This window comes from Streptomyces polyasparticus (assembly GCF_014493765.1).
Classification (GTDB): domain Bacteria; phylum Actinomycetota; class Actinomycetes; order Streptomycetales; family Streptomycetaceae; genus Streptomyces; species Streptomyces polyasparticus.
In genome coordinates, this window is record NZ_JACTVJ010000007.1 from 165,340 (window position 1) to 220,772 (window position 55,433).

Annotated in this window: 53 protein-coding genes (1 of these 53 running past the window's edge); 28 read left to right on the forward strand and 25 right to left on the reverse strand. The window is 69.4% G+C overall.

The genetic code is table 11. The features are described from left to right. From H9Y04_RS16430 to H9Y04_RS16440, 3 genes are all read left to right on the forward strand, one after another. Positions 1-461: the 3' portion of a metal-dependent hydrolase gene (locus H9Y04_RS16430; RefSeq protein WP_187814626.1), read on the forward strand. Its footprint begins 454 nt before the window's first position; 461 of the gene's 915 nt are visible here — the last part of the coding sequence; the start codon falls outside the window, past its left edge; the stop codon is at positions 459-461. Positions 462-477: 16 nt separating this feature from the next. After that, positions 478-1,443: a MerR family transcriptional regulator gene (locus tag H9Y04_RS16435; RefSeq protein ID WP_187814627.1), complete on the forward strand. Its 966-nt coding sequence runs from the start codon at positions 478-480 to the stop codon at positions 1,441-1,443. 166 nt (positions 1,444-1,609) lie between these two features. After that, positions 1,610-2,167 carry an RNA 2'-phosphotransferase gene (locus H9Y04_RS16440; protein WP_187814628.1) on the forward strand — a complete coding sequence of 186 codons (558 nt, stop codon included), beginning with the start codon at positions 1,610-1,612 and terminating at the stop codon, positions 2,165-2,167. Here H9Y04_RS16440 and H9Y04_RS16445 read toward each other — a convergent pair. Continuing rightward, positions 2,124-2,957: an aquaporin gene (locus tag H9Y04_RS16445; protein ID WP_187814629.1), complete on the reverse strand. Its 834-nt coding sequence runs from the start codon at positions 2,955-2,957 to the stop codon at positions 2,124-2,126. The genes H9Y04_RS16440 and H9Y04_RS16445 overlap by 44 nt on opposite strands. A gap of 161 nt (positions 2,958-3,118) precedes the next feature. On the opposite strand from H9Y04_RS16445, the gene H9Y04_RS16450 reads away from it, so the two are divergent. The 3 genes from H9Y04_RS16450 to H9Y04_RS16460 all read left to right on the forward strand — a co-directional run bounded on the left by H9Y04_RS16450 (position 3,119) and on the right by H9Y04_RS16460 (position 5,976). Then, the gene (locus H9Y04_RS16450; RefSeq protein WP_187814630.1) at positions 3,119-3,997 is read left to right on the forward strand and encodes a DUF72 domain-containing protein; all 879 of its coding nucleotides are present in this window, start codon (positions 3,119-3,121) and stop codon (positions 3,995-3,997) included. A gap of 57 nt (positions 3,998-4,054) precedes the next feature. Next, a complete protein-coding gene (locus tag H9Y04_RS16455; protein WP_187814631.1) occupies positions 4,055-4,984 on the forward strand; it encodes an LLM class flavin-dependent oxidoreductase in 930 nt (309 codons plus the stop codon). Positions 4,985-5,085: 101 nt separating this feature from the next. Next, entirely contained in the window at positions 5,086-5,976 is an 891-nt protein-coding gene (locus tag H9Y04_RS16460; protein WP_187814632.1) for a Cof-type HAD-IIB family hydrolase, read from the forward strand. Between the two features lie 46 nt (positions 5,977-6,022). Here the strand turns inward: H9Y04_RS16460 and H9Y04_RS16465 are convergent, their stop codons facing one another. The 5 genes from H9Y04_RS16465 to H9Y04_RS16485 form a co-directional block, all read right to left on the reverse strand. Then, the gene (locus H9Y04_RS16465; RefSeq protein WP_236070912.1) at positions 6,023-7,084 is read right to left on the reverse strand and encodes a M23 family metallopeptidase; all 1,062 of its coding nucleotides are present in this window, start codon (positions 7,082-7,084) and stop codon (positions 6,023-6,025) included. 254 nt (positions 7,085-7,338) lie between these two features. After that, positions 7,339-9,165: a GAF domain-containing sensor histidine kinase gene (locus tag H9Y04_RS16470; RefSeq protein WP_187814633.1), complete on the reverse strand. Its 1,827-nt coding sequence runs from the start codon at positions 9,163-9,165 to the stop codon at positions 7,339-7,341. Positions 9,166-9,284: 119 nt separating this feature from the next. Continuing rightward, on the reverse strand, positions 9,285-12,788 hold the full coding sequence (cydD, locus tag H9Y04_RS16475; RefSeq protein WP_187814634.1) for a thiol reductant ABC exporter subunit CydD: 3,504 nt from the start codon (positions 12,786-12,788) through the stop codon (positions 9,285-9,287). A 96-nt stretch (positions 12,789-12,884) separates the two neighbouring features. Continuing rightward, on the reverse strand, positions 12,885-13,889 hold the full coding sequence (gene cydB / locus H9Y04_RS16480) for a cytochrome d ubiquinol oxidase subunit II (RefSeq protein WP_187814635.1): 1,005 nt from the start codon (positions 13,887-13,889) through the stop codon (positions 12,885-12,887). A gap of 15 nt (positions 13,890-13,904) precedes the next feature. Then, positions 13,905-15,416, reverse strand: coding sequence for a cytochrome ubiquinol oxidase subunit I (locus H9Y04_RS16485; protein WP_187814636.1), 1,512 nt, complete (start codon positions 15,414-15,416; stop codon positions 13,905-13,907). Positions 15,417-15,724: 308 nt separating this feature from the next. Here H9Y04_RS16485 and H9Y04_RS16490 point away from each other — a divergent pair, with 308 nt between their 5' ends. Continuing rightward, positions 15,725-16,099 carry a cyclophilin-like fold protein gene (locus tag H9Y04_RS16490; RefSeq protein WP_187814637.1) on the forward strand — a complete coding sequence of 125 codons (375 nt, stop codon included), beginning with the start codon at positions 15,725-15,727 and terminating at the stop codon, positions 16,097-16,099. A gap of 42 nt (positions 16,100-16,141) precedes the next feature. Here H9Y04_RS16490 and hisC read toward each other — a convergent pair whose 3' ends face one another. After that, positions 16,142-17,245, reverse strand: a complete 1,104-nt coding sequence (hisC, locus tag H9Y04_RS16495; RefSeq protein WP_187814638.1) for a histidinol-phosphate transaminase — start codon at positions 17,243-17,245, stop codon at positions 16,142-16,144. Positions 17,246-17,643: 398 nt separating this feature from the next. Between hisC and H9Y04_RS16500 the strand changes: the two genes are divergently transcribed. The 3 genes from H9Y04_RS16500 (at position 17,644) to H9Y04_RS16510 (ending at position 21,244) form a co-directional block, all read left to right on the forward strand. After that, positions 17,644-18,747, forward strand: a complete 1,104-nt coding sequence (locus H9Y04_RS16500) for a LacI family DNA-binding transcriptional regulator (protein ID WP_187814639.1) — start codon at positions 17,644-17,646, stop codon at positions 18,745-18,747. 281 nt (positions 18,748-19,028) lie between these two features. Then, positions 19,029-20,204: a metallophosphoesterase gene (locus H9Y04_RS16505; RefSeq protein ID WP_438818112.1), complete on the forward strand. Its 1,176-nt coding sequence runs from the start codon at positions 19,029-19,031 to the stop codon at positions 20,202-20,204. Between the two features lie 182 nt (positions 20,205-20,386). Then, positions 20,387-21,244 carry a hypothetical protein gene (locus tag H9Y04_RS16510; protein WP_187814641.1) on the forward strand — a complete coding sequence of 286 codons (858 nt, stop codon included), beginning with the start codon at positions 20,387-20,389 and terminating at the stop codon, positions 21,242-21,244. Between the two features lie 91 nt (positions 21,245-21,335). Here the strand turns inward: H9Y04_RS16510 and H9Y04_RS16515 are convergent, their stop codons facing one another. After that, positions 21,336-21,785, reverse strand: a complete 450-nt coding sequence (locus H9Y04_RS16515) for a winged helix-turn-helix transcriptional regulator (RefSeq protein WP_187814642.1) — start codon at positions 21,783-21,785, stop codon at positions 21,336-21,338. On the opposite strand from H9Y04_RS16515, the gene H9Y04_RS16520 reads away from it, so the two are divergent. Beyond that, positions 21,777-22,232, forward strand: a complete 456-nt coding sequence (locus H9Y04_RS16520; protein WP_187814643.1) for a YybH family protein — start codon at positions 21,777-21,779, stop codon at positions 22,230-22,232. The two genes, H9Y04_RS16515 and H9Y04_RS16520, sit on opposite strands and share 9 nt — an antisense overlap. A gap of 35 nt (positions 22,233-22,267) precedes the next feature. On the opposite strand, the gene thiC is transcribed toward H9Y04_RS16520, so the two are convergent. Continuing rightward, a complete protein-coding gene (thiC, locus tag H9Y04_RS16525) occupies positions 22,268-24,052 on the reverse strand; it encodes a phosphomethylpyrimidine synthase ThiC (RefSeq protein WP_214661290.1) in 1,785 nt (594 codons plus the stop codon). 198 nt (positions 24,053-24,250) lie between these two features. On the opposite strand from thiC, the gene H9Y04_RS16530 reads away from it, so the two are divergent. Beyond that, entirely contained in the window at positions 24,251-25,660 is a 1,410-nt protein-coding gene (locus H9Y04_RS16530; RefSeq protein WP_187814644.1) for a YibE/F family protein, read from the forward strand. A gap of 24 nt (positions 25,661-25,684) precedes the next feature. Here the strand turns inward: H9Y04_RS16530 and H9Y04_RS16535 are convergent, their stop codons facing one another. The 4 genes from H9Y04_RS16535 to H9Y04_RS16550 all read right to left on the reverse strand — a co-directional run bounded on the left by H9Y04_RS16535 (position 25,685) and on the right by H9Y04_RS16550 (position 28,113). Beyond that, positions 25,685-26,116, reverse strand: a complete 432-nt coding sequence (locus tag H9Y04_RS16535) for an SsgA family sporulation/cell division regulator (protein ID WP_187814645.1) — start codon at positions 26,114-26,116, stop codon at positions 25,685-25,687. Positions 26,117-26,378: 262 nt separating this feature from the next. Further along, positions 26,379-27,092: an IclR family transcriptional regulator gene (locus H9Y04_RS16540; protein WP_187815080.1), complete on the reverse strand. Its 714-nt coding sequence runs from the start codon at positions 27,090-27,092 to the stop codon at positions 26,379-26,381. Positions 27,093-27,439: 347 nt separating this feature from the next. After that, positions 27,440-27,655: a DUF5326 family protein gene (locus tag H9Y04_RS16545; protein ID WP_187814646.1), complete on the reverse strand. Its 216-nt coding sequence runs from the start codon at positions 27,653-27,655 to the stop codon at positions 27,440-27,442. Between the two features lie 140 nt (positions 27,656-27,795). Next, positions 27,796-28,113, reverse strand: a complete 318-nt coding sequence (locus tag H9Y04_RS16550) for a cupin domain-containing protein (RefSeq protein WP_187814647.1) — start codon at positions 28,111-28,113, stop codon at positions 27,796-27,798. Between the two features lie 71 nt (positions 28,114-28,184). Between H9Y04_RS16550 and H9Y04_RS16555 the strand changes: the two genes are divergently transcribed. The 5 genes from H9Y04_RS16555 (at position 28,185) to H9Y04_RS16575 (ending at position 32,056) form a co-directional block, all read left to right on the forward strand. Beyond that, on the forward strand, positions 28,185-28,562 hold the full coding sequence (locus tag H9Y04_RS16555) for a phage holin family protein (RefSeq protein WP_187814648.1): 378 nt from the start codon (positions 28,185-28,187) through the stop codon (positions 28,560-28,562). A 3-nt stretch (positions 28,563-28,565) separates the two neighbouring features. Continuing rightward, a complete protein-coding gene (locus tag H9Y04_RS16560) occupies positions 28,566-29,105 on the forward strand; it encodes a low molecular weight protein-tyrosine-phosphatase (RefSeq protein WP_187814649.1) in 540 nt (179 codons plus the stop codon). After that, positions 29,102-30,286 (forward strand): cystathionine gamma-lyase, encoded by a 1,185-nt coding sequence (locus H9Y04_RS16565; protein ID WP_187814650.1) that lies wholly within the window; start codon positions 29,102-29,104, stop codon positions 30,284-30,286. The genes H9Y04_RS16560 and H9Y04_RS16565 overlap by 4 nt, the downstream gene beginning before the upstream one ends. 291 nt (positions 30,287-30,577) lie before the next feature. Next, positions 30,578-31,483 (forward strand): LysR family transcriptional regulator, encoded by a 906-nt coding sequence (locus H9Y04_RS16570; protein WP_187814651.1) that lies wholly within the window; start codon positions 30,578-30,580, stop codon positions 31,481-31,483. 90 nt (positions 31,484-31,573) lie between these two features. Then, positions 31,574-32,056 carry an NUDIX domain-containing protein gene (locus H9Y04_RS16575; protein ID WP_187814652.1) on the forward strand — a complete coding sequence of 161 codons (483 nt, stop codon included), beginning with the start codon at positions 31,574-31,576 and terminating at the stop codon, positions 32,054-32,056. 27 nt (positions 32,057-32,083) lie between these two features. Here the strand turns inward: H9Y04_RS16575 and H9Y04_RS16580 are convergent, their stop codons facing one another. Next, on the reverse strand, positions 32,084-33,436 hold the full coding sequence (locus tag H9Y04_RS16580) for a globin domain-containing protein (protein WP_438818113.1): 1,353 nt from the start codon (positions 33,434-33,436) through the stop codon (positions 32,084-32,086). 382 nt (positions 33,437-33,818) lie between these two features. Continuing rightward, positions 33,819-34,451, reverse strand: coding sequence for an HAD family hydrolase (locus H9Y04_RS16585; protein ID WP_187814654.1), 633 nt, complete (start codon positions 34,449-34,451; stop codon positions 33,819-33,821). A gap of 77 nt (positions 34,452-34,528) precedes the next feature. Between H9Y04_RS16585 and H9Y04_RS46745 the strand changes: the two genes are divergently transcribed. Together H9Y04_RS46745 and H9Y04_RS46750 are read left to right on the forward strand one after the other, a co-directional pair. Further along, positions 34,529-35,131: a DUF2269 domain-containing protein gene (locus tag H9Y04_RS46745; RefSeq protein ID WP_187814655.1), complete on the forward strand. Its 603-nt coding sequence runs from the start codon at positions 34,529-34,531 to the stop codon at positions 35,129-35,131. Between the two features lie 5 nt (positions 35,132-35,136). Next, positions 35,137-36,003 (forward strand): GNAT family N-acetyltransferase, encoded by an 867-nt coding sequence (locus H9Y04_RS46750; protein WP_187814656.1) that lies wholly within the window; start codon positions 35,137-35,139, stop codon positions 36,001-36,003. Between the two features lie 61 nt (positions 36,004-36,064). On the opposite strand, the gene H9Y04_RS16600 is transcribed toward H9Y04_RS46750, so the two are convergent. Together H9Y04_RS16600 and H9Y04_RS16605 are read right to left on the reverse strand one after the other, a co-directional pair. Further along, complete coding sequence (locus tag H9Y04_RS16600; RefSeq protein ID WP_187814657.1) at positions 36,065-36,487, reverse strand: GlcG/HbpS family heme-binding protein; 423 nt, start codon at positions 36,485-36,487, stop codon at positions 36,065-36,067. A 112-nt stretch (positions 36,488-36,599) separates the two neighbouring features. Continuing rightward, positions 36,600-37,817 (reverse strand): MFS transporter, encoded by a 1,218-nt coding sequence (locus H9Y04_RS16605; RefSeq protein ID WP_187814658.1) that lies wholly within the window; start codon positions 37,815-37,817, stop codon positions 36,600-36,602. A gap of 183 nt (positions 37,818-38,000) precedes the next feature. On the opposite strand from H9Y04_RS16605, the gene H9Y04_RS16610 reads away from it, so the two are divergent. Together H9Y04_RS16610 and H9Y04_RS16615 are read left to right on the forward strand one after the other, a co-directional pair. Beyond that, entirely contained in the window at positions 38,001-38,459 is a 459-nt protein-coding gene (locus tag H9Y04_RS16610; protein ID WP_187814659.1) for a MarR family winged helix-turn-helix transcriptional regulator, read from the forward strand. A 33-nt stretch (positions 38,460-38,492) separates the two neighbouring features. After that, positions 38,493-38,948: a GNAT family N-acetyltransferase gene (locus H9Y04_RS16615; RefSeq protein WP_187814660.1), complete on the forward strand. Its 456-nt coding sequence runs from the start codon at positions 38,493-38,495 to the stop codon at positions 38,946-38,948. 55 nt (positions 38,949-39,003) lie between these two features. Here H9Y04_RS16615 and H9Y04_RS16620 read toward each other — a convergent pair whose 3' ends face one another. Beyond that, entirely contained in the window at positions 39,004-40,437 is a 1,434-nt protein-coding gene (locus H9Y04_RS16620; RefSeq protein WP_187814661.1) for a serine hydrolase domain-containing protein, read from the reverse strand. 165 nt (positions 40,438-40,602) lie between these two features. Between H9Y04_RS16620 and H9Y04_RS16625 the strand changes: the two genes are divergently transcribed. From H9Y04_RS16625 to H9Y04_RS16635, 3 genes are all read left to right on the forward strand, one after another. Then, positions 40,603-41,220, forward strand: a complete 618-nt coding sequence (locus H9Y04_RS16625) for a TetR/AcrR family transcriptional regulator (RefSeq protein WP_236070913.1) — start codon at positions 40,603-40,605, stop codon at positions 41,218-41,220. Between the two features lies 1 nt (position 41,221). After that, complete coding sequence (locus H9Y04_RS16630) at positions 41,222-41,587, forward strand: VOC family protein (protein WP_187814662.1); 366 nt, start codon at positions 41,222-41,224, stop codon at positions 41,585-41,587. A 98-nt stretch (positions 41,588-41,685) separates the two neighbouring features. Beyond that, a complete protein-coding gene (locus H9Y04_RS16635) occupies positions 41,686-42,249 on the forward strand; it encodes a dihydrofolate reductase family protein (protein ID WP_187814663.1) in 564 nt (187 codons plus the stop codon). 27 nt (positions 42,250-42,276) lie between these two features. Here the strand turns inward: H9Y04_RS16635 and dnaB are convergent, their stop codons facing one another. Then, the gene (gene dnaB / locus H9Y04_RS16640; protein WP_187814664.1) at positions 42,277-43,752 is read right to left on the reverse strand and encodes a replicative DNA helicase; all 1,476 of its coding nucleotides are present in this window, start codon (positions 43,750-43,752) and stop codon (positions 42,277-42,279) included. A gap of 483 nt (positions 43,753-44,235) precedes the next feature. Here dnaB and H9Y04_RS16645 point away from each other — a divergent pair, with 483 nt between their 5' ends. Continuing rightward, complete coding sequence (locus tag H9Y04_RS16645) at positions 44,236-45,573, forward strand: MATE family efflux transporter (RefSeq protein WP_187814665.1); 1,338 nt, start codon at positions 44,236-44,238, stop codon at positions 45,571-45,573. Positions 45,574-45,795: 222 nt separating this feature from the next. Here H9Y04_RS16645 and rplI read toward each other — a convergent pair whose 3' ends face one another. From rplI to rpsF, 4 genes are all read right to left on the reverse strand, one after another. Continuing rightward, the gene (gene rplI / locus H9Y04_RS16650) at positions 45,796-46,242 is read right to left on the reverse strand and encodes a 50S ribosomal protein L9 (protein ID WP_187814666.1); all 447 of its coding nucleotides are present in this window, start codon (positions 46,240-46,242) and stop codon (positions 45,796-45,798) included. A gap of 18 nt (positions 46,243-46,260) precedes the next feature. Next, positions 46,261-46,497: a 30S ribosomal protein S18 gene (gene rpsR, locus H9Y04_RS16655; protein ID WP_006381652.1), complete on the reverse strand. Its 237-nt coding sequence runs from the start codon at positions 46,495-46,497 to the stop codon at positions 46,261-46,263. A gap of 58 nt (positions 46,498-46,555) precedes the next feature. Then, a complete protein-coding gene (locus H9Y04_RS16660) occupies positions 46,556-47,158 on the reverse strand; it encodes a single-stranded DNA-binding protein (protein ID WP_187814667.1) in 603 nt (200 codons plus the stop codon). A gap of 73 nt (positions 47,159-47,231) precedes the next feature. Continuing rightward, positions 47,232-47,522 carry a 30S ribosomal protein S6 gene (rpsF, locus tag H9Y04_RS16665; RefSeq protein WP_004950685.1) on the reverse strand — a complete coding sequence of 97 codons (291 nt, stop codon included), beginning with the start codon at positions 47,520-47,522 and terminating at the stop codon, positions 47,232-47,234. Positions 47,523-47,801: 279 nt separating this feature from the next. Here rpsF and H9Y04_RS16670 point away from each other — a divergent pair, with 279 nt between their 5' ends. The 3 genes from H9Y04_RS16670 to H9Y04_RS16680 all read left to right on the forward strand — a co-directional run bounded on the left by H9Y04_RS16670 (position 47,802) and on the right by H9Y04_RS16680 (position 50,635). Then, a complete protein-coding gene (locus H9Y04_RS16670; protein WP_187814668.1) occupies positions 47,802-48,119 on the forward strand; it encodes a hypothetical protein in 318 nt (105 codons plus the stop codon). Positions 48,120-48,386: 267 nt separating this feature from the next. Continuing rightward, positions 48,387-49,508 (forward strand): lipid II:glycine glycyltransferase FemX, encoded by a 1,122-nt coding sequence (locus H9Y04_RS16675; protein WP_187814669.1) that lies wholly within the window; start codon positions 48,387-48,389, stop codon positions 49,506-49,508. Positions 49,509-49,603: 95 nt separating this feature from the next. Then, the gene (locus tag H9Y04_RS16680) at positions 49,604-50,635 is read left to right on the forward strand and encodes an alanine racemase (RefSeq protein WP_187814670.1); all 1,032 of its coding nucleotides are present in this window, start codon (positions 49,604-49,606) and stop codon (positions 50,633-50,635) included. Between the two features lie 84 nt (positions 50,636-50,719). On the opposite strand, the gene H9Y04_RS16685 is transcribed toward H9Y04_RS16680, so the two are convergent. Together H9Y04_RS16685 and H9Y04_RS16690 are read right to left on the reverse strand one after the other, a co-directional pair. Next, complete coding sequence (locus tag H9Y04_RS16685) at positions 50,720-52,276, reverse strand: glycosyltransferase family 87 protein (protein ID WP_187814671.1); 1,557 nt, start codon at positions 52,274-52,276, stop codon at positions 50,720-50,722. A gap of 129 nt (positions 52,277-52,405) precedes the next feature. After that, complete coding sequence (locus H9Y04_RS16690) at positions 52,406-55,051, reverse strand: transglycosylase domain-containing protein (protein WP_187814672.1); 2,646 nt, start codon at positions 55,049-55,051, stop codon at positions 52,406-52,408. Positions 55,052-55,433 lie beyond the last annotated feature (382 nt).

Here is a 55,433-nt window from a genome sequence, read left to right on the forward strand (position 1 = left end):
TGCTGCACGCCGAGGGGTTGGACGCGGCGGACGCGGACGAGGTCATGCTCGACCTGCTTCGCTGGCACGGCGCGGAGGAGGTCGAGCACCGCTCGGTCGCCTTCGACATGTACCAGCACTGCGGCGGCGAGGGCGCGGCCCGCTACACCCGGCGCATCGCCGGCATGGCGGTGACCGCTCCGGTGATGCTCTACCTGTGGGTGTGGGGCGCCGCCTATCTCCTGCGGCACGATCCGGAGCTCGCGGGACGGGTCCGGTACTCGCTGCGCGAGCACAACCGGGCCGTACGCAAAGGGCTGCTGCCCACCTGGAAGGAGATCGGCGCGGCCGTACCCCGCTATCTGCGGCGGACGTACCATCCCTCGCAGGAGGGCTCGCTGCGCAAGGCGGTGGAGTATCTGGCCTCGTCCCCGGCGGCGCGGGCCGCGGCGGGGGCGATCGGGCGGTCGGCCCTCGCATGAGGAGAGGGCGGGGAGCGTGACGGAGCAGACCAAGGAGCGGACGGGCCCGGGGCGCCGGGCCGAGTACCGGATCGAGGACCTGGCCCACCACAGCGGCGCCACGGTCCGTACGATCCGCGCCTACCAGGACCGCGGACTGCTCCCCCGCCCGGAGCGCAGGGGCCGCTCCAATGTGTACGGGGACGCCCACCTCTCCCGGCTGCGGCAGATAGCCGACCTCCTGGACCGCGGCTACACACTCGCCTCGATCAAGGAACTCCTCGAGGCCTGGGACTCCGGCCGGGGCCTCGGCGGAGTGCTCGGCCTGGTCGCCGAGGTCGACGGGCCCTGGACGGACGAGAAGGCCGACCGGATCACCCGGCAGGAGCTCGACCTGAAGTTCGGCGGGGAACCGGACGAGGCGGCGGTCGAGGAAGCCGTCGAACTCGGCGTACTGGAAAGGATTCCGGGCCGCGAGGACGAGTTCCTGGTGCCGAGCCCCCAAGAGCTGGCCGTGGCCGCCGAATTGCATGCGGCGGGGGTGCCGCTGCACGCCATCGCCGCGCATCTGAGGGAGTTGCGGGTCCAGGTCGAGCACATAGCTTCCCGTTTCCTGGAGTTCACGACCGAGCATGTCTTCATGCGCTATCTGGAACACCAGCCGCCCACGGACGCGGACGCGGCCGAAGCCGCCGCGCTGGTGCGCAGACTGCGCCCGCTCGCCCAGCAGACCGTGGACGCCGAACTCGCCCGCGCCATGCGCACGTTCGCGACCCGCCATCTGCAGCAGCACTTGGGCGCCTCACCGCCCCCGCCGAGCCAATCCGGAGACGTTCCGGTGGCGCTCCCGGTGCACACAATCGATCTTGTACGGCGGCTCGTTGGCGCGGACGGGATATCGGTCTTCATCGCGACGGCGGCCGAACGAGAGGTGCACGCACGGACCTTGGACGCACTGGCAGCAAAGCGGAATGAAGCGGCATCAGTTGACCAAGTGCCGTGATCCGACCGCCAGTTGTCCACACATTCCTCAACCAGCCTGTGGATAACCCGGGTTACCTGTGGATCATGCCTAACTCTCGTTAAATTTCGGGGAATTACGGACCACGTGGATCTGGACTCCGGGAAATCCTGATGCGCGCCCGGAGACCGCCGGGCATTCTGTGACGATGACTGACAGAACACCCGACGAGAGGCGGACCGTTCGCGTCTCCAAATACCTCTCCAAGCACCTCCGCCATGAGCCGCACCGGATCGGCCTGACGCTGGACGCGAACGGCTGGGTCGAGATCGAGACACTGATCGCCGCGGCCGCCGCGCACGGATTCACCTTCACCCGGGCCGAGCTGGACCATGTGGTCGCGCACAACGACAAGAAGCGCTTCGCGGTCGACGGCACCCGGATCCGCGCCAGCCAGGGCCACTCCGTCGAGGTCGACCTGGACCTGCCGCCCGCGACACCGCCGCCGTACCTCTACCACGGCACCGTCGCCCGCCATCTGGACGCGATCCGCGCCCAGGGCCTGAGCGCCATGGCCCGCCATGACGTCCATCTCTCGGCAGACCGCGAGACCGCCACCCGCGTGGGCGCCCGCCGCGGCCGTCCCGTGATCCTGTCCGTGGACGCGGGCGCGATGCACCGCGACGGCCATGAATTCCGGATCAGCGCGAACGGCGTGTGGCTCACGGCATCCGTACCGCCGCAGTATCTGCGCTTTCCGGGCTGAGCCTGCTTTCGGGGCCGAGGGGGCTGTCCGTAATGAGCCTGCTGTCCGGGCCGAGCGGGCTGTCCGGGCTGAGCCGGCTGTCCGGGCTGAGCCGGCTGTCCGGGCCCGCCGGCTTCCCGTAGAGCACCGCCGCAAGCGCCAGACCCAGCGCGCCACCGGCCAGTTGAGCCGTGATGAAGCCGGGCAGCGAACCGGGGGAGATCCCGGTGAACGAGTCGGTGAACGCACGCCCGACCGTCGCGGCCGGATTGGCGAACGACCCGGACGACGTGAACCAGATCGCGGCGGCGATATACGCGGCCACCGCGACCGGCGCCAGCTGCGGACGCCCGATCCGCGTAAGACCGCAGATGAGCAGCACCAGACCCGCCGTGGCCACCACCTCGCCGAGCAGCAGCCGGTCCCCGATCCGCTCCTGCGTGGACCAGACGACCTCCGCACGCCCGAACATCGCCTCCGCGAGCAGCGCACCGGCGACCGCCCCCACCGTCTGCGCCACGACATACGCGAGCGCTTCGCGCGTGCCCGGACCGCTGCCGTCACGCCGGCCGAGCCACCAGGCCGACAGCGTCACCACGGGGTTGAGCTGCCCGCCCGAGACCGGCCCGAACAGCGCGATGAGCAGCCCGAGGCCGATCGCCGAGGCCAGGGAGTTGGCGAGGAGCTGTACCCCGGTGTCGTCCGTCAGGCGCGCGGCCTGCAGTCCGGAACCGACGACGACGGCCACCAGGGCCGCGGTCCCGATGAGTTCGGCGACGGCCTTGCGGACCGGCGAGGCGCTGCTGTGCATGGGGCTCCCCTCTTCCGTTCTGGGGGTTTGCCCGATTCGTGCCTGATTCATCGCCAGATGAGCACCCCCGTCACCACATCGTGGAAAATGTATTCCGTAACTTGGAATTCCAACAGAGGCAACCGAGGTATCGGCGGCTTCCCTCGGGGAACTCGGCAGCCGTGGGAGAGACAGGACGGATCCGTGTCGGCGCCTGCTCCTGGACGGACCGGGAGCTGCTGTCCAGCGGCTGGTATCCCCCGGGCCACCGCGACGCGGAGCCCCGGCTGCGGTACTACGCGTCCCGGTTCCCGCTGGTCGAAGTGGACTCCACGTATTACGGGCTGCCGAGCACCCGCAACAGCGCGCTGTGGGCGGAGCGTTCACCCACCGGTTTCCGCTTCGATGTGAAGGCGTTCTCGCTGCTCACCGGGCACCCGACCCGGCCCGAAGCACTGCCTGCCGACCTGCGGTCCGCACTCCCCCCGCGCCTCGGCCGGCAGCAGGCGGACCCCGCACTGCTCGACGAGGTGGCGCACAGGTTCCTCGCGGCGCTCGAACCGCTGCGCGCCGCCGGGCGCCTGGGCACCCTGCTCTTCCAGTTCCCGCCGTGGACGGCCCCGGGCCCCTCGGCCGAGGCACTGCTGCGCGGGTGCCGGGAGCGCACCGAGGGCTGGCCAGTGGCCGTGGAGTTCCGGCATCCCCAGTGGTGGCAGAAGGAGGGTTACGACGCCACATTCGCCCTGCTCGCCGAGCTCGGCCTGACCGCCGTGGCCGTGGACATGGACCAGTCGCTCCCGGCCTCCGTCCCGCCGGTCACCCCCGTCACCACCGGCCGGCTCGCGGCCGTGCGCTTCCACGGGCGGAGCAGGGCCTGGGGGACCGGCACGAAAGAGGACCGCTTCCGGCACCACTACACCCGCGAGGAACTCGCCGCCTGGACCCCGGATCTGCGCTCCCTGGCGGACCGGGCCGACGAGGTCCATGTCCTGTTCAACAACTGCTGCGGGGACTCGGCGGTGCGGGCCGCGGAGACGATGCGCGAGCTGCTCGGGGCCTGAGCCCGGCCCGTCATCCGGAGTCCGGGCCCGGCCCGCGCCCCGACGTACGCTGGCGGCATGCGCCTCAGCACCGTCATCCTCCCCACCGTCCCCTGGCACCACGGCGGCCGCGACAAGTGGCAGCGCGCCGAGGAGCTCGGCTTCCACGCCGCGTACACCTACGACCACCTCGCCTGGCGGAGCTTCCGCGACGGCCCGTGGTTCGGCGCGCTCCCCACCCTCACCGCCGCCGCCACGGCCACCACGACGCTGCGCCTGGGCACCCTCGTGACCTCGCCGAACTTCCGGCACCCGGTCACCCTCGCCAAGGAACTGATCTCCCTCGACGACATCTCCGGCGGCCGGATCACCCTCGGCATCGGCGCGGGCGGCGACGGCTTCGACGCCACCACGCTGAAGAAGCCGGACGAGGACCAGTGGACGCCCAAGGAGCGCGCGGACCGGTTCGCCGAATTCGTGGCCCTGCTCGACCGGCTGCTCAGCGAGCCGGCCGAGGTCACCAGCGAGGGCACGTTCTACTCGGCGACCGAGGCACGCAACCTGCCCGGCTGCGTCCAGTCCCCGCGGCTGCCGCTCGCCGTCGCCGCGACCGGCCCCCGCGGTCTGCGCCTCGCGGCACGGCACGGTCAGGCCTGGGTGACCACGGGTGATCCGAAGCTGTACGAGGCGGGCACGCCCGAGCAGTCCGTCGAGGCCGTGGCCGCGCAGGTCGCCAAGCTGGGCAAGGCCTGCGCCGAGCAGGGCCGGGACGTGGCAGAGCTGGACAAGATCCTGCTCACCGGCTTCACCCCGGAGTTCAACCCGGACACCTATGCCGCCGGGGCCCACCCGCTGCGCTCCGTCGACGCCTTCGTCGAGTTCGCGAAGCCGTATGCCGAGCTCGGCTTCACCGAGTTGGTGATCCATATGCCCATCGCTGACTCGGTGTTCGCCGCCGACGAGCAGGGCTACGAGCAGATCGCGAAGCAAGCCGCGGCCCTCCTGTAGCCACTCCGGCGTGGGACTCCTGAGCCCCGGTGGGACAGCAGGGCACTCACCGGGGCTCGCACCCACTCAGATGTGCACCCGACGGCTTGGCGCTCGGGCATATGCGGAACAATGCCGTTGTGACGACCTCCGCAGCAGCCCCGCATCCCGAGCCCGCCCACCCCCGTCCCCGACTGGTCGCCACGGACCTGGACGGCACCTTGCTGCGGGACGACAAGTCCGTGTCCCCGCGTACGGTCGCGGCGCTCGCCGCCGCCGAAGAGGCCGGTATCGAGGTCTTCTTCGTCACCGGCCGCCCCGCCCGCTGGATGGACGTGGTCAGCGCGCACGTGCACGGCCACGGCCTGGCGATCTGCGGGAACGGCGCCGCGGTGGTCGATCTGCACGGCGGCCCCGGCGAGCACCGGTTCGTGAAGCTGCGCGCCATGGAGCGCGAGACCGCCGTCGACGTGGTCGAGCTGCTGCGCGCCGCCGTCCCCGGCACGAAGTTCGCGGTCGAGCGCACCGGCGGGCTCTGCTACGAACCGGCGTATCCGCCGCTGCACATGGACCCGGCTCTCATCACCGCTCCGGCCGAGAAGCTGCTCGCCGAGGACTCCGACCAGGCCGACCAGCCGATCCTCAAGCTCCTGGCCCACCACGGCGAACTCTCCCCCGACGAGTTCCTCGCCCTCGCCCGCGCGGCCGTCGGCCCGCATGCCGAGGTCACCCGCTCGAGCCCCACCGCTCTCCTGGAGATCAGCGCCCCGGGCGTCTCCAAGGCCAGCACGCTCGCGCTGTGCTGCGAGGAGCGCGGGATCCGCGCCGAGGAGGTCGTCGCCTTCGGCGACATGCCCAACGACGTCGAGATGCTCAGCTGGGCCGGCCGCTCCTACGCGATGGGCAACGCCCACCCGGACGTCATCGCCGCCGCGTGGGGCCGTACGGTCGCCAACAACGACGACGGTGTGGCCGTGATCATCGAGCAGCTCATCGCCGAGGCCCGCGCCTGACCGCAGCGGGGCGCTCGGGGCTCAGAGCTTCACGCCCCGGGCCGCGTCAGAGCTTCACACCCCGCTCCGCCAGCCACTTCCTGGGGTCGACCCCCGACCCCAGGTACGGCGTGAGCCGGATCTCGAAGTGCAGATGCGGGCCGGTCGAGTTGCCGGTCGTGCCCGCCTGCCCGAGCCACTGTCCCGGGCGCACCTTGTCGCCCTGGTCGACGGCGGCGGAGGCGAGATGGGCGTACTGCGAGTAGTAGCCGCCGGGGTGCTTGACCAGGACCTCCATCCCGAATCCGCCGCCGCACGACACCTTCACCACCCGCCCGGCGCCGATCGCCCGCACCGGCTCCCCGATGCCCACGGCGAAGTCCTGCCCGGTGTGCCGGTTGGCCCAGCGGTCACCGCCGCTGCCGAAGCCGGCGGAGAGTTCATACGTCTCGACCGGTGTGACCCACGTGCGGCCCTTCGGCAGCGAAGGCTGGTCGAGACGTACGGCACCACGGCAGGCACCCGCCGCGACCTGGGCGTCCGCCTCGCCCTGCAGCGTCCACCGGGCGTCCTCGAGCTTCTTCTCGATCCCGTTCTTCAACGAGGCGAGCCGGACCCGGCGTTCGTCCAGGGAGTGCCAGGCGGCCGCGGCGCGCTGCCGGTCCGCGTCGAGCCGGCGGGCGGTGCGCTGGGTCTTGTCGATCAGATGGTTCATGGCCTGCTGGGCCTGCAGCGCGACCCGCTGACCCCGCATCACCTCGTCCGGATCGTCGGCGAGCAGCAGCTGCGCGGTGTACGGGATCTCGCCGCCGCTGCGGTACTGGCCGCGCGCGATCCGCCCCAACTCGGCGTTCAGGATCTTCAGTTCACGCCGCTGCTTCGCCAGGAGCCCCTCCAGGCGCTGGGCCTTCGCGCGCTCGGCCTCGGCGGCCCGCCGCCCCCGTTCGTACTCCTGTGTCGCCTTCGCCGCGTCCTCGAGCAGCCGCGCCACCTTGCCGCTGGTCCCCGGCCCATGGCCGTGGTCGCCCGGCGCCTCCGGGTCCGAGTCGGCCTCGGAGGTGCTCGCGAGCGCCAGCAGCAGGGCGCCCATGAGGAATACGGACGGAGCACGACGCGGCATCAGGACCATGCACGGATCGTCACCCGCCGGTTGACGCCACGCGCGGACGGACAAGGCCACCGGGGTGACCCTTGCCCCATACGGGGTCGGGGAGTTGAGCCGAACAGTGGTCCCGGGGTTTGGGCCGCGGACGAGCCGACGTGCTTCAGCCGCGGACACGCCCGCGTGCTTCAACTGCGGGCTGGCCCGCGTGCTTCAACTGCGGACAAGCGTGCGTGTTTCACGTGAAACCACGCCCCCATCACGGGAAACCCGGGGCGCTGTCAGTGCGGCGCCTGCCACACCACCGTCGTCCCGGCACCGTCCGACCCGATCCCCGGCCCGTACCAGCTGTCGCCGCCCAGGGACTCGGCCCGCCGCTTGAGGTTCTTCAGGCCGCTGCGCCGGCCGCCCTCCGGGATGCCGACCCCGTCGTCGGCCACGGTCAGCCGTACGCCTTCGCGGCCGTCCGGCAGTTCGGCCTGGGCGTCGACCACGACCTCGATCCGACCGGCCTCCGCATGCCGGAAGGCATTGGAGAGCGCCTCGCGCAGCGCGGCGATCAGGTTCTTGCCGGTCAGCTCGCCGACCAGGGTGTCCACCGGACCGAGGAAACGGTGCGCGGGCTTGAACCCCAGGGGCACCGCCGCCATGTTGATCTCCCTGAGCACCCGGGTGCGCAGCCCGGAGGGCGCCTCCGCGGGACCCTGCTGCAGCGCGAAGATCGCGGTGCGGATCTCCTGGATGGTGACGTCGAGTTCGTCCACGGCCTTGCCGACCCCGGTCTTGACCTCGGGCACGATCGAGCGCCGCTGCGCGCTCTCCAGCATCATGCCGGTGGCGAACAGCCGCTGGATCACCAGATCGTGCAGGTCACGGGCGATACGGTCGCGGTCCTCGAAGACCGCGAGCCGCTCACGGTCGCGCTGCGCCTCGGCCATCATCAGGGCGAGCGCGGCCTGCGCGGCGAACTGCACGGCGAGGGTCTTCTCGGCCTCGGTGTACGGCTGCGCGCCGCACACGCGCGGCGCCGCGAGCACCCCGAGCACCCGGCCGCCGCTCTCCAGCGGAAGGAACATGGTGGGCCCGTACGCGCGGGCCAGCTCGGTGATCAGCCGGTCGTCGGTCGCGGCGTCGTCGATGAACACCGGCTCGCCGCCGAGCACCAGATCGACGACGGGGGACTCGGGCGGCACGAGCAGGCCGAGGGCGGAGGAGGGCCCGCGCTCGGTGGACTCGGCCACGATCTCCAGGCCGCCCTCCTCGGCGGTGAGCAGCACGAAGGCGGCCGAGGCATTGGCGAGCTTGCGTGCCTGTTCGGCCACGACGGTGAGGGATTCATCGGCGTCGGCGCCGGACAGGAGCGCGGTGGTGACCGCCACGGATCCGTCGATCCAGCGCTCGCGCTGCCGGGTCGCCTCGTAGAGCCGGGCGTTGCCGATCTGGATGCCGGCCTCGGTCGCGAGCACCTTGACCATGTGCAGGTCGTAGACGCTGAAGCTGCCGCCGCCCTGCTTCTCGGTCAGATACAGATTGCCGAAGACCTCGCCGCCCACCCGGATCGGTACGCCGAGGAAGGTCCGCATCGGCGGGTGGTTCGGCGGGAAGCCGACCGAGCGCGGGTCCTTGGTCAGATCGTCGAGCCGTACCGTCGCCGGATCCTTGATCAGCGCACCGAGCAGCCCGCTCCTGCCGTCCGGCAGCGCGCCGATCAGCTCCCGGTGCTGCTGCGGAATGCCGTACGTGACGAAGTCCGCGAGCCCGTCGCCCTTGTCGTTGATCACGCCGATCGCCGCGTACTTGGCGCCGGTCAGACTGGCCGCCGTCTCCGCGATGCGGTCGAGCGTGGTGTGCAGATCGAGCCCGCTGCCCACGGACACCATCGCTTCGAGGAGCTGCGGCAAACGGGCCGCGAGCTCCTCGGGAAGCGACTGCAGACTGCGCGCGGCCTGCTCCGCGGCGGCCGTCCCGGTGACGTCCCGCTCCGGGAAGGGAGGGGGGTTCTCGGGCCGGTCCTCGGGCCGACCTTCTGACAGGTCTCCGGGCCGGCCCTCGGAGAGCTCTCCGGGCAGGTCTTCGGGCAGATCTTCAGGGGCGGCGGGGGCTTGCATGCCTTGAGCCTAGTTAGTCCGAATTTCAGAGGAAAGTCGGGTACGGCCCGCTGCCCGCCCTGCCCGCCCCGGCCTGCCCGCCCCGGCCTGCCCGCCCCGGCCTGCCCGCCCCGGCGGTCCTACCCGACCAGGACCTCCGCCTCCCGCTCCCTCTCCGCCATCCTCCGCAGCGGCCCGTCCACCGCGATCAGCTCGGCGTACGCGCCCTGCTGCACCACCCGCCCGTGCTCCAGGACCAGCACCTCGTCCACCGCGTCGAGCCCGGCGAGCCGGTGTGTGATCAGCACAGTCGCCGTGCCCTCGGTCGCCGCCAGCAGATCGGCGGTCAGGGCATCGGCGGTCGGCAGGTCGAGATGCTCGGCAGGCTCGTCCAGGACGAGGACGGGGAAGCGGGCGAGGAGCGCCCGCGCCAGCGCGAGCCGCTGCCGCTGGCCGCCCGAGAGCCGCGCCCCGTGCTCGCCCACGAGCGTGTCCAGACCGTCGGGCAGCGAGTCCACCCAGTCCAGGAGCCGCGCCTGCGCCAGCGCCTCGCGCAGCTCGGCGTCGGTGGCGTCGGTCCGGGCCAGGCGCAGGTTCTCCCGTACGGAGCTGTCGAAGAGGTGCGCGTCCTGGGCGCAGAGCCCGACGCGCCGCCGTACCGCGTCGCTGTGCATCCGGTACGCGTCCACGTCGGCCAGCGTGTACGTACCGCTCCGGGCGTCGAGGAACCGCAGCAGCACCTGCGCGAGCGTGGTCTTGCCGGACCCGGACGGGCCCACGACCGCGATCCGCCGCCCCTGCCGCAGGGTCAGATCGACGCCGGCGAGCGCGTCCCGGTCCTGGCCGGGGTGGCGGGCCGAGATCCCCCGCAGATGCAGCGGGAAGGGCTCGGCGGGCGTCTTGGCGGGCACCGCGGGCTCGTGCACGGGCTCGGGTGCGTCGAGCACCTCGAAGACCCGCTCCGCACTGCGCCGCACCCGCTGCCGGTACTGCACGGCGAGCGGCAGTCCGGTGACGGCCTCGAATGCGGCCAGCGGAGTGAGGACGACGACGGCGAGCGCCACTCCGCTCAGCCTTCCGTCCCCGACCGCGGCCACCCCGACGGCCCCGGCGGCGACCACGGTGAGCCCGCAGATCACGGCGCTGAGCCCGGCCCCGAGCGCGGTCGCCCCCGCACCTCGCGAGGCGATCCGGGTCAGCTCGGCGTCGGCGACGCGCGCCTTCTCCGTACGGTCGGGAAGGGCGCCCGCGACCGTCAACTCGGCCGTCCCGGTGAGCAGATCGGCCACCCGCGTCGAGAGCACCCCGCGCGCGGGGGCGAGGCGCCGCTCGGCCCGGCGGGCCACGAGTCCGCTCAGCCACGGCACCCCGACCCCGGCGAGCAGCAGTCCGGCGGCGAGCAGCGCCCCGGCCTCGGGCAGCAGCCACGCGGTGAACCCGGCCGCGCCCACCCCTACGACCAGTGCGGCCCCCGCCGGCAGCAGCCAGCGCAGCCAGTAGTCCTGCAGTGCGTCCACATCGCCGACGAGGCGGGCGAGGAGGTCCCCGCGCCGGGTCTTGCGCAGCCCGGCGGGCGCGAGCCGTTCGAGCCGCTGGTAGACGGCAACCCGGGTGTCGGCCAGCATCCGCAGCACGGCGTCATGGGTGACCAGGCGCTCGGCGTACCGGAAGACCGCGCGGCCGATGCCGAAGGCGCGGGTAGCGGTGACGGCCACCATGAGGTGAAGGACGGGCGGCTGCAGCGAGGCCTTCGAGATCAGCCAGCCGGAGGTGGCCATCAGACCGACGGCGCTGCCGAGCGCGAGGCTGCCGAGGAAGAGTCCGAGCAACAGCCGCCCGCTGCGCGCGCCGGCCATGTTCCGTACGCGGGCGAGAACGCCGTGTGCGACGACGGGCTCGTCGAAGTCCTCCGCCACGGGGGCCGCGGCCAGCCCTTCGCCTCCGGCGGCGGCCTCGGCGAGACCCTCCCGTACCGCCGCGGCCGAAGCGGGCGTGGTCAACTCCGCTGCCGGGGCGCCGCCTTCGACCCGCACCACCCGGTCCGCGACCGCGAGCAGCGCCGGCCGGTGCACCACGAGCAGCACGGTCCGGCCCACCGCGAGACGCCGTACGGCCTCCACGATCTGTGCCTCGGTGGCCCCGTCGAGCGCGGCCGTCGGCTCGTCGAGCAGCAGGACGGGACGGTCCGCGAGGAACGCCCGTGCCAATGCGAGCCGTTGCTTCTGTCCGGCCGAGAGTCCGGCCCCCTCCTCGCCGAGCCGCGTGGCGAGGCCCTCGGGCAGCGCGTCCACGAACTCCAGCGCGCCGGCATCCTGGAGCGCCTGCCGCACCTGCTCATCGGTGGCGTCCGGCCGCGCGAGCCGTACGTTCTCCGCCAGCGTCCCCGCGAACATGTGCGGGCGCTGCGGCACCCACGCCACCTGCTCGTGCCACGCACCGGGTGCCACGGACGCGAGGTCGGTCCCGCCGACCCGGATACGTCCCTCGTCGGGCCGTACGAAACCGAGCACGGCGGCCAGCAAGGTGGACTTGCCCGCACCGCTCGGCCCGACGAGTGCCACGGTCTCGCCCTCGCCGACCGTGAACGACACGTTCTCCACGGCCGCCGTAGCGCGCCCGGGGTAGCGCACGGTGACGCCCTCGACGCTCAACTCGCCGCGCGGCGCAGGACCTTCACCGGTGGCTGGCAGCGGTGTCTCCAGGACCTCGAAGATTTCCTCGGCGGCCGCGAGTCCCTCCGCCGCCGCGTGGTACTGCGCGCCGACCTGCCGCAGCGGCAGATACGCCTCGGGCGCAAGCACCAGGACGACCAGACCGATGTAGAGGTCCAACTCGCCGTGCACGAGCCGCATCCCGATCGTCACCGCGACCAGCGCGACCGACAGGGTGGCGAGCAGTTCCAGGGCGAAGGAGGAGATGAAGGCGATCCGCAGGGTGCGCATCGTGGCCTGCCGGTACTCACCGGTGATCTTCCGGATCGACTCGGCCTGCGCCTTGGCTCGCCCGAACACCTTCAGCGTCGGCAGGCCCGCGACCACGTCGAGGAAGTGCCCGGAGAGCCGCGAGAGCAGCTTCCACTGACGGTCCATACGGGTCTGCGTGGCCATCCCGATGAGGATCATGAACAGCGGAATCAGCGGCAGCGTGACCACGATGATCGCCGCGGAGACCCAGTCCTCGGTCACGATCCGCGCGAGCACCGCGACCGGCACGACGATGGCGAGCCCCAACTGGGGCAGATAGCGGGCGAAGTAGTCGTCCAGCGCATCCACTCCGCGGGTGGCGAGCGCGACCAGCGAGCCGGTCCGCTGACCGCTCAGCCATCCCGGTCCCAGCGCGGTCGCCCGCCCGAGCAGCCTCCCCCTCAGCTCGGACTTCACCGCCGCACTGGCCTTGTGCGCGGCCAGCTCCGTGAGCCAGCCGACGAGCCCGCGCCCCACGGCCACAGCCGCGAGCAGCAACAAGGGGGTGCGCAACTCCCCAGTGGAAAGCCCCTGTTCGAAGCCGCCCACCACGATCTCGGCGATCAGCATCGCCTGCGCGATGACCAGACCGGCCCCCGCGAGTCCGAGCACCACGATGGCGATGAGGAAGAGGCGGGTGGCCTGCGCGTAGCGCATGAGGCGCGGATCGACCGGTTTCACGTGAAACAGCCTCCATGACGAGAACCCGTACGAGAAAGAGGTGCGCCAACAGCCCTTGTCAGAGCAGGTGTTGGCGCACCCCTGTACTTCACACGCTCAGTGCGAGTCGGCAGCGATGTGCTGCGTACCGATCCGCTTGCGGAACACCCAGTAGGTCCAGGACTGGTAGAGCAGCACGATCGGTGTGGCCACCGCCGCGCACCAGGTCATGATCTTCAGGGTGTACGGGCTGGACGAGGCGTTGGTGACCGTGAGGTTCCACTCCTCGTTCAGCGAGGACGGCATGACGTTCGGGAAGAGCGTCAGGAACAGCATGGCCACCGCGGCCGCGATGGTGACGCCCGACAGCGCGAACGACCAGCCTTCACGCCCCACCTTGATGGCCGCAAGCGCACCGACCAGGGCCAGCACCGCCACGATCATCGCGACGAGCGACTTGCCGTCACCGTGCGAGGCCTGGGTCCAGATCAGGAACGCGAGCGCGAGCACGGCCGTGACCAGGCCCAGCGTGAGCGCCAGCTTGCGCGCCCGCTCCCGGATGTCGCCGACGGTCTTGAGCGCCGTGAACACCGCACCGTGGAAGGTGAAGAGCGTCAGCGTGACCAGGCCGCCGAGGATCGCGTACGGGTTGAGCAGATCCCAGAAGTTGCCGACGTACTCCATGTCCTTGTCGATCTTCACGCCCCGCACGATGTTGGCGAAGGCCACACCCCACAGGAGCGCCGGGATCAGCGAGGTCCAGAAGATCGCGTGCTCCCAGTTGGACTGCCACTTGTCCTCGGGCCGCTTGTGCCGGTACTCGAAGGCCACACCGCGGATGATCAGGCAGATCAGGATGAAGAGCAGCGGCAGATAGAAGCCGGAGAACAGCGTCGCGTACCACTCGGGGAACGCGGCGAAGGTGGCACCGCCGGCCGTGAGCAGCCATACCTCGTTGCCGTCCCAGACCGGCCCGATCGTGTTGATCAGGACGCGGCGTTCGGTGCGGTCACGGGCGAGCAGCTTGGTGAGGATGCCGACCCCGAAGTCGAAGCCCTCGAGGAAGAAGTAGCCGGTCCAGAGAACGGCGATCAGGACGAACCAGACGTCGTGGAGTTCCATATCCCTCTCCCTCCCTCAGTACGAGAAGGCCATCGGCCGGTCGGAGCCATCCTTGGAGTCCCCGCCGATCTTCGTGGGCGGGTTGAGGTCGTCCTCCGTGAGCTCCGGCGGTCCGGCCTTGGCGTACTTCATGAGCAGCTTGACCTCGATCACGGCGAGGGCCGCGTACAGGAGCGTGTAGATGGTCATCGAGGTGATGACCTCGCCCTGGGAGACATTGGGGGAGACGGCGGCCGCGGTCTTCATGACACCGAAGACGACCCACGGCTGGCGGCCCATCTCGGTGAAGATCCAGCCCCACGAGTTGGCGATCAGTGGGAAGAGCATGGTCCACAGGAGAAGCAGCCAGTACCACTTGCCCCACTTGGCGCTCAGCGGCTTGTTCCTGAAGAGCACGAGGTTCGGCACCTCGTCCTCACCGACCCGCAGGTGCTGCGGCAGCAGGAACTTCTTGCGGGTCAGCCAGAGCCCGAGCAGACCGATGCCGAGCGAGGCCATCCCGAACCCGATCATCCAGCGGAAACCCCAGTACGCGACGGGGATGTTCGGCCGGTAGTCGCCGGGTCCGTACTTCTCCTGCATCTCCTTCTGGAGGTCGTTGATGCCGGGGACGAAGTCGTTGAAGTTGTTGTGCGCGAGGAAGGACAGCAGGCCCGGAATCTCTATGGCGACCTTGTTGTGCCCCTCGTCGACATCGCCGTAGGCGAAGACCGAGAAGGGCGCTTCGGTCTGGCCGTCCCACAGCGCCTCGGCCGCGGCCATCTTCATCGGCTGCTGCTCGAACATGATCTTGCCGAGGTGGTCGCCGCTGACCGCCGAGAGCACACCGCTGATGGCGAGCGTGACCAGACCGAGCCGCAGCGAGGTCTTCATGGTCTCGATGTGCTTCTTGCGCATCAGGTGGTACGCGGCGATGCCGGCCATGAACGCGCCGCCGACCATGAAGGCGCCGGTCATGGTGTGGAACATCTGGGCGATCGCGGTGTTCTGCGTCAGGACGTGCCAGAAGTCGGTGAGTTCGGCCCGCCCCTTCTCCTCGTTGATCTTGTAGCCGACCGGGTGCTGCATCCAGGAGTTGGCAGCGAGGATGAAGTACGCGGAGAGGATGGTGCCGATCGAGACCATCCACATGCAGGCCAGGTGGATCTTCTTCGGCAGCTTGTCCCAGCCGAAGATCCACAGACCGATGAAGGTCGACTCGAAGAAGAAGGCGATCAGAGCCTCGAACGCGAGGGGAGCGCCGAAGATGTCACCGACGAAGCGCGAGTAGTCGGACCAGTTCATGCCGAACTGGAACTCCTGCAGGATGCCGGTGACGACACCCATCGCGATGTTGATCAGAAACAGCTTGCCCCAGAACTTCGTCGCCCTGAGGTACTTCTCCTTCTCGGTCCGAACCCACGCGGTCTGCAGGCCGGCCACGAGAGCGGCGAGCGAGATCGTGATGGGGACGAAAAGGAAGTGGTAGACGGTGGTGATGCCGAACTGCCATCGCGCCAGGGTCTCCGGCGCCAGAGCCAAGTCCACGTCGTCAGTCTCCTTACGTCGCCGTGGTCACAGCGGCAGTTTGCCCCTCTGATCCCACCTATTTCGGGACCAACCAGGACACGCTTGTGAACGCGTTCACATTCACAAGCATTATGTCGTACCGCTTGTCGGCAACTCCGGGCGGGGCCCCGTTCCGGACTTGCACCCCATGTGACGGATGAGGGCTCCGAGTTGTGACATGGGCGGGAGCCTAGGAGCGGCGGAGCGAAAGCACCCGGGGCCAAGCGGCCCCTCATTCCGCGAGACGGCCCTTTTCAAGAACTTCAACATCTTGTTGAATTCACGGCATGCAGATACGCATCTCCTGGCCCGCAGACCATCTGACCGCGACCCTCGAGGACACCCCGACCAGCCGCGCGCTGGCCAAGGCGCTCCCCCTCACCGCCTCGGCCAACACCTGGGGCGAGGAGGTGTACTTCGACACCGGGGTGAGCGTCGAGCGGGAGGCCGACGCCGCGCAGGTCGTCGACCCCGGCACGGTGGCGTTCTGGACCGACGGCGACGCGCTGGCGCTGCCGTACCGCCCCACGCCGATCTCCCGCGGCGAGGAGTGCCGTCTCGCGAGCCCCTGCAATCTGCTCGGCTCGCTCGACGGCGACCCCCGACGCCTCGCGACGGTGCGCAGCGGTGACCCGATCCGGGTGGAACTGGTCGCCGAATAGATTCCCTTGGCCGGCTGGGTCCCCTTAGTCGGCCAGGACCCCTTACAGCTCCTTGCGGAAGGCCTCCGCGGCCCCCAGGAAGAGGTCATTGGCCTCGTCCTCGCCGATCGTGACCCGCACACCCTCGCCGGGGAACGGCCGCACCACGACACCGGCCTTCTCGCAGGCGGCCGCGAAGTCGACCGTGCGCTCCCCGAGCCGCAGCCAGACGAAGTTGGCCTGCGTCTCGGGGACGGTCCAGCCCTGGGCCCTGAGCGTCTCCAGGACCCGGCCCCGCTCGGTCACCAACGAGCCGACCCGGCCGAGCAGTTCGTCCTCGGCGCGCAGCGAGGCCACCGCGGCGTCCTGCGCGAGCTGGCTCACCCCGAAGGGCACCGCTGTCTTGCGCAGCGCGGCCGCGACCGGCTCATGGGCCACCGCGAAGCCGACGCGCAGACCCGCGAGGCCGTACGCCTTGGAGAAGGTGCGCAGCACGCAGACATTGGGCCGGTCACGGTAGAGCTCGATGCCGTCCGGCACCTCGGCGTCACGGATGAACTCGCGGTAGGCCTCGTCCAGGACCACGAGCACATCGCTCGGCACCTGGTCGAGGAAGCGCTCGAGCTCGGCCCGGCGCACGACCGTGCCCGTCGGGTTGTTGGGGTTGCAGACGAAGATCAGTCGGGTGCGGTCGGTGATCGCGGCCGCCATCGCGTCGAGGTCGTGCACCTCCCCCGCGGTCAGCGGCACCTTCACCGAGGTCGCGCCGCTGATCTGCGTGATGATCGGGTACGCCTCGAAGGAGCGCCAGGCGTAGATCACCTCGTCGCCCGGGCCGCTGGTCGCCTGGATCAGGGACTGGGCGACGCCGACCGAGCCCGTGCCGGTGGCGAGATGCGTCAGCGGGACGCCGAAGCGTTCCGACAGCTCGTTCATCAGACCCGTGCACGCCATGTCCGGGTACCGGTTGAAGGACCCGGCGGCCGCGATCGCCTGCTCCATCACGCCGGGGAGCGGGGGATACGGGTTCTCGTTGGAGGACAGCTTGTACGCCACCGGACCGCCGGCCGCGGCGCCCGCGGCGGTAGCCGCTGATTGGACACTGCGGCCCGGCTTGTAGGTCGGGATGCCGTCCAGCTCGGCGCGCAGCTTCGGGCTCTGGCTCACCGCGGGTCCTCCTCATGCCACTGAAGGCTTCGTGCCACTCAGGTTCGAATACTGCTCACTCTATGAGGATTCCGCTCGCCTGCGAATGGCCTGTGGACAACGAGAACTCCCGAGGGCGGCGCGGCGTGGACGGGAGGGGGGAGCGCCCTGCGGGGTGCCGCGCGCCGGTGGCTCGCGCCGTGGCGCGCATCACCCGTGAAGGTGAGTTGAGACCTGTTCGCAACATGGAGCACTTGCCAGGCGCATGCGCACACACGAGGTGGTGATGGAGCAGTAAGCCCTTAACTCCCTTAGTATCCAAGGGAGTTAAGGGAAGTGGACCTTGCAAAAACGTGCCTGTCAACGAGTGAATATGCGCCCCTGTCGACCACCCTCATGAGCCCTACTATCGGCTCGCCATGACAGCAGCAGGGAAGCACCAGGTGAGCCGGGCGCAGACTCGGGGAAGCCGGCAGGGTCGGGCGGGCATCCGGGACGTGGCCGCCGCTGCCGGTGTCTCCATCACGACCGTCTCCGACGCGCTCAACGGCAAGGGCCGGCTACCCGACGCCACCCGCCGCCACGTCCGCGAGGTCGCCGACCGGTTGGGCTACCGCCCTTCCGCAGCGGCCCGAACCCTCCGTACGGGAAAGTCCGGCCTCATCGGCCTGACCGTGACCACATACGGGGATGAACCTTTCACCTTCACCGAGTTCGCGTACTTCGCGGAGATGGCGAGAGCCGCCACCTCCGCCGCGCTCGCCCGCGGCTACGCCCTTGTCATCCTGCCCGCGACCTCACGCCATGACGTCTGGTCCAATGTCGCCCTCGACGGCACCGTCGTGATCGACCCCTCGGACCAGGACCCCGTCGTGAGCGAACTGGTGCGCCAGGGCTTACCCGTGGTCTCCGACGGACGCCCGGCCGGCTCGCTTCCGGTGACCGCCTGGGTCGACAACGACCACGAGGCCGCCGTGATGGAGATCCTCGACCATCTCGCCGAGGCCGGGGCCCGCCGTATCGGCCTGCTCACGGGCACCACGACGGACACCTATACGCATCTGTCCACCACCGCGTATCTGCGCTGGTGCAAGCGCGTGGACCAGGACCCGGTGTACGAGGCCTACCCGGCGCACGACCCGTGTGCGGGCGCCGTCGCCGCCGACCGGCTGCTCGCACGGCCCGACCGGCCGGACGCCGTCTACGGTCTCTTCGACCCCAACGGCACCGATCTGCTCGCCGCCGCACGGCGCTACGGGCTGCGCGTGCCCGACGATCTGCTGCTCGTCTGCTGCAGTGAGTCCGCGGTGTACGCCACCACCGAGCCGCCCATCACCACGCTCTCGCTCAAACCGCGCCGTATCGGCACCGCAGTGGTGCAGCTGCTCATCGATGCCATCGAGGGGGTCGATTCGGCCGGCCCGCTCGAGCAGGTGATACCGACGGAACTGATCGTCCGGACCTCCTCGCAGCGCCGCCGCCCGCGTACGACGGTGAGTCCGCCCCGTACGCCCGAGCAGTGAGTGACGGCCGCCGGCCGCCGCACAGCGTCCGGCGGCCGCTCCGAAACGGCAACGAGCGGCTTGCGAGCGGCAGCCCGCCGTTCCGAAACGGCAACCGGCCGTTCCGAATCGACGGCCGGTTGCCCGCAATTCGGGAGAAATCCCCTGCGCCCCCGAGTCCTGCCACGATTCACCACCCCTGGTGCATCACAGAGCGCCAGGCGCATTCCTATGATGGGCGCACGACACCACGGACGGCCGCGACCAGGCAGTCCGGTCCGGTGGCGGAATGCGGCGCAACGGTGGTGGAGGGGTCGATGACTCAGGGGGCCGGTCAGGGACCCGTGGTGCGTACGGACACGGTCCGCGACTTCCGCGTGCCCGCGTATGTGCAGCAGACCGCCGACCTCGGCGAGACGGCCGAGCGTACCGGTGAGAACAGCGACCATTTCGGTGATCCCCGCGACGGTTTCGGCGACCCCCGCGACAGCTTCGGCGAATCCCGCGAGGGTTTCGGCGATACCTCGGACCGCTTCGGCGACGCCGGCGAGCCCGAGGGCTACACGCCGACGCAGCGCGATCTCCCGGTGATCAACCGCGGGGACACGGTGCAGGTCCGCGTCCCGGCGACCGCGCCCGAGCCGGCCGGATCCGAGGAGCTCGGCCCGCTGTACGTGGTCGGCGATGTGCACGGCTACCTCGACGAGCTGCTCGCCGCACTGCGCGAACAAGGCCTCGTCGACGCCGAGGGCAACTGGTGCGCAGGTAACGCGCGGCTCTGGTTCCTCGGGGACTTCACCGACCGCGGCCCCGACGGCATCGGCGTCATCGACCTCGTGATGCGGCTCTCCGCCGAGGCCGCAGCGGCCGGAGGCTACTGCAAGGCGCTCATGGGCAACCACGAGCTGCTGCTCATCGGCGCCAAGCGCTTCGGCGACACCCCGGTCAACTCGGGGGCGGGCACCGCGACCTTCCAGGCGGCCTGGCTGCTCAACGGCGGGCAGAAGTCCGATATGGACCGTCTCCAGGACCACCACCTCCAGTGGATGTCCCGGCTCGACGCGATCGAGCTGGAGGACGACCACCTCCTGATGCACTCCGACACCACGGCTTATCTCGACTACGGCGATTCGATCACCTCGGTCAACGACACGATCCGAGAGGCACTCACGCGCAATGACGCGGACGAGTGCTGGGACCTCTTCCGCAAGTTCACCAAGCGCTTCGCCTTCCGGGACCAGTCGGGTCCCGAGGCTGTACGAGAGCTGCTGGGCGCGTTCGGCGGCAGCAGGGTCGTCCATGGTCACAGCCCGATTCCGTATCTGCTCGGCGAAGTGGGCTCGGAGGACGGCGAGGACGGGGGCGGGCCTCAGGTCGAGGGTCCCCATGTGTACGCGGACGGCCTCGCCGTCGCCATGGACGGCGGCGTGACCATGGCCGGAAAGCTGCTTGTGCGCCGGCTGCCGCTGGATACCTGAGCGATTCCGGGGCAGGTGCACAGCACCTACTCCTGATCGGCCCCCGGGCCAATTTCCGGAAACCCCCTGTCACCGCGTGCCTGAGCCGCTCTACCATCGGCTTATCCGTAGCAGGCTCTCCTCCGTTTCCGCCCAACTGCCCGAGATCGAGCGGGAGTCACGGCCCTACGGAGCATCGGGGGATGCACATGAACAGCGCTCCGCACCTGCTGAACGAGGACCGCCAGGACTATGAGCGGGTCCTCGATGAAGCGCTGCGCTCCGCACCGCACCGCCCTGATCTGGCCGCCGTCGGCGAACGTCTGAACCCGGAACAACTGCGCACGATGGCGCTCAACGCCACCGCGCTCATCACCGCCGCCGCCGCGTCCGAGTACGAGCACTACGTCAAGGTCCGCGAGGAACTGCGCGAACCGGCCCGGCCCAAGGCCGCCGTCTCCGAATCCGGTGCGTCCGAGTCCCCCGAGCCGTCGACGGGTCCTGTGGGCCTGGCCACGAGCATGGGCGAGGTCGCGGAGGGCGCGGGTCTGGTCGCCGTCGTCGCCGTGCTCGCGCCGGTACTCGCGGGCACCGCGGCCGCGATCTTCCTGCTCATCGGCTACATCCTGAAGATGCTCAACCCCGAACCCACCTTCGCCAAAACCCTCCTGACGGCCGGCTGGTTCTTCGGCGCGCTCACCGCCGCGGGCATCCTGGTCGCGGCTGTCGGGCTCCTGATGACCGCGCTGCGCAACGGCTCCACGTCGCAGGCGGCCGGAGGCGGTGAGCTGACCGGGGAGGTCGCACGCGCCAGGGAAGCCTGGTGCGATGCGCTTCTGGAGCGGGGTGTGCTGCCGTTCCTGCGTGAGGCCCTGGCCGACCCCGGTGCGGCCAGGCATCCGACCGCGAGCCCGCCGTCCAGCCGTATGCCCCAACTCGGCTACAGCCACCCGGGCTTCAGCAGCCCCGACGGCGGCCCGCCGGCGGGCCCCAAGCCCAGCTTCTCGAGCCCGGACTTCTCCAGCCCGGACTTCGGGGGGCCGGAGCATCAGCCGGACTGACGAGCCGCGGTCCGGCTCAGGTGATGTCCATCTCAGGTGCCGTCCGGCTCAGGTGCCGTCCGGCTCAGGTGCCGTCCGGCCAGGCGTTGTTTCACGTGAAACGGGCGGGCCGCGCAGGGAGTTCGGCTTCCCGTAGCCGCAACAGCCGCTCCCCGGTCGCGTACAGCTCGACCAGAAGAGGGCGCAGCGCCCGGCCCGCCTCTGTCAGTTCGTAACGCGTACGGACAGGAAAGCCGCGCCTCCGCTCGACCGTGACCAGACTGCTCTCCTGAAGGGTGCGCAGCCGCTCGCTGAGCACCTTCGCGGAGAGCTCCGGCAGCCGTGTCCGCAGCTCCGTGAAGCCGCGAGGGCCGCCCATCAGCTCACGCAGCACCAGCGTGGTCCAGCGGCCCGCTACGGCGGCGAGCGCGGCCTCCACGGGGCAGCCGGGCTCGGGGCGGCGGGTCCGACCGGCCGAGCCGGGCACCAACTCCGGGTCCCAGCCGTGGATTTCCGTTTGGTGACCTATTTCGCCGGACTGTTCACTCGTCGTATGACGCATCTCCCCAGTGTGCCGCTGGCGACCGGCGCAGCCGAGCATCCGTATGCCTTCGCCCGGGCCTTCAACACCTTCGATCCGGCGGTGCTGGACCAGGTCTACGAGCCCGGGGCGGTCTTCGTGCCCGAGCCGGGCCACGAGGTCACGGGAGCAGGGCGGATACGGGCCAACGCGGAGTTCCTCGCGCTGCGGGTGCCCATCCGTGTGACGCCGCGCCACACCTACGTGGCCGGCGAACTGGCGCTTCTGATCGTCGACTTCGTGATCGCCGGCGTCGCCGCGCACGGCGGCTCCGTACACATCGAGGGCACCGCCACCGACGTGGCCCGCCGGGGCCCGGACGGCTTCTGGCGCTACGTGATCGACAACCCCTTCGGTACGGCCGCCCCCTTCGGCACCGGCAACCCCACCGCAACCGCCGGCGCGCCCGATGCGGGGCGGACCGAGTAACCCGGGCCGCCCCGCCATCGAGAGGACGCCGTCGTTCAGTCCGCGATCGGCAGATACACCCGGTTGCCCGCCGCGGCGAACTCCTTGGACTTCTCCGCCATCCCGGCCTCGACCTCCGCCTGCGAACCCCCGTGCTCGCGCCGGATGTCCTGCGAGATCTTCATCGAGCAGAACTTCGGCCCGCACATCGAGCAGAAGTGCGCCGTCTTCGCGGGCTCCGCCGGCAGCGTCTCGTCGTGGAACTCGCGGGCCGTGTCCGGGTCGAGCGCCAGGTTGAACTGGTCCTCCCAGCGGAACTCGAAGCGCGCGTCCGAGAGCGCGTCGTCCCAGTCCTGGGCGCCCGGGTGCCCCTTCGCCAAGTCCGCCGCGTGGGCGGCGATCTTGTACGTGATCACGCCCGTCTTCACATCGTCCTTGTTGGGCAGACCCAGGTGCTCCTTGGGCGTCACGTAGCAGAGCATCGCCGTGCCCCACCAGCCGATCATCGCGGCGCCGATGCCCGAGGTGATGTGGTCGTAGGCGGGCGCGATGTCCGTGGTCAGCGGGCCGAGCGTGTAGAACGGCGCCTCCTCGCAGATCTCCTGCTGGAGGTCGATGTTCTCCTTGATCTTGTGCATCGGAACATGGCCCGGGCCCTCGATCATGGTCTGTACGTTGTGCGCCTTGGCGATCTTGTTCAACTCGCCCAGGGTCTCCAACTCGGCGAACTGCGCACGGTCGTTGGCGTCCGCGATCGAGCCGGGACGCAGACCGTCGCCGAGGGAGTACGTGACGTCGTACGCCGCGAGGATCTCGCAGAGCTCCTCGAAGTTCTCGTACAGGAACGACTCCTTGTGGTGCGCGAGGCACCACGCGGCCATGATCGAACCGCCGCGCGAGACGATGCCGGTCTTGCGGTTGGCCGTCAGCGGCACGTACGGCAGACGGACGCCGGCGTGCACCGTCATGTAGTCGACGCCCTGCTCGGCCTGCTCGATGACCGTGTCCTTGTAGATCTCCCAGGTCAGTTCCTCGGCCTTGCCGTCGACCTTCTCCAGGGCCTGGTAGAGCGGCACGGTGCCGATCGGGACCGGGGAGTTGCGCAGCACCCACTCGCGGGTGGTGTGGATGTTGCGGCCGGTCGAGAGGTCCATGACCGTGTCGGCGCCCCACTTGGTGGCCCAGGTCATCTTCTCGACCTCCTCCTCGATGGAGGAGGTGACCGCGGAATTGCCGATGTTGGCATTGACCTTCACCAGGAACCGCTTGCCGATGATCATCGGCTCGATCTCCGGGTGGTTGATGTTCGCGGGGAGCACGGCGCGGCCCGCGGCGATCTCGTCCCGTACGACCTCCGGCGCGACGTTCTCGCGGATGGCCACGTACTCCATCTCCGGCGTGATCTCACCGCGGCGGGCGTACGCGAGCTGCGTCACCGCCTCGCCGCCCCGGCCTCGGCGGGGCAGGCGCGGACGGCCGGGGAACACCGCGTCGAGGTTGCGCAGATTGCCCCCGCGCGGCGAGGTGTGCTTGATGCCGTCGTCCTCGGGACGGACCGGACGGCCCGCGTACTCCTCGGTGTCGCCGCGGGCGATGATCCAGTTCTCCCGCAGCGGGGCGAGGCCCCGGCGGACGTCGGTGTCGGCGTTCGGGTCCGTGTACGGGCCCGAAGTGTCGTACAGGGTGACCGACTTGCCGTTGGTGAGGTGCACCTGGCGCACCGGCACCTGCATCTCAGGGCGCGAGCCCTGGACGTATGCCTTGTGCCAGCCGATGGACTTCCCGGCCTCGTCAGCATCAGCAGAGCTGGAGGCAGGCGTGCGTACGTCCTGTGTGGTCATGAGACCTACTCCCTACGCCGGCATTACCCGGTAACAGGTTCGGCGGTCGACGCAGCCGTATCCGTACATCTCGTACGGAGGTCAGCGCCCTCTCAGCCCGGTGCTCCGAGCTCCCGCGTGTGCAAAGGTGCCCCCACGCTAGCGTCATGTCGGCCACGCTGAACAGAGGGCCCCTTTCGTTCTTGCGATGATCGGTCGGTGACCACCACGCCTCAGCCACCTCAGCAGCCGCCCCATCCCCCGCACGCTCCGGGGCATGGACACAGCCACAGCCACGGCCCCGCCGCCCCCGTCTCCACGCATCTGCGCAAGGTGATCGCGGCCGTTCTGATCCCGTTCGCCACGGCGGTGCTCGTCGGGCTCGCGATCCTGTGGCCCGGCTCTGCGCCCGAGCACAAGCGCACCGGTGTGGGCTTCGACCGGCAGACGTACTCGGCGAAGGTCACCGAGGTGCAGCAGGTCGACTGCAAGGACGTCAACGCCTCCCAGGTCCCGCCGACCGGCGACACCTCCACCGCCGAGGGCAACTCCGCGCAGCAGCAGGCGACCGGGGAGTGCAAGAAGGCGACGATCGAGGTGACGGCCGGACCCGACAAGGGCCGCACGTTCACCGAGATCGTCCAGCCGGACGCACCACGGCAGTTGGAGGAGGGGCAGGAGGTGGTGGTCGCCTACGCGCCCGACGCTCCCGAGGAACTGCAGTACTCGGTGACGGATGTGAACCGCGGCACCCCGATGTGGCTGCTCGCCGCGATCTTCGCGCTGGCCGTGGTGGTGGTGGGCCGGATGCGCGGCGTGATGGCGCTGGTCGCTCTTGCGGTGAGCTTCGCGGTGCTGACCCTGTTCATCCTGCCGGCGATTCTGCAGGGCTCGAACCCGCTGGTCGTGGCGGTGGTCGGGGCCAGCGCGATCATGCTGCTCGCGCTGTACATGTGCCATGGACTCACCGCCCGTACGTCGGTGGCGGTGCTCGGCACGCTGATCTCGCTGCTTCTGATCGGGCTGCTCGGCTCGCTGTTCATCGGCTGGGCCTCGCTGACCGGCAACACCGACGACAACACCGGCCTGATCCACGGCCTCTACCCCGAGATCGACATGAGCGGTCTGCTGCTCGCGGGCGTCATCATCGGTTCGCTCGGTGTGCTCGACGACGTGACGGTCACACAGACCTCCGCCGTATGGGAGCTGCACCAGGCCGATCCGTCCATGAGCGCACGGCAGTTGTATCGGGCGGGCATCCGGATCGGCCGCGATCACATCGCGTCGGTGGTCAACACCTTGGTCCTGGCGTACGCGGGCGCGGCCCTGCCGCTGCTTCTGCTCTTCTCGATCGCCCAGTCCAGCGTGGGCACGGTGGCCAACAGCGAGCTGGTGGCGGAGGAGATCGTACGGACCCTCATCGGGTCGATCGGCCTGGTGGCGTCCGTACCCGTGACGACGGCGCTGGCGGCGCTGGTGGTGGCGAAGGACAAGGGGCCGGGGGTGCAGGGTCCGGGGGCGCCCGCACCAGGGTCACCCGTGACGGGGGCACCGGCTTCCCTCACGGAGACGGGGCGGATGAAGGCGATCAAGCTGGGCGGGGGCAGCGGGCGGCGCCGCAAGCGGTGATACGGCCTGCGCGCGGGCGGGGGCTCAGCCCGTGCTCTCCGCCAGGATGCGCCCGAGCGCCTCGTCGAGATGCGTGTCGAAGTCGGCGAGGGCGCGCTCCTGGCCGAGCGGGACCAGCCGGTCCGTACGGTCGAGGAAGGCGATCAGCGGTGCGATGGAGACCTTGAACAGGGCCTGGTCAGTGCCCACTTGGAGCCTGATCAGCGCGTCGCACAGCGGGTCGCTGCCATGCGGGGCGATGTGCACATCGCCTTCGCCACAGGGGTTGTTGATGCCGTCGACCAGCAGCTCACGGCTGAACGCCCAGGTCACAGGGGCGTCTCCGGGCAGATGGAAAGTCAGGCGCACGGCATAGGGGTCACGCGTCCAGTACCGGAGTTCCACCGGAATCCGGAAGGAGAGTTCCTCGGAGACGAGAAAACTCATCATGACCTCTGCGTGTACGGACTCGCGCATCGCCTACCCCGTCGTCTGCCGCGTCTTGAGTTGGGCCCGGAATCATGTCCAGGAATCACGGCCAGGAATCATCTTCCTGACGCTCCTGGCAGTTTGCTGAACGTACTCATCGGATCACAAGGAGTGAGTTTTCAGATACTGATACGCCACGCGCCGCGCCCGTACAAGCACTCGCCAGGGCACTTCGGAGGGTGACACGGAAGGCGGTTCCGTAAACCTTCCCAGGCCGAGCGATCACAGACCGCCTTCCCGGGCTGGGCGATCACAGACTGATCGAGAAGGCCAGCGTCCCCAGCTTGCGCCCCACCTCCGTCTGCAACTGGCGCGCCGCGGGCAGCAGTCGGCCCGCCCGGTGCACGGGCAGCGAGATCGCGATGGTGGCGGCGGTCGAACCCGCGGTGATCGGGATGGCCGCGCAGACATGGCCGAGCGCGTACTCCTGGCGCTCGACGACCGGCTGCATCCGCGGTACGGCAGCAAGGCGGCGCAGCAGCACACGCTCGTCGCGCACGGTGTACGGGGTGATCGACTGGACGCGGTGGCGGGCGAGATGGTCACGCCGTGCGTCCTCGTCCAGCTGCGAGAGCAGACACTGGCCGATGGCATGGGCGTGCGCGGTCTGCCGGAAGTCGGCCCACTCCTCGACGGCCCGGGCGCCATGGGAGTCCGCGACGGCTTCGACCTGGACCTCGCCCTCGCGGTAGACCGCGAAATAGGTCGGCACACCGATCACATCGCGCCAGTGCTCCATCACGTCGCCGATCATGGTGCGACGTTTCTCCTTGGCCCCGTTGCTCGCCAGCCGCTCGGCCGCCTCGCCGACGACGAAGACGCCTTTCTCACGGCGCAGATAGCCCTCATGGGCAAGGGTGCGAAGGAGGTGGTACGCGGTGGGCAGCGGCAGTCCGGCCTCGCGGGCCAGCTGCTTCGCCGGGGCGCCGCCGGCATGCGAAGCGACCGCTTCGAGCAGGCGCATCGCCCGCTGTACGGACCCGATCAGGGTCGGTGCGGGCGCGGCGGTCGAGACGGTGAGGGTCGAGGCGGTCGAGACGGTGGGGGTCGAGGCGGTCGAGACGGTGGGGGTCGAGGCGGTGACGGATTCTGCCGAGGCCACGGTGCACTCCCCAGGCACGAGGGAACCCCCGCCTTCGTGGGGTGCGGGGGTGGGCGGTCCGATCGCGCGGGGCGTACGCCCCGCGTCGGTTTCCGGACTTTAACGGCCGCGGACCCCAAGTGCAGGCCCTGGCCGGAAACTTCCCTCGGGCGAGCGAACCGGAGGCCTGCTCACCGCTCATGAAGCGCTACGAAGGGCGACAACAAACGTCACCATTCGGAACGCGTCGAAGAACTTCCGTCCTTGAACTTCCGTACGAGATAGATGAGTCCACCGACGAGGGCAGCGAAGACGAGGACCTTGAAGAGCAGTCCGACGACGAAGCTGACGAGCGTCCACAGCACGCTGCCGAACACCACGAGGGCGATCACCGGAATCGCGATCCACTTCACCCACCACGGCATCCCCGCGAGTATCTCCTTCATGGCGTCCTGCCTTTCTCCGGACCTCCCTGTGAGCTCCTGCCTCGATGCTAGGCGGACAGGGGTGCCCGGCGGGGCCCTCGCAGCCCTTGTCCTTCCCTGAAGCGACCCCTAGGGATCCCGGGGGTGTGCCCCCTGACGACTCAGCCCTCGGGCGGTGAGAAGACCACGAGCACCCGCAGGTCCTCGCTGATGTGATGGAACTTGTGCGGCACCCCGGCGGGCACATAGACCACGCTGCCGCGCCCCACGGTCGTCGTCTCCATACCGACCGTGAGCGAGGCCCGGCCGCTCACCACGAGGTAGACCTCGTCCTGCTGATGCGGCTGCTGCGGATCGGCCTGTCCGGCGTCCAGGGCGTACAGGCCGACCGACATGTTCCGCTCGCGCAGAAACTGCAGGTACGCCCCGTCGTTGGCGGCCCGCTCGGCATCGAGCTCATCCAGTCGGAACGCCTTCATAAGCTGCCGATTCCTCTCCTGCTGCCGCACGCCGGTGCCCGGCCGCGATCACGTCTGCCACGATCAGACACATGAAGAATTTCGTAGTCAAGACGATCGCCAACTCGGCTGCGCTGGCCGTGGCCATCTGGCTGGTCCACGACATCACGCTCACCGGCAACAGCACGCCTCGCAAGGTGATCACACTGATCGTGGTCGCCCTGGTCTTCGGCCTGGTGAACTTCCTGGTCAAGCCGATCGTGAAGCTGCTCACCCTCCCCTTGTTCATCCTCACGCTCGGCCTGATCACCCTCGTGGTGAACGCCCTGATGCTGCTGCTCACCTCCTGGCTCGCGGACAAGCTGGACCTCAGCTTCCACGTGGAGGGCTTCTGGACGGCCGTCGTCGGCGCCCTGATCATCAGCATCGTGTCCTGGGCCATGCACATGGTCCTGCCGGACAAGGACTGAGCCATGGCCTCGTATGACGCCGCCGGCTCCGCCTACGCCCCCTCCTCCGGCACCTTCCGTGTGTGCTTCGTCTGCACGGGCAACATCTGCCGCTCGCCCATGGCCGAGCACGTCTTCCGCTCGTACGTGGAGGAGGCCGGCCTCGACGCTCTGGTCGAGGTGGACAGCGCGGGCACGGGCGGCTGGCACGAGGGCGACGCGGCGGATCCCCGTACGGTCGCGGTGCTCGAGGAGAACGGTTACGGCAGCGAGCACGCAGCCCGGCAGTTCCAGGCCGGCTGGTTCGCGCGGCGGGACCTGGTGATCGCGCTCGACGAGGGGCATCTGCGCGCGCTGCGCCGCCTCGCCCCGACACCGGCGGACGCCGACAAGGTGCGGCTGCTGCGCTCGTACGATCCGGGCGCGGCCGGCGACCTGGACGTCCCCGACCCGTACTACGGCGGACGGGACGGCTTCGACACCTGCCTGGAGCTGGTCGAGGCGGCCTGTCCTGGGCTGCTCACGGCCGTGCGGGGCGCGCTCGGGGAGCGGGGAGCCGCATGAGCGGGGACCTGGATCCGGAGGGCATAGGCGCCTCGCGTTCGGCACACGATGACGGTCACGGGCTCGGGGAGAGCACACGGGCGCTGCGCGCCGGTCTCCCCGAGCCCGTCCAGTTCCAGCCGCCGCTCCCCGGGCCGGTGTTCACCTCCCACTACCACTTGGCGGGCGACCCCACCGGCCCCTACACCTACGGGCGCGACGAGAACCCCACCTGGAGCCTGCTCGAACGGGCGATCGCCGAGCTCGAATCACCCTTGGAGCCCGCCGAGTCGCTGGTCTTCGCCTCCGGGATGGCCGCGCTCTCCGCCGTCCTGTTCTCGCAGCTGCGCGCCGGTGACACCGTGGTCCTGCCGTCGGACGGCTACCAGGCGCTTCCTCTCGTACGGGAGCAGCTCATCGCGTACGGCATCGAGGTGCGCACCGCACCGACCGGCGGCGACGCCCAGCGTGAGCTGCTCGACGGCGCCCGGCTGCTGTGGCTTGAGACGCCGTCCAACCCCGGGCTCGACGTGTGCGACATCCGTGCCCTGGCCACGGCCGCGCGGGAGCGGGGTGCGCTGGTCGCCGTGGACAACACCCTGGCCACGCCGCTGGGCCAGCGCCCGCTCGATCTCGGCGCGGACTTCTCCGTGGCCGCCGCGACCAAGGGGCTCACCGGGCACGGCGATCTGCTGCTCGGCTGTGTGACCTCGCGTGATCCGGAGCTGCTCGGCCCCGTCCGGCGGTGGCGGAAGATCGTCGGGGCGATTCCCGGGCCGATGGAGGCCTGGCTCGCGCACCGCTCGCTGGCGACCCTGGAACTGCGGCACGCGCGACAGTGCGCCAACGCCCTTGCCCTGGCAGAGGCATTGAGCACCCGAGCCGAGGTGTCGGAGCTGCGGTATCCGGGGCTGCCCGGCGACCCCTCGTATCCGGTCGCGGCCCGTCAGATGCGGCGGTTCGGCAGCGTGGTGTCCTTCTCGCTCGACTCGCGGGCACGGGCCGAGCGCTTTCTGGCGGCGCTGCGGCTGGTCGACGAAGCGACCAGTTTCGGTGGCGTACGGTCCACCGCCGAACGACGGGGACGCTGGGGCGGGGACGCCGTCCCGGAGGGCTTCATCCGCTTCTCGGTAGGGGCGGAGGACCCGCAGGACTTGGTGACGGATGTGCTGCGCGCACTGGATGCATCGGCGGATGCCTAGCGCCCGCGGCGCCGACACGGTGACACTCCGCCCTCTGCGGGGCACGGCCGCTGGGCCGCCGCTGCCGACGCGACAACTAGGCGGTCTACGTACAACGGACGGCCCGAGCCTCCCCCCTCGTGGCTCGGACCGCCCCGGTTCTGCGCGCGAAGAACCGCTTGAACAAGGCTAGTTGACTCTGTGTCAGTGTCCAATCACGGTAGCGACAGCGACCTATCGACTTATTTATAGTTGGGCGGGTTCGGGCGCCAACGGCACTTCGCCACAGGCTCGGGCTTCGGAGGGGGATACATGGATCTGGCCCTGCTGCGGACGTTCGTCACGGTGCACCGGGCCGGCTCCTTCACGCGCGCCGCCGCGCTCCTCGGTCTCTCACAGCCTGCGGTCACCTCGCAGATCCGCACTCTGGAGCGGCAGTTGGGCCGCCCGCTGTTCTTACGGCAGGCACGCGGTGTGACCCCCACGACGATCGGCGACGAGCTCGCGCACAAGGCCGCGCCCCATCTGGACGCGCTGGTCGAGATAGCCGAGAGCGGAATCGCGGAGGAGTCCTCCGTACGTACGCTGCATCTGGCCGGACCGCCCGAGTTCACCGCAGAACGCGCGCTGCCGGCGCTCACCGCGCTGACCGGCGAGGACGGTCAGAGCTTCACCCTGCGGGCCTCGTTCGGCACGGCCGAGGAGACCCTGGAGGGTCTTGCGGCCGGCCATCACGATCTCGCCATCTCCGCAGCCCGCCCGCGCGGGGGACTGCTCACCGCGAGCGCGCTCTGTGACGAGGAGCATGTCCTGGTCGCCGCGCCGACCTGGCAGCAGAAGATCGGCGCCGCCGCGGTGCGCCGCCATGGCGCGCTCGCCCTGGAGGGCCTGCCGGTCGTCGAGGTGCATGAATCGCTGCCGCTGGTCGCCCGCTACTGGGCGGCCGTCTTCGACACACGGCCCGCCTCCGCGGGCACCGTGGTCGTCCCCGATCTGCGGGCGGTGCTGGCCTGTGCCGCCGCGGGCGCGGGATTCGCGGTGCTGCCGCGCTATCTGTGCCAGGGCGCCCTGGAGCGCGGCGAGGTGGTCGCGCTGCTCGAACCGCCGGTGCCTCCCTTGCGCACGTACTTCCTGGTGGTGCGCACCGGCACACTCGCCATGCCGCATATCGCGCGGGCGCATGAGTGGCTGCTGAGCGCCGCAACCGACTGGTGTTGAGCCTCGGCTCGGGAGCTCTCAGGAGTTCCGTGGTGTTTCACGTGGAACATGACGGGTTTCACATGGAACATGACGGGCCACATTTCCACCATGACCGTCCGACCCGTGGTCAAGCGCACCGCACGAGCCGTCCTGCTCGACGGCGACGACCTGATCCTCATCAAGCGCACCAAGCCCGGCATCGATCCCTACTGGGTGACACCCGGCGGGGGAGTCGAGGCCGAGGACGCGACCGTCGTCGACGCCCTGCACCGCGAGGTGTACGAGGAGCTCGGCGCCAAGGTCACCGATGTCGTGCCCTGCTTCGTGGACACCGTCGAGCACATCGGTGCCGACGGCGGGGCGACCGGCGTGAAGGTGCAGCACTTCTTCGTCTGCCGCCTCGAATCCATGGACCACTCGCTGCGGCACGGTCCGGAGATCGAGGAGGGCATCGGCGAGTACGAGATCGTCCGGATTCCCTTCACGCGCGTGGGGATCGCCTCGGTGCATCTCGTACCGCTGTCGCTGCGGCACTATCTGGACGGCAACATCGAGGGCGTACGGGCGATGCACGCGCCCGATCTGGGCTGAGGGCTCTCCGCCTGCGCGCGCGGGCCCTCAGCGCGCCGCGGCGATCAGTTCCTCGAACTCGTCATGCCGTATGCGCTCCGACGGTATGCCCACGCCGAGGAGCGCGTCGATGCCGTTGCGGATCATGCCGGGCGGTCCGGACAGATAGGCGTCGTACTCGTTCCACGGCCCGTACTCGCGCACCGCGTCCGGCAGTTGGACATGCTGGCGGTGCCGGTCCACGACAGGGCGGACGGCCAGCCACGAGTGGGACTGCTGCAGCCGGAGCATGGTGTCGATGTCGTACAGATCGTGATCACTGCGTGCGCCGTAGAAGACCTCGACGGGCCGGCGCTCACCGTGCTCGGCCACATCCTCGATCAGCGCCTTGATGGGCGCTATGCCGGTGCCGCCGCCGAGGCAGAGCATCCCGTTCTCCGTGGAGTGGTCGACGGTCATGGTGCCGGCGGGCGGACCAAGCCGCAGGGTGTCGCCGGGGCGGGCGCGGTGCACCAGAGCGTTGGAGACCCAGCCGGCCGGCACCGCCCGCACATGGAAGGAGAGCAGACCGTCGGCCCGTGGGGCGGAGGCGAAGGAGTAGTGCCGCCAGATCCGCGGCCACCAAGGGGTCTCGAGGGTCGTGTACTGCCCGGCGAGGAAGGGGTACGGCTGGTCGGGTCGTACCGTGACCACCGCTATGTCGGAGGTGCGCTGATCGTGCGAGACCACCTCGGCGTACCACCAGGGCGGGGCCTTCTGCTCGTCCTCGGCCGCGGCGTCGATCATCACCTGGGAGATCGTCGTGTACGTGCGGACCCAGGCGGCTTCGGTCTCCGCGTTCCAGCTGTCGGTCGCGTAGTGGCTCAGGGCGCCGAGCAGGGCCTCGCCGACGGCCGGGTAGTGCTCCGCACTCGTGCCGTACTTGCGGTGGCCGCGGCCGAGGTACTGCAGATACGAGACCAGGACCTGCTTGTTGTCTATGTGCTCGGCCGCGGTGAGCAAGGCCTTCAGCAGCCGGTCGCGCTGGGTGTCCATCGAGGCGGGGAACAGGCCGCGCAGATGCGGGTGGTGGACGAAGAGCAGCGCGTAGAAGTACGAGGTGACCTTGTCGGCGATGGGGCCGATCTCCGCCATGGTGCGCTGGATGAGCTGGGCGTCCGGTGAGGGGGCGTGCGCGGAGCGCTTGGGGGCCTCGGGCCGAGAGGCCTCGGGCTTGGGGGTCTCGCGCTGGTGGTCAGCGGGCTGGGGGATGGCGGCCTCGGGCTGCGGAGCGGCCGGCTCGGGCTGGGGAGCGGCGGCCTTGGACTGGTGAGGAGTGAACCAGCCGCTGTCCTCACCGGAAATGCCGTTGTCGGCCGACGTGGTGGTCGGAGCGTCCATGTTGTGCCTCGCCTCGAACATCTTTCGGTCGGTCTGTGCACTTCCCTGTCGGAAGTTGCGCGATATTCCCCGCTCTGCATCACATGTGCTGTGTCACACGTCGCTCTGCAGCATTGCGGCCGCCGCATTCACTTCCGGACATACCGTCAATACCGACGTACCGGGGAAAGTGATATGGGCCGCAGTCCCGCCACGGCAGCGTGGCATGCGGTGCGTGGACATCGGACAAATAGCGGGAAGTCCGGGTAACCGATCCCTCCATGACGTTAGGCTGCAGTGACCTGCGTGCCGGGACCGCAAGGGGGCCCGGCACGAACCGGAGTCGACCATACCGGCCGGGCTCCCCCGCACAAGCCCCTTCCCCCACTCGCGAAATTCCGCTACAACCCGCCGGTAATTTCCTTCACAGAACCGGCGTCACCATTTCGCAAGCCGCTCGCAGATCACGCCCCGTATAGGCGTGAGTGGCCAGTTGAGCCACGTGGTGATCCGCATTCACGGCCACCGAGACAGGCACCGCGGCGAACAGTTCGACATCGGAGCGTGAGTCGCCGTAAGCGACGCAATCGGTTCTGGCCAGCCCGAATGATTCACAGAGCGCGTCCGCGATCTTCACTTTCCCTCCAGCATCGAGAATGCCGTCGGGATCAATAGGTGAGGTGAACGGCACAGCCGGGAAGACAGAGCCGTGCGCCGCGTGTGCTCCCCAGCCGAGCAGCCGCTCGACGAAGAACGACGGCGACAGCGAGACCACCGCCACGTACTCCCCGCGCGCCTTGATCGCGGACCAGGCCTCCTGGATGCCGGCCAGCCACGGCGCACCCTCGAAGGCCGCCGTCACATCGGCGACGGTCAGCTCCGCCCACAGCTCGCGGACACGCATCGCGTACTCCACCGGGCTGAGCCGGCCGGCGACGAAGTCGCGCTCGATCGCGACGATCTCGGCGTCCAGGCCGAGCTGCCGGGAGATCTCCACCGGGGCCGCACTGCCGTGGAGCAGGGTCCCGTCCAGGTCGAAGAGGTGTAGGCGTGGCATGTACGCCGACGCTAGTACGCGCGGTTACTCCCGCTGTCAGACGCCCCGGGCCCCTGCCCGACGGCACTGTGTTTCACGTGAAACTCAGCCGCCCCGCTCGCCGGGCCACCCTCGTCGTCCATGTCGCCGCCGCTGCCGGCTGGCTCGGGCTCACGCTCGGGCTGCTTGCCCTGGCCACCGCGGCGATCACCACCGATTCCGCGGCCACCACGGAGGCCGCGGTCCGCTCGATGAAGATCTTCGCGGACTGGCTGGTGCTTCCGCTGGCGCTGCTCACGCTGCTCAGCGGACTCCTGCTCTCGCTGGGCACCCCCTGGGGACTCGCCCGGCACCGCTGGGTCTACACCAAGTTCTGGCTGACCCTGGCCACGACCGTGGCCTCCACCTTCGCGCTGCGTCCCGGAGTGACCCACACCGCCGAGGTGGTCGCCGCGGGCGGTGCGGTCCCGAACACCACGGACCTGATCATGGGCCCGATCGTCTCCCTCTCCGCGTACCTCTTCATGACGGTCATCTCGGTGCTCAAGCCCTGGGGTCTGACGAAGCGCGGCCGCAGGCAGCGTGCCGAGTCGGCGGAACGTGGCCGGCAGGGCAAGCCTGGCGCGGGCGAGCGTGGCCGAAAGCACGGCCCCGGCTCCCGGAAAGCACTGGACGCGAAGGACATCCGTCAGCCAGCCTGACCAGCGTGTCGACACCTTCCCTCGCTGACCTGCCCGTACGCCGCCTCACACCACGCGACGTGACCGCCTGCGCCGACCTCTCCGAGGACCGCGGCTGGCCACGCGAGGAACACAAGTGGGGCCTGTTGCTCTCCGCGGGCCAGGGCTACGGAATCGACGATCCTGCGGGCGGCCTGGTGGCCGCCTGCACCGTCACGTCGTACGGCACCTCCGACCAGCCCGAACTGGCCGCGATCGGCATGGTGTTGGTCGCCCAGCGGCACGCCCGCAAGGGAGTGGGGCGACGGCTGATGAAGGAGGTCCTCGCGCTCCTAGAGGGCTCCCCGGTCACGCTGCACGCCACTCCGTACGGTCAACCGCTGTATGAGGAGCTCGGTTTCAAGACAATCGGCCGCGCGGAGATGGTGCGCGGCCGCTTCCGCGCCACGGGCCCGGCGCCCGCTGTCCCCACGCGCGCGGCGACAGCGGAGGACCTCCCGGCCCTGCTCCGCCTGGACGCCGAGGTCTTCGGCCCCGACCGCACCCATGTGCTCACGCGACTGCCCGCATTCGCCGACCAGTTGCGAGTGGCGGAGGACTCCGGCGAGCTGATCGGCTACGCGGCGGCCTGGCCCAACATGGACACCCACGTCATCGGTCCCCTGATCGCCCGGGACACGGAGACGGCCAAGGCGCTGGTCGCCTCCCTCGCGGCGCATTCCGACCGGCCGCTGCGCACAGACATCGACGTCCGCCACGAGGAGCTCCTGACCTGGATCAAGTCCCAGGGCGTGGAGCCGGTGGCCTTCAACGCGGTGATGGCGTACGGCATCCCGGACCTCCCGGGCGACTGGACCCGCCGCTTCGCACCGCTGACGGTGGCGGCGGGCTGAGTCCGGACGACAGTGGAGGCGGACCCGCCGAGCGGGTCCGCCTCCACTGTCGTCTGTGCTGCTAGGCGAGCTTGGCCAGGGCCTCGACGCCGAACCCGTGGTCCTGCTCCGGTGCTCCGCCGCCGATGCCGAGCGCACCGATCAGACGGCCGTCGCGGCGGACGGGTATGCCGCCCGCGATGAAGAGCAGCGGACGATCAAGCGCCGTCGGCAGGGTGTGGAAGGGCGCACCGGGCTGCACGGCATCGACGAGGTCGGCCGTCGGGGCGTTGAGCTGCAGCGCGGTGTACGCCTTGCGCGTGCTGGTCTCACCGGCGATCAGCACCGCGCGGTCGTCGCGGCGGAATGCCAGCAGATGCCCGCCGGCGTCGAGAACGGTGACGCTCACCGGCACCCCGGCCGCCGCGGCCGCCTCATGCGCGGCATCCACAAGGAGCTGCGCGTCGGCCGTGGACAGCGGGGCGGGGGCGAGGGTGGTGCTCATGAGGGGGTTTCTCCTTGCGGGTTGGTGAGGTGGTGCGGTCGTGGGGATACGGGAGGCAGGCCATCGCGAGCGGACACGGAGCGCTGGTCAGCGCGCGGATACGGGAGTCAGGTCAGCGTCGGCTCGTCGCCACCGCCAAGGCGGTCGCGGTCGGGACGCCGCTCGCGACCACACGTCCCGCGGAGCCGGGACGCCGCTCCAGCCCGGCCGAGACGAAGGCGAGGACCAGCGCGGAGGCGGCGAGCAGTGCGCCCACCCAGTTGGGCGCCGTGTAGCCGAGCCCGGCCGAGATGACCACGCCGCCGAGCCAGGCCGCGAGCGCGTTGCCGAGGTTGAAGGCGCCGATGTTGACGGCGGAGGCCAGCGTCGGCGCCCCGGCAGCCTGGTCGAGCACCCGCTTCTGCAGCGGCGGCACGGTGGCGAAGCCCAGCGCGCCGACCAGCGCGATGGTCACGGCCGCCGCGATCTTGTTGTGCGCGGTGAACGTGAACAGGCCCAGAACAACGGCGAGCGCGCCGAGCGAGACGTACAGCATCGGCATCAGCGCCCGGTCGGCGAACTTGCCGCCGATGAGGTTGCCGCCCACCATGCCCAGGCCGAACAGGACGAGCAGCCAGGTCACGGAGGAGTCGGCATAGCCGGCGACATCGGTCATCATCGGCGTGATGTAGGTGATCGCCGCGAACACTCCGCCGAAGCCGAGCACGGTCATCGCCATGGCGAGGAGCACCTGGACGTTGCGGAACGCGGCGAGCTCATGGCGCAGCCGTACGCCCTCGGGCTTGGGCAGATCCGGCACCAGCTTGGCCACACCGAGCAGCCCGACGACACCGAGCGCCGCCACGATCCCGAACGTCACCCGCCAGCCGAAGCTCTGCCCGACGAGCGTGCCGAGCGGCACACCCACGACATTCGCCACGGTCAGACCGGTGAACATCATCGCGATCGCCCCGGCCTTCTTCTCCGGCGCGACCAGCTCGGCCGCCACCACGGAGCCGATGCCGAAGAACGCGCCGTGGGCGAGCGAGGCCACGATCCGTCCGGCCAGCATCACGCCGAAGGCGGGGGCCAGCGCCGAGAGCACATTGCCCACGATGAACAGGCCCATCAGGAGCATCAGCATCCGCTTGCGCGAGATCTTGGTGCCGAGCGCGGTCATCAGCGGGGCGCCGAGGACCACACCGAGCGCATAGCCCGTGACGAGATAACCGGCGAGCGGGATCGAGACATCGAAGTCCGCCGCGACCTCAGGCAGCAGGCCCATGATCACGAATTCGGTGGTGCCGATCCCGAAGGCCCCGATCGCGAGGGCCAGGAGTGCGAGAGGCATGAGGGTTCACCTTCACAGGAGGATGCGCCGTACTGTTGCTTCAGCGCCTTACGAGCGTCCACAATAATTGCAGACGCTGATTAATTGCAAACGCTGGCTATTGCGTTTGTGTTCTATCCTGGTGAACAGCAGCGCCGGGCAGTACCCGGAAAGCGCCGCAGCAGTGCCCGAAGGGAGAGAGCCATGACCGCGACCGACCCCGCGATGACCGCACTCGCGCAGAGCTGGTGCGCGCTCTCGCTGCTCCACGGCCAGATCGAGTCCCGCATCGAGAAGGCACTGCAGAGCGCCCATGAGCTCAGCGTCCGCGAGTACTCGCTGCTCGACGTCCTGAGCCGGCAGCACAGCGGCCCCGGCGGCCATCTGCAGATGAAGCAGGTCGCCGACGCGGTGGTGCTCAGCCAGAGCGCGACCACCCGCCTGGTGGCCCGCCTGGAGGACCGCGGCCTTCTGAAGCGCTACATCTGCGACACCGACCGCCGCGGCATCTACACCGACGTCACGGAGGAGGGCCAGGCGCTCCTGACGGCGGCCCGCCCCACCAACGACGGAGCCCTGCGCGAGGCCCTCGACGCGGCGGCCCAGGACCCGGAGCTGGCCCCGCTGGTCCGGGCGGTCGAAGAGCTCAAGGTGCCCGCGTAACACCGTCTCGGGACCGTGCATAGGGTCGGCCCCATGAGCGACCTCGAGATCCGCCCCGCGTCCACGGAGGACATCCCGGCCATCGTCGCGATGCTGGCCGATGACGCGCTGGGCGCCCAGCGCGAGTCCCCCGACGACCTCACTCCGTATCGTGCGGCCTTCGACCGTCTCGCCGGCGACCCCCATCAGCATCTGATGGTCGCGGTCCGCGCCCAGAAGGTCGTCGGCACGCTCCAGCTGACGGTGATCCCGGGGCTCTCCCGCCGCGGTGCCACCCGCTCCATCATCGAAGGCGTACGCATCCACGGCGACGAGCGCGGCAGCGGTCTGGGCACCCTGCTCATCGAGTGGGCGGTGGCCGAATCCCGCCGCCAGGGCTGCCAGTTGGTCCAGCTCACCTCGGACGCCACCCGCACGGATGCCCACCGCTTCTACGAGCGGCTCGGCTTCGAGCCCTCCCACGTGGGCTTCAAACTGCCGCTCCACTGACGGCGTTGGGGTCGTGTTTCACGTGAAACACGACCCCAACGGACACCGGAGAGCCTTACAGCTTCAGCCCTCGCCAGCCCTCCGGATCCACCCCACCCGGCACCGGCGCACCCGCGTCGTACGGCTCCCGTGTGAACACGAACGACCCGAGGTCGAGGTGGCTCACCGTGCCATCGGCCCGCCGTACCGCCCTCAATGTCTCACCCGCGTAGTACCCGCCGAGGCCGGTCCACGTCCCGTCCTCCTCGGCCCGGAACCGCGCCGAGCGCCCCTTGCCCTGCAGCGGGGCCAGCTCGATCCCGTCGGCGAGCACCCGCAGCCCGTACCCGCTGGTGCCCCAGTACCAAGGCCCCGCCAACTCCAGTACCTGCGGCTCGACTTCCGGCATCGGCCGCCACGGCTCGGGGAAGCGGGGTTCGGCGTCGGCCACGATCCGTACGAGATCGGTGGCGAGCGCACCCACCAGCGGGCCGGACGTGCAGTTGGCCAGCGCGACCGCGGCGAGCCCTTCCTCCACGCTGAACACCAGACAGGCCAGATACCCCGGCAGCGATCCGGTGTGCCCGGCCAGCGAGCGGCCGTCGCGCCGGAAGAGCTGCACCCCGAGCCCGTACCCGCCCTCCCAGTCCCCGTCCTCCGACAGAGCGGCGGGCGCGCGCATCTCCCGTACGGTCTCGGCATTCAGCACCCGGTCGTCGCCCTGCGCGAGGAACGCGGCGAACCGCAGCAAGTCCCTTGTCGTGGACCAGAGCTGGCCCGCGGGCGCCATCAGCCCGAGGTCCTCGACCTGCTCAGGCAGCAGCACATCGGCCCAGGGATGCACGGCCCAGCCACCCGCGGCCGTCCCCTCCGGCTGCGCCGAGGTGCGGGTGAGCCCGAGCGGTTCGAGCACCTCGCGCCGCAGCACCTCCTCCCACGGGGCACCGCGCAGCTTCTCGACCAGCGCGCCGAGCACCGTATAGCCGGGGTTGGAGTAGTGGTACCGACGTCCCACGGGATGCCGGAACGGCTGCTCCCCGAGCACATCCCCGAGCTCCGGACGCTCGGTCCCCGGCGTCCGCTCCCACCATGCCCCGGGCGTCTCGGCCGCCAATCCGCCGGTGTGGGCGAGCAGTTGTCCGACAGTCACCTCACCGATCCCCGTATCCGGCAGATGCTTCTCGACCGGATCCCCCAGATCAAGGAGCCCTTCGTCCCGCAGCCGCATCACGAGCACAGCGGTGAAGGTCTTGGTGATCGACCCGATCCGGTACTGCACATCGCCGTCGGGACCGTGCCCGTCGACGGAAGTGGCAGACCCCTCCCACAGGATCTCCCCGTCCCGCATCACCGAGGCCACGACGGAGGGCGCCCGGCCTTCCGACTGGGCCACGGCCACGCGGTGATGCAGGGAGCGCCGGGTCGAGGGGAGAAGCTCATGGAACTGGGCACGCGGGTCGCCGACAGAGGCGTCCGCAGAAGGGCCTTCGCTGATTCCGGATGACGTCATGGGCCCAGTCCATCGTGCGGACGGCGTGGGGTCGAGCCGATTTCGCCGACCGCAGAGGCAGCCGGGCCGGCGCCGGGGCACTTGACGGAGTGAGCACTCACTCCGCACCATGGCGTACAGCACAGCACCCGGCCGACAGCACCGCGCCGAGACGAAGGGCAGCCCATGACCCCGCCCCCGCCCGCGAAGAAGCGCGCACCCTCGCTGAGCCCGGAGCAGCGCCGCACCATGCTCGTCCAGGCCACGATTCCGCTGGTCATCGCGTACGGCCGGGGCGTCACGACGCGCCAGATCGCGCAGGCGGCCGGCGTCGGTGAGGGCACGATCTTCCGGGTCTTCGCCGACAAGGACGAGCTCCTGGACGCATGCGTGACCGCGGTGCTCGGCCCCGGCAACACCCTCGCCGAGCTCGCCGCCATCGATCTCGACCGCCCCCTGGCCGAGCGCCTCAATGAGGCAGCCGAGGCCCTGCGCGCGGATCTGGACCGGATGGGCGCGGTCCTCGGCGCGCTCCACACCCCGGGAGCCTCCCGGCCGCGGCCCGGTCGCGAAGAGGGCACGCTCCCCGACCGCAGCACCGCCATGGCCTCCACCCGTGACGCCCTGGCCGAGCTCTTCGCGCCCGAACGCGAAGCCCTGCGCCTCACGCCCGGGCGCACCGCCCAGCTCTTCCTCGGCCTGCTGCTCACCGAGGCGGGTGGCGGCGGTGCGACGGGCGATATCGCCGAACTCGTCGACGTCTTCCTGCACGGAGCTCTGACCCCCGCCACCGGAAAGGCCTGAGATGCCGATCAGCCTCAACCACACCATCGTCGAGGCCCACGACAACGGCCGCGAGGCCCGCTTCTTCTCCGAGGTCATGGGCCTGGACTACGCAGGACCCGACCGCCACTTCGCCCCGGTCCGCGTCAACGAGTCGCTGACCCTGGACTTCCTGACGGTCGATCACCCCACAGGCCACCACCTGGCGTTCGATGTCGACCCGGCGACCTTCGACGCCGTCCTGACCCGCCTGCACAGCGCCTCGATCCCGTACGGCAACGACCCCCGCACCCCCGACAACGGCCGCACAGACCACCCGTTGTGCGCCCGCGGCCTCTACTTCGCGGACGAGGCGGGCAACCTGTACGAGGTCATGTCCCCCGCGTGAAACACCGGTCCAACCGTCCACGGGGTCTCACCACCGATGAGTTTCCCGCGCCGCGCCGGTCCGTACGCGGGAGACCGACTCACAGAAAGCTGGCGCCCATGCGGAAACTGATCTATGGCATGAACGTGACCCTGGACGGCTACACCGCCGCGCCCGGTGACGACCTCGGCTGGAGCGTGCCGAGCGACGAGCTCTTCCAGTTCTGGTCCGACCAGCTGCTCGCGACCGACATCGCGCTGTACGGGCGCAAGCTGTGGCAGGGGATGAGCTCCCACTGGCCGACCGCAGACGAGCAGCCCGACGCCACCCCGGCGCACATCGCGTACGCGCGCCGCTGGCGGGACATGTCGAAGGTCGTGTTCTCCTCGACGATCGACAAGGTCGACTGGAACACACGCCTGGTCGCCGGCGACGCGGTCGCCGAGATCACCCGGCTCAAAGCCGAGGACGGCGGCCCGATGCACCTCTGCGGCGCGACGCTCGCCGGTGCGGTCATGCGGGCGGGGCTGATCGACGAGTACCTGCTGGCCACCGCGCCGGTCCTGGTGGGCGGCGGCACTCCGTTCTTCACCGCGCTGGACAGCTGGGTGAACCTGGACCTGGTGGAGACTCGGACGCTGGCCGGCGGCGTGATCCTGAGCAGGTACGAGACGAGGCGCTGAGCACCCGGAAGAAAGAAACCCGCCGGCTCAGGTCTGCGCCATGTCCACGAAGCGCGAGTAGTGGCCCTGGAAGGCCACGGTGATCGTGGCCGTCGGACCGTTACGGTGCTTGCCCACGATGATGTCCGCCTCGCCCGCGCGCGGGGACTCCTTCTCGTACGCGTCCTCGCGATGCAGCAGGATGACCATGTCCGCGTCCTGCTCGATGGAGCCGGATTCACGCAGGTCGGAGACCATCGGCTTCTTGTCCGTACGCTGCTCGGGACCACGGTTCAGCTGCGAGAGCGCGATCACCGGAACCTCGAGCTCCTTGGCGAGGAGCTTGAGGTTTCGCGACATGTCCGAGACTTCCTGCTGACGGCTCTCGGAACGCTTCGAGCCGCCGGCCTGCATCAGCTGCAGATAGTCGATGATCACGAGCCGGATGTCATTGCGCTGCTTGAGCCGGCGGCACTTGGCGCGGATCTCCATCATCGACAGGTTCGGGGAGTCGTCGATGTAGAGCGGCGCGGCCGAGACCTCGGGCATACGGCGCGCGAGGCGCGTCCAGTCCTCGTCGGTCATCGTGCCGGAACGCATGTGGTGCAGCGCCACCCGTGCCTCCGCCGACAACAGACGCATCGCGATCTCGTTGCGCCCCATTTCGAGGGAGAAGATGACGCTGGGCAGGTTGTTCTTGATCGAGGCCGCCCGCGCGAAGTCCAGCGCCAGCGTGGACTTGCCCATGGCGGGACGGGCCGCGATGACGATCATCTGGCCCGGGTGGAGACCGTTGGTGAGGGAGTCGAAGTCGGAGAACCCGGTGGGCACACCGGTCATCTCCCCGCTGCGGGAGCCGATCGCCTCGATCTCGTCGAGCGCGCCCTCCATGATGTCGCCGAGCGGGAGGTAGTCCTCGCTGGTGCGCTGCTCGGTGACGGCGTAGATCTCGGCCTGTGCGCTGTTGACGATCTCGTCGACATCGCCGTCGGCCGCGTATCCCATCTGCGTGATCTTGGTGCCGGCCTCCACGAGGCGGCGCAGGACGGCCCGCTCGTGGACGATCTCCGCGTAGTACTCGGCGTTGGCCGCGGTCGGCACCGTCTGCACCAGCGTGTGCAGATACGGGGCTCCGCCGACCTTGGTGATCTCGCCGCGCTTGACCAGCTCGGCCGCGACCGTGATCGGGTCGGCCGGCTCGCCCTTGGCGTAGAGATCGAGAATCGCCTGGAAGATGGTCTCGTGCGCCGGCCGGTAGAAGTCATGGCCCTTGATGACCTCGACGACATCGGCGATCGCGTCCTTGGACAGGAGCATGCCGCCGAGCACCGACTGCTCCGCGTCCAGATCCTGGGGCGGTACGCGCTCGAAGGCCGAGCCCCCGTCCCAGCCACCGCCGTCGCGGCCGCGCTCATGCTGCTCGTCGCGGCCACGGCCGCCGTTGGCGCGCTGACGGGAGACAGGCAGACGATCACCGGGACCGCTGTCGGCCCACGGGTCGTCCAAGGGCTCGGAGATACTCACCGGGCCACCTCCTCCCGTCCGCCGAGCGGACCTCGCCGTGCCCCTCATTCCTACGGCACGACACTGACAAATAAGAGGCCCGACTCCGCTTCCGACGCGACGGATCCACAGGGGTTTCCGGGCAGGAATCCACAGGGGTTCGAGGCAGGAGAAAAGACGCGGGCGCCGCACCACGGTAGGGCCCCGGGCACCGTCAGCCAATCTGGTTATCCACAGGCCCTGTGGATAGCGGCCCCGATGCTGTGGAGAACCCCGCCAATCCTGTGCACGGCCCGGTGGACAGTGCTGTGAACAAGCCCTCAAGGTCTTCCACAAACCCCACCTGACCTGCTGTTTCCTTGTCCACCCACTGTGCAGAGAAAAAACTTCCCCAGTCGGACCAAGATCACGACAAACGGTGCGCCGCGATCGGCCCAACTGGCGGCAATGTAATAGCCAGAAGCCACTTGCATCCATTACCTGTGGAAGATTAGATTGGTGCCCATGACACAGGCTCCCCCGACCTCCAAGGCTGTCCGCCGGGCACATGACCGCGAGATCATCGCGCTCGCCGTGCCCGCCTTCGGTGCGCTGGTCGCCGAGCCGCTCTTCGTGATGGTGGACAGCGCCATCGTGGGGCATCTCGGCACCGCTCAGCTCGCCGGTCTCGCGGTCGCCTCGAGCCTGCTCCTGACCGCCGTCGCCGTCTTCGTCTTCCTCGCGTACGCCACCACGGCGGCCGTCGCGCGCAGGGTCGGAGCCGGAGACCTCCAGTCCGCGATCCGCCAGGGCATGGACGGCATCTGGCTGGCGATACTGCTCGGCGTCGCCACCCTCGCCGTCGTCCTCCCCACCTCCCCCGCGATCGTCGATCTCCTCGGCGCCTCGGACACCGCGGCGCCCTACGCCATCACGTATCTGCGCATCTCCGCGATCGGCATCCCGGCCATGCTCATCGTCCTCGCGGCGACCGGCGTGCTGCGCGGACTGCAGGACACCAAGACCCCGCTGTACGTGGCCATCGGCGGCTTCACCGCCAACGCCGCCCTCAACGCGGGCCTCGTCTACGGCGCCGACCTCGGCATCGCCGGTTCCGCCTGGGGCACGGTCCTCGCGCAGTACGGCATGGCCGCCGCGTACCTCGTCGTCGTGGTCCGCGGAGCACGACGCCATGGCGCCTCGCTGAAGCCGGACGCCGCCGGCATCCGGGCCTGCGCCCAGGCAGGCGCGCCGCTGCTCGTCCGCACGCTGTCGCTGCGCGCGATCCTGATGATCGCCACCGCCGTGGCCGCCCGCCTCGGCGACGCCGAGATCGCAGCCCACCAGATCATCCTGTCCCTGTGGAGTCTGCTGGCCTTCGCCCTGGACGCGATCGCCATCGCGGGCCAGGCCATCATCGGCCGCTATCTGGGAGCGGGGGACGAGGAGGGAGCGCGGGGCGCCTGCCGGCGGATGGTGCAGTGGGGCGTCGCCTCCGGAGTCGTGCTCGGTCTCCTGGTGGTGGCGACCAGCCCGCTGATCCTGCCGGTGTTCACCAGCGACACCACCGTCCATGACGTGGCGCTGCCCGCTCTGATCGTGGTGGCCGTCTCGCAGCCGATCTCCGGGATCGTCTTCATCCTCGACGGCGTCCTGATGGGGGCGGGCGACGGACCGTATCTGGCCTGGGCCATGCTCGCCACACTGGCCGTCTTCACCCCGGTCGCCTTGCTCATCCCCGTCTTCGGCGGCGGCCTGACAGCGGTCTGGCTGGCGATGACGCTGATGATGACGGTCCGCATGCTGACCCTGTGGACCCGCACCCGCTCGGGCCGATGGATCGTCACGGGCGCGACGCGCTAGCGCCCGGCCTGAACGATCAGCCCAACTCCAGCCCGTCCGGCGCTTGAGGACGAGCGCGTTCAGCGCGATGGGGGCAAGGGGCCCAGCCCCGACACCTACCCCCGGAAGCCTCACGTTTCACGTGAAACACCCACCGCCGACGCACAGCCAAGCCCGGGCAGCAGAAGGGGCCGCACCCAAAACGGGTACGGCCCCTTCACACGCTCAAAGCGAGCGCAGCGCTTACGCGGCGACGACCTCGATGGTCACCTTGGCGGCAACCTCGGGGTGCAGACGCACGGACGCCTCGTGGGCACCGAGCACCTTGATCGGCGCGCCCAGCTCGATGCGGCGCTTGTCGACCTCGGGGCCACCGGCAGCCTTGATCGCCGAGGCGATGTCAGCGGCGGTAACGGCACCGAAGAGACGACCGGCGTCGCCGGAGCGGGTGGCAAGGCGAACCTTGACGGCCTCGAGCTGGCCCTTGACCTGGTTGGCCTGCTCGATGGTCTGGATCTCGTGGATCTTGCGAGCACGACGGATCTGCTCGACGTCCTTCTCGCCGCCCTTGGTCCAGCGGATAGCGAACTTCCGCGGGATCAGGTAGTTGCGGGCGTAGCCGTCCTTGACGTCGACGACGTCGCCGGCAGCGCCGAGGCCGGAGACCTCGTGGGTGAGGATGATCTTCATTGTTCGGTCACCCTTCCCTTATCGCGCGGTGGACGTGTAGGGCAGCAGCGCCATCTCACGGCTGTTCTTGACGGCCGTGGCGACGTCACGCTGGTGCTGCGTGCAGTTGCCGGTCACGCGGCGGGCACGGATCTTGCCGCGGTCGGAAATGAACTTCCGCAGCATGTTCGTGTCCTTGTAGTCCACGTACTGGACCTTGTCCTTGCAGAAAGCGCAGACCTTCTTCTTAGGCTTGCGCACAGGCGGCTTCGCCATGGTGTTTCTCCTGTGTGATCAAGAAGTTTGGGTAAGCCCAGCTCCTTGGCCGTGAGGCCTAGAAGGGGGGCTCGTCCGAGTAGCCGCCACCGGAGCCGCCGGAGCTTCCGCCCCAGCTGCCACCGCCGCCGCCCTGCTGACCGCCACCGGCCGGCGCACTGGTCGCCCAGGGGTCGTCGGAGGGAGCTCCGCCGCCCTGCTGCTGACCGCCACCGGGGCCACCGCCCCAGTTGCCGCCGCCCTGCTGGCCGCCACCGCCGCCGCCGAATCCACCGCCGCCGCCCTGACGGGCGCCGCCGCTGGTCTTGGTGACCTTGGCCGTGGCACTGCGCAGGCTGGCGCCGACCTCGTCGACGTCCAGCTCGTAGACCGTGCGCTTGACACCCTCACGGTCCTCATAGGACCGCTGCTTCAACCGGCCCTGCACGATGACGCGCATGCCTCGCTGAAGCGACTCCGCGACGTTCTCCGCCGCCTGACGCCAGACCGAGCAGGTCAGGAACAGGCTTTCGCCGTCCTTCCACTCATTGGTCTGCCGGTCGAAAGTGCGGGGAGTGGACGCGACACGGAACTTCGCGACCGCCGCACCGGAGGGGGTGAAACGCAGCTCGGGGTCATCGACGAGATTGCCGATGACCGTGATGACGGTCTCGCCTGCCATGGGAGATACCTCTCGGCGGGTTGCTGCTGGCTGCTTGCTGCTACTCAGATCCCGATACCGCTGAACGCGAGGTTCAGTGGGTCTCGGGGCGGAGGACCTTGGTCCGGAGGACCGACTCGTTCAGGTTCATCTGGCGGTCGAGCTCCTTGACGACCGCAGGCTCGGCCTGCAGGTCGATGACCGAGTAGATGCCCTCGGGCTTCTTCTTGATCTCGTACGCGAGACGACGACGGCCCCAGGTGTCGACCTTCTCCACCTTTCCGTTGCCCTCACGGACGACGGAGAGGAAGTTCTCGATCAGCGGCGAAACGGCACGCTCTTCGAGATCGGGGTCGAGGATGACCATCACTTCGTAGTGACGCATGTGTAACCCACCTCCTTTGGACTCAGCGGCCACGGTCGTTCCGTGGCAGGAGGGTTGTGATGCGTTAGCAACGGTAGCTGCCGCCACTGACAATCAGGCCCCGCCAAGGCGGGGAGCTGGCCGTGGGAGCCCAGAGGACCTGGGCAGACACCGGTGCAGACGTTACAGACTACCTGGCTGATGCCTTCCGGTTGAAATCCGCTGGTAAAGAGCCGCAATCTAGACACATCGGGTGTCCACAGCGCTACGATGCGCCGCTCATGCCAGGAGGTGCCTCCCATGGCACAGGCAATGCGACCCAACACTGCTACCTCGCTCTTCGCGACCGACGGCAAGCCCCATCCGCTCCAGGACACGCTGCTTGCGATCACCCTGGTGCTCGGCATCACGGCCTTCGTCTCCGCGATGTTCCACAACCTCCATCTGCTGTCGTCCTGGACCGGACTCATCGGGATCCTCACGGGGGCGTACGGACAGTTCATCTCCGAGACGACCCGCGAGCGGACCCTGCTGATCATCGGCCTCGGCGCCGCGGCGGTCGGGTTCTTCCTCGGCATGGCCCACGGCGGCCTCTTCGGCGGTGTGATCGGCGGCTGACCTCCGCTCGTCACCACACGCGCTCCCGCCCCCACCTCGAACGGCGGCTGACCTCCGCTTCCCGCCCGCCCCAAACGGCGGCCCGGCCCCACTCCTCACCTCCAAGCCCGGGCCCTCCGTATATCCAGGACTCGGCCTTCCGGGCCCCATCCCGGTGGGCCGAGTAGCCATGCGCCCATTCGGGGCGCTCTACCGGCGCAGTAGGCTTCGGCGCGAGAGCCGGACCCCCTTCACTCCGGGGGACACCCCAGCCGAGGAGCGCCCCGCATGAGCCTGACCCTGAGGACCATCAGCCGCGAGCAGCATCTGGCGTACATCCAGAGCCTGCCGTCGGCTAGCCACTGCCAGGTCCCGGCGTGGGCAGATGTGAAGAGCGAGTGGCGCTCGGAGAACCTGGGCTGGTTCGACGACAAGACCGGCCAGCTCGTGGGCGCGGGCCTGGTCCTCTACCGCCAGCTCCCCAAGGTCAAGCGCTACCTCGCATATCTGCCCGAGGGCCCGGTCATCAACTGGTACGCCCCGAACCTGGACGAGTGGCTGAAGCCGATGCTCGCCCACCTCAAGCAGCAGGGCGCCTTCTCCGTGAAGATGGGCCCGCCCGTCGTGATCCGGAAGTGGGACGCCCCCGCGATCAAGGCCGGTATCCAGAACCCGGACGTCAAGCGGCTGCGCGACATCGAGCCCACCCACATCGAGCCGCGTGCCTTCGAGGTCTCCGACAAGCTCCGCCGTATGGGCTGGCAGCAGGGCGAGGACGGCGGCGCCGGCTTCGGTGACGTGCAGCCCCGCTACGTCTTCCAGGTGCCGCTCGCCGGCCGCTCGCTCGACGAGGTCCAGAAGGGCTTCAACCAGCTGTGGCGACGCAACATCAAGAAGGCCGAGAAGGCCGGCGTCGAGGTCGTCCAGGGCGGCTACGAGGACCTCGCCGAGTGGCAGCGCCTGTACGAGATCACCGCCATCCGCGACAAGTTCCGTCCGCGGCCGCTCAGTTACTTCCAGCAGCAGTTCCGGGCCCTCAACTCCGAGGACCCCAACCGGATGCGGCTGTACTTCGCCCGGCACAACGGGGTGAACCTCGCGGCCGCGACGATGCTCGTGGTCGGCGGCCACGTCTGGTACTCCTACGGCGCCTCCGACAACATCGGCCGTGAGGTCCGGCCCTCGAACGCGATGCAGTGGCGGATGCTCCGCGACGCCTACGCGCTCGGCGCCAGCGTCTACGACCTGCGCGGCATCTCCGACTCCCTGGACGAGACCGACCACCTCTTCGGCCTGATCCAGTTCAAGGTCGGCACGGGCGGCGAGGCCGTCGAGTACGTCGGCGAATGGGACTTCCCGCTGAACAAGCTGCTGCACAAGGCGCTCGACATCTACATGTCGCGCCGCTGATTTCACGTATCGAGTCGGCAACGCAACCGACCCCGCAGAATTACCTTCCATACCTTTGATACACCGCAGACACGAGAAAGGTTCCGGGTCCGGCCATGGCGCTCACGCTCTACGTCGACACCGCGCGCTGGCGTGCACACCACAAGCAGGTGCTCGAACAGTTCCCGGGTCTCATCCCCGTCTGCAAGGGGAACGGCTACGGCTTCGGCCACGAACGGCTCGCCGAGGAGGCGACCCGCCTCGGCGCGGACATGCTCGCCGTCGGCACCACGTACGAAGCAGCCCGTATCAAGGACTGGTTCAGCGGTGATCTGCTCGTGCTGACCCCGTTCCGCCGCGGCGAGGAGCCCGTGCCGCTGCCGGACCGTGTCATCCGTTCCGTCTCCTCGGTCGAGGGCGTGCACGGCCTGGTCGGCGCGCGCGTGGTCATCGAGGTGATGAGCTCGATGAAGCGGCACGGCGTCGGCGAGCACGAACTCGGCCAGCTGCACCAGGCGATCGAGGACGTCCGCCTTGAGGGCTTCGGCATTCACCTGCCGCTCGACCGCACCGACGGCTCGGACGCCGTCGAGGAGGTCATCGGCTGGATGGACCGGCTGCGCGCGGCCCGGCTGCCGCTGCACACGATGTTCGTGAGCCACCTGTCGGCACAGGAACTGGCCCGCCTCCAGCAGCAGTTCCCGCAGACCCGCTTCCGCGCCCGTATCGGCACGCGTCTGTGGCTCGGCGACCATGAGTCCACCGAGTACCGCGGCGCGGTCCTGGACGTCACGCGCGTCTCCAAGGGCGACCGCTTCGGCTACCGCCAGCAGAAGGCCGCCTCGGACGGCTGGCTGGTGGTCGTCGCCGGCGGTACCTCGCACGGTGTGGGCCTGGAGGCGCCGAAGGCGCTGCACGGTGTGATGCCGCGCGCCAAGGGCGTGGCCCGCGCGGGCCTGGCCACCGTCAACCGGAACCTTTCGCCGTTCGTCTGGTCCGGCAAGCAGCGCTGGTTCGCCGAGCCGCCGCACATGCAGGTCTCGATCCTGTTCGTGCCGGCCGACTCCGCCGAGCCCAAGGTGGGCGAGGAACTGGTGGCCCATCTGCGGCACACCACGACGCAGTTCGACCGGCTCGTAGACCGCTGAGTCTTCTCCGGCATACGCCGAAGGGGCGTCCACAACATCAGTTGTGGACGCCCCTTCGGCGTATGGACGGGTCAAGCCGTTCGCTCAGGGCGAACTCTCCGGGGCAGGCCCCCCGAGCCCTCGCTTCTCCACGCCCCACTGCACGTATGTCCCCTCGGTGCCGTGGGCCGCATGCCGCGGCGGGTGCGCGGCGCGGCCGAGGGCGAAGACATCCTCGGCACGGTCCAGGACACCACCGGAGGGATCGTCCGAACCGTCCTTGCGTACGGGGTCGCGCTCGGGCATCAGGATGTCGCGGACGATCACGGCGCAGAGGTAGAGCGTGCCGAGGAGGTGGACCAGGATGGCCAGCTGGTAGCCCTCCTCCGGCAGCCCTTGGTGCTTGTCGCCGCTCGTCGTGTACGCGAGATACATCCAGATCCCCAGGAAGTACATGACCTCGCAGGCCTGCCAGATCAGGAAGTCCCGCCAGCGCGGCCGGGCCAGCGCGGCGAGGGGGATCAGCCACAGCACGTACTGCGGTGAGTAGACCTTGTTGGTGAGGATGAACGCTGCCACCACCAGGAAGGCGAGCTGCGCGAACCGCGGCCTGCGCGGTGCCGTCAGCGTGAGCGCGGCGATCAGGCCGCAGCACGCCACCATCAGCAACGTGGCCAGGGTGTTGACCGTCTCGGTGCTCAGCGGGGTGTCCATGCGCTGCTGCAGGATCAGCCAGAACGAGCCGAAGTCCGTCCCGCGCTCCTGGCTGAACGTGTAGAACTTCGCCCAGCCGTCGAAGGCCCCGATCATCACCGGCAGGTTCACCGCCAGCCAGGCGCCTGCCGCACCGGCGAAGGCAATGCCGAACTCCCGCCAGCGCCCGGCCCGCCAGCACAGCAGCAGGAGCGGCCCCAGCAGGAACACCGGGTAGAGCTTGGCGGCGGTCGCCAGACCGATCAGCACGCCGAACGCCAGCGGCCGAGAGCGCGACCACATCAGCATCGCGGCCGCGGTCAGCGCGATCGCGAGGAGGTCCCAGTTGATGGTCGCCGTGAGCGCACCGGCCGGAGCGAGCGCGACGAGCAGTCCGTCCCAGGGCCGCCGGCGGTGCGTACGGGCGACACAGACCGCGATGACGACGGCGCAGATCATCAGCATGCCCGAGTTGACCAGCCAGTAGACCTCTTCCCGGTCCCGCAGGGAATCGGTGCTGTCGGTCGGGACGCCGGTGATCCAGGAGGCCACTTCCATGAACACACCGGTCAGCACGGGGTATTCGAGGTACTCCATGCCGCCCGAGATATCGCTCGGAATGCGGTCGAAGTACGGGACGAGGTCCTCCGCGAAGCCGCGACCCTGGAAGAGATGCGGGATATCGGAGTAGCAGGCGTGCGTGTACTGCGCGCCTGCGCCGACGAACCAACCGCCGTTGTAGCAGGGCAGCTTCTGCACCATGCCGAGCGCGAACATGCCGATGGCGATGAGGGCGATGATGCGCACCGGGGTCCACCAATGGCCACCGAACAGCGCCCTGCGGCCGAGCGGACCGCCGATCAGTTCACTGCCGGCCGCGGCGATCTCGTCCTGCCGTGTCGGCGACACCGGCTCCTCGGCGGGGTCTGTGCCGGGTCCTGGGCGCGGGCTCGGGCTCGTGCTCGTCATGGGGTTCATCCTGCCGTACGACGCTGTGGAAAAGGCGAGGGCCGCCGCACCCTGAGGTGCGACGGCCCTCTGTTTCACGTGAAACATTCACCTTGGTGCGTTTCACGTGAAACACACCGCCCTGGGCGGCTATCCGGTCTCGCCGAACCAACCGCCGTTGCCACCGTTGCCGTTACCGTTACCGCCCGTTGGCTCTTCGCTCGTCGGTGGTGGTGAGGATTCGCCACCGGTGGTTCCTCCGGTGTCCGTACCACCGCTGTCGTTGCCGCCGTTGTTGTTGCCTCCGTTGTCCCAGCAGGCCGGATCCCACTGGTTGCAGGACTGGCTCGGCTCCACCGGCAGCGACGGGGTCACCTGAGGCTGCGACGGAGTCGGGTCGGGAGTCTCACTCGGGGTCGGCGTGGGCGACGGGCTCGGCTTGCCGACGATCTCCCCGGTGTCGGTGGCGGGCGTGAACTCGCTGTGCTCCTCACCCTTGGTGCCCTCGAGCATGTAGTCCTTCCAGACCTGCGCGGGGACCTCACCACCGTGGATCGAGTCACCGGCGTCGCCGGTGATGCGGAGCAGCTTGCCTTCCTCCGGGTCGGAGCGGAACACACCGATCGCCGTGGACAGTTCAGGCGTGTAGCCGGCGTACCAGGCCGACAGGTTGTCGTCGGTGGTACCGGTCTTGCCGGCGGTGGGGAAGCCGATGTCGGCGATGCGCTTGGCCGTACCGTTCTGAACGACGTTCTCCAGAACCTCGGTGACGCCGTTGGCTACGTCCGGGTCGATCGCATCCTTGGCTGTGGGCTTCTCGAACCCGTCCCGCTCGACCTCGTCCTTGACGACCTTGGTGACGGAGTACGGCTCAAAATGCTGGCCTTCGGCTGCGAAGGTCGCGTACGCACTCGACAGAGAAACGGCGTCAGGCGTGGACGTGCCCAGCGAGAACGACACGTTCCTCATGTTGCCCGTATCGAAGCTGCTCTCAGGGATACCCAACGCCTTGGCCGTCTTGCGCGTGGTGTCGAGGCCGACGTCGATACCGAGCTGCGCGAACGGGACGTTGATGGACTTCTCCATCGCGAACTTCAGCGTGACGGGCCCGTACTTCCTGCCGTCCTCTTCGTTCTGCTGCCGGAAATCCCCGCCCTTGCCATTGGGGATCGGCTTGCCGTTCTGGTCGTAGATGACGCTGTTGTCATCCCCGTTGTAGCGGCTCATCGGGGAGATCCCCTGGCCGCCCGTCTTGTATGTCCCGTACTCCATCGCGGACGCCAGCACGAACGGCTTCCACGTCGATCCCACCGGCACACCCGTGGTGCGCGCGTTGTTGACGTAGTAGCCCTTGTCGTACCCGGCCCCGCCGTACACCGCCTTGATCTGCCCGCTCTTCGGATCGATCGAGGCGCCGCCGAACTGGACCAGCTTGTCCATGCGCTTGCCCTGTTCCTTGCGGGTCTTGGCGACCGCCTTCTCCAGGGCCTTGACCTTCTTCTCGTTGAAGGTCGTGTAGATCTTGTAGCCGCCCTTGTCGAGATCCTCGATCTTGATGCCCATCTTCTTCGCGGCTTCCGCCTTCGCGATGTCGATGAGGTAGCCGGTCTGACCGGCCAGCGCCGACTTCCGATCCACTATCTTCGGGAACTCGGTGACCTTGGCCCGTTCCGCCTCCGTGAGACGGCCGACCTCCACCATGCGGTCGAGGGTCCACTTCCAGCGCGCCTCGACCCGCTTCCGGTTGTCCTTCGGCTCCGCGTTGGGCCCCACACCGCCGTCAGGGCAGTAGAGGTTCGGGCCCTTGAGGACTGACGAGAGGAAGGCGCTCTCGCTGAGGTCCAGGTCGACGGCATCCTTGTTGAAGTAGGCCTGCGAGGCGGCCTGGATGCCATAGGCGTTGCGCCCGTAGTAGGCCGCATTGAGATAGCCGGCCAGGATCTCGTGCTTCTTCATCTTCGTCCCGACCTTTATCGAGATGAAGAGTTCCTTGGCCTTACGCGAGACCGTCTGACTCTGGTCCAGGTAGGTGTTCTTCACGAACTGCTGGGTGATGGTCGAACCACCCTGCGTCTCACCGCCCGTGGCCATGTTGAACACGGCACGGGCGATGCCCTTCGGGTCCACACCGCTGTCGGACTCGAAGCTCGCGTTCTCGGCGGAGATCACCGCGTCCTGCATGTGCTTGGAGATCTCTTCGATGTCGACGATCTGGCGGTTCTCCTTGCCGCCGGTCGTCGCCATCTGTGTCTTCTCGTCGTCCCAGTAGAAGACGTTGCTCTCGTTGTCGGCGATCTTGTCGACCGTAGGGATCTCCACCATCGCGTAAGCGATCCCCGCCACCGCCACGAGCATTCCGAAGAAGCCGATGAAGCAGCCCGTGACCTGCTTCCACGAAGGAACGAAACGCTTCATGCCGTCCCGGTCCGAGCGCGGATAGTCGATCCACCGCTTCTTGCTCGGCTCGTAACGGCCGCGCCCACGCCCGCCGGCCTCCGCGGCCATACCGCGACGGCCACCGCCCTCGGGCGCCCGGCGCCGGCCACCGCCGCCGCCCACCCCTGTGGAGCGCTGCGCGGCACGCCGCGCCTCGGCCCGGCCGCCCCAGGGGCGGTCGTCACCGGACGTACCAGATGTACCCGACATACCCGACGAGGCCGAAGCCCCGTACGAGGAAGAGGATCCGGATGATCCCCGCGGGGCCGCGCGGCGGCCCGACGAACCTGTGATGCCGCGCCGTGCCGCTGCACGTCCACCACCGTGCGACTGCGGAGGCTTGCGACGGTGCTCGCTCATCGAACGACTACTCCTCGGGCAGGCGTGGTGCCCCACGCCTGAAGGCGGCAGGTGAGTTCCAGTCCCCCCGAAGTACGGATGGGCCCCTCCCCGGGCTCATCCGCACAGCATCCGGTGCCACGACGCCCCCAGTTGTCCCCCGACCCCCGTGGGTCTCGTGGCTCTCGGTGAAATGCATGGCGCACAGACTACGCACCGTCAAAACCCGCCAGTCCCTGAAGTTCACCCCAAATCAGGCAAGTTGCCTGCTGTGAATCGGTGAACGGACCTCTGATGTGACGCCGTTCACCCACCCCCCTCTTGTCGCATCCGGAGGGGCGTTCTATCGTCAGGATGTATCGAGTCGATACATCAGCACGGCATAAAGAGTCCCAGGGGACCC

Excerpts from the sequence above, each read along its gene's own strand:
- H9Y04_RS16440 (WP_187814628.1), top strand. The coding sequence starts at position 1,610 with ATGACTGACAGAACACCCGACGAGAGGCGGACCGTTCGCGTCTCCAAA.
- H9Y04_RS16445 (WP_187814629.1), bottom strand. The coding sequence starts at position 2,957 with ATGCACAGCAGCGCCTCGCCGGTCCGCAAGGCCGTCGCCGAACTCATC.
- H9Y04_RS16455 (WP_187814631.1), top strand. The coding sequence starts at position 4,055 with ATGCGCCTCAGCACCGTCATCCTCCCCACCGTCCCCTGGCACCACGGC.
- H9Y04_RS16460 (WP_187814632.1), top strand. The coding sequence starts at position 5,086 with ATGCGGAACAATGCCGTTGTGACGACCTCCGCAGCAGCCCCGCATCCC.
- H9Y04_RS16465 (WP_236070912.1), bottom strand. The coding sequence starts at position 7,084 with ATGGTCCTGATGCCGCGTCGTGCTCCGTCCGTATTCCTCATGGGCGCC.
- H9Y04_RS16470 (WP_187814633.1), bottom strand. The coding sequence starts at position 9,165 with ATGCAAGCCCCCGCCGCCCCTGAAGATCTGCCCGAAGACCTGCCCGGA.
- cydB (WP_187814635.1), bottom strand. The coding sequence starts at position 13,889 with ATGGAACTCCACGACGTCTGGTTCGTCCTGATCGCCGTTCTCTGGACC.
- H9Y04_RS16490 (WP_187814637.1), top strand. The coding sequence starts at position 15,725 with ATGCAGATACGCATCTCCTGGCCCGCAGACCATCTGACCGCGACCCTC.
- H9Y04_RS16500 (WP_187814639.1), top strand. The coding sequence starts at position 17,644 with ATGACAGCAGCAGGGAAGCACCAGGTGAGCCGGGCGCAGACTCGGGGA.
- H9Y04_RS16510 (WP_187814641.1), top strand. The coding sequence starts at position 20,387 with ATGCACATGAACAGCGCTCCGCACCTGCTGAACGAGGACCGCCAGGAC.
- H9Y04_RS16520 (WP_187814643.1), top strand. The coding sequence starts at position 21,777 with ATGACGCATCTCCCCAGTGTGCCGCTGGCGACCGGCGCAGCCGAGCAT.
- H9Y04_RS16515 (WP_187814642.1), bottom strand. The coding sequence starts at position 21,785 with ATGCGTCATACGACGAGTGAACAGTCCGGCGAAATAGGTCACCAAACG.
- thiC (WP_214661290.1), bottom strand. The coding sequence starts at position 24,052 with ATGACCACACAGGACGTACGCACGCCTGCCTCCAGCTCTGCTGATGCT.
- H9Y04_RS16535 (WP_187814645.1), bottom strand. The coding sequence starts at position 26,116 with ATGCGCGAGTCCGTACACGCAGAGGTCATGATGAGTTTTCTCGTCTCC.
- H9Y04_RS16540 (WP_187815080.1), bottom strand. The coding sequence starts at position 27,092 with ATGCGCCTGCTCGAAGCGGTCGCTTCGCATGCCGGCGGCGCCCCGGCG.
- H9Y04_RS16545 (WP_187814646.1), bottom strand. The coding sequence starts at position 27,655 with ATGAAGGAGATACTCGCGGGGATGCCGTGGTGGGTGAAGTGGATCGCG.
- H9Y04_RS16550 (WP_187814647.1), bottom strand. The coding sequence starts at position 28,113 with ATGAAGGCGTTCCGACTGGATGAGCTCGATGCCGAGCGGGCCGCCAAC.
- H9Y04_RS16555 (WP_187814648.1), top strand. The coding sequence starts at position 28,185 with ATGAAGAATTTCGTAGTCAAGACGATCGCCAACTCGGCTGCGCTGGCC.
- H9Y04_RS16560 (WP_187814649.1), top strand. The coding sequence starts at position 28,566 with ATGGCCTCGTATGACGCCGCCGGCTCCGCCTACGCCCCCTCCTCCGGC.
- H9Y04_RS16565 (WP_187814650.1), top strand. The coding sequence starts at position 29,102 with ATGAGCGGGGACCTGGATCCGGAGGGCATAGGCGCCTCGCGTTCGGCA.
- H9Y04_RS16570 (WP_187814651.1), top strand. The coding sequence starts at position 30,578 with ATGGATCTGGCCCTGCTGCGGACGTTCGTCACGGTGCACCGGGCCGGC.
- H9Y04_RS16575 (WP_187814652.1), top strand. The coding sequence starts at position 31,574 with ATGACCGTCCGACCCGTGGTCAAGCGCACCGCACGAGCCGTCCTGCTC.
- H9Y04_RS16580 (WP_438818113.1), bottom strand. The coding sequence starts at position 33,436 with ATGTTCGAGGCGAGGCACAACATGGACGCTCCGACCACCACGTCGGCC.
- H9Y04_RS16585 (WP_187814654.1), bottom strand. The coding sequence starts at position 34,451 with ATGCCACGCCTACACCTCTTCGACCTGGACGGGACCCTGCTCCACGGC.
- H9Y04_RS16600 (WP_187814657.1), bottom strand. The coding sequence starts at position 36,487 with ATGAGCACCACCCTCGCCCCCGCCCCGCTGTCCACGGCCGACGCGCAG.
- H9Y04_RS16605 (WP_187814658.1), bottom strand. The coding sequence starts at position 37,817 with ATGCCTCTCGCACTCCTGGCCCTCGCGATCGGGGCCTTCGGGATCGGC.
- H9Y04_RS16610 (WP_187814659.1), top strand. The coding sequence starts at position 38,001 with ATGACCGCGACCGACCCCGCGATGACCGCACTCGCGCAGAGCTGGTGC.
- H9Y04_RS16615 (WP_187814660.1), top strand. The coding sequence starts at position 38,493 with ATGAGCGACCTCGAGATCCGCCCCGCGTCCACGGAGGACATCCCGGCC.
- H9Y04_RS16620 (WP_187814661.1), bottom strand. The coding sequence starts at position 40,437 with ATGACGTCATCCGGAATCAGCGAAGGCCCTTCTGCGGACGCCTCTGTC.
- H9Y04_RS16625 (WP_236070913.1), top strand. The coding sequence starts at position 40,603 with ATGACCCCGCCCCCGCCCGCGAAGAAGCGCGCACCCTCGCTGAGCCCG.
- H9Y04_RS16630 (WP_187814662.1), top strand. The coding sequence starts at position 41,222 with ATGCCGATCAGCCTCAACCACACCATCGTCGAGGCCCACGACAACGGC.
- H9Y04_RS16635 (WP_187814663.1), top strand. The coding sequence starts at position 41,686 with ATGCGGAAACTGATCTATGGCATGAACGTGACCCTGGACGGCTACACC.
- H9Y04_RS16645 (WP_187814665.1), top strand. The coding sequence starts at position 44,236 with ATGACACAGGCTCCCCCGACCTCCAAGGCTGTCCGCCGGGCACATGAC.
- rplI (WP_187814666.1), bottom strand. The coding sequence starts at position 46,242 with ATGAAGATCATCCTCACCCACGAGGTCTCCGGCCTCGGCGCTGCCGGC.
- rpsR (WP_006381652.1), bottom strand. The coding sequence starts at position 46,497 with ATGGCGAAGCCGCCTGTGCGCAAGCCTAAGAAGAAGGTCTGCGCTTTC.
- H9Y04_RS16660 (WP_187814667.1), bottom strand. The coding sequence starts at position 47,158 with ATGGCAGGCGAGACCGTCATCACGGTCATCGGCAATCTCGTCGATGAC.
- rpsF (WP_004950685.1), bottom strand. The coding sequence starts at position 47,522 with ATGCGTCACTACGAAGTGATGGTCATCCTCGACCCCGATCTCGAAGAG.
- H9Y04_RS16670 (WP_187814668.1), top strand. The coding sequence starts at position 47,802 with ATGGCACAGGCAATGCGACCCAACACTGCTACCTCGCTCTTCGCGACC.
- H9Y04_RS16675 (WP_187814669.1), top strand. The coding sequence starts at position 48,387 with ATGAGCCTGACCCTGAGGACCATCAGCCGCGAGCAGCATCTGGCGTAC.
- H9Y04_RS16680 (WP_187814670.1), top strand. The coding sequence starts at position 49,604 with ATGGCGCTCACGCTCTACGTCGACACCGCGCGCTGGCGTGCACACCAC.
- H9Y04_RS16685 (WP_187814671.1), bottom strand. The coding sequence starts at position 52,276 with ATGACGAGCACGAGCCCGAGCCCGCGCCCAGGACCCGGCACAGACCCC.
- H9Y04_RS16690 (WP_187814672.1), bottom strand. The coding sequence starts at position 55,051 with ATGAGCGAGCACCGTCGCAAGCCTCCGCAGTCGCACGGTGGTGGACGT.